Genomic DNA, 56,086 nt, shown 5'->3' with positions numbered 1-56,086 from the left:
GGGTTTTTACATCCTGTCCGATTTTGGCGCCGAAGAAACGCTGGGCCTCATGGTCGCGGCGTCGCTGGTCAGAGAATTGGGCCCGGTTGTGACAGCCTTGTTGTTCGCCGGCCGGGCCGGCTCCGCTTTAACGGCGGAAATCGGCCTGATGAAAGCGACTGAACAGCTTTCCGGCATGGAAATGATGGCCGTCGACCCGATCAAGCGCATTATTTCGCCGCGCTTTCTGGCCGGCTTGCTATCCATGCCCTTGCTGGCGGCTTTATTCAGCATGATCGGCATCCTGGGCGGACACATGGTCGGCGTCGGCCTGCTGGGCGTGGACGAAGGCTCTTACTGGTCACAGATGCAGGCCGGCATCGATTTCCAGGATGATATCGTCAACGGCGTCATCAAGAGCATCGTTTTCGGTTTTGTCGCCACCTGGATAGCGCTGTTTGAAGGTTATGACACCATCCCGACTTCCGAAGGGGTCAGCCGCGCCACTACACGTACCGTCGTCAATTCAGCTTTTAGTATTTTAGGTCTCGATTTCATCCTGACCGCACTCATGTTCGGAGATTAATTTACATGCAGCACACCAGTACCCAGGACACGCTTGTCGGGCTTTTTGTCGCCGCAGGCATCGTCGGCCTGCTCTTTCTTGCCCTGCAAGTCAGTAATTTGAGCACTTTTATTGAGGAAGACACCTACACTGTGGCTGCACGCTTTGAGAATTCCGGCGGACTGAAGGTTAAGTCGCCGGTTTCCGTAGCCGGCGTTAAAATAGGGCAGGTCAAAGCCATCAGCTTCGACCCGACCACTTATGAATCCGTCGTTGAAATGCATATCAACGCGAAGTACAACACCCTCCCGGATGATACCAGCGCCAGCATTTTTACCGCCGGCCTGCTGGGCGAACAATACGTCAACCTGGTGCCGGGCGGCTCGGAAGAGTATCTGAAAGAAGGCAGCACGATTGAAATCACGCAGTCCGCCATCATCCTGGAAAAAGTCATCGGCCAGTTCCTGTTTAAATCAGCCGAAGAAAAAGCGGAAACGAAAAAGTGAGCGGGCTGAACATTATTGATCAGGGAGCGGGAAACTTCATCATCGATGGCGATTTGACTTTTTCAACGATAGACAAGAAAACAGTCAAATCATTTGACTTCTTGAAGACGGCAAAACACATCACTATCGATCTCAGCCGGGTCACATCTACGGATAGTGCCGGGCTTGCGCTCATGATCGAATGGATAAAGTATACACGCGACCATAAAATCCATCTGCACTTTAAGAACATTCCTAAGCAGCTTCTCAACCTTGCCAGATTGAGCGGCTTCGACAAGACGAACCATTTTACAAGTCAGCCAGATTCGCCAGAGTTTACTGATCTTTAGCATTTATCGAGATAACCCAAGACATTCTGTATGGATAAACTAATCATTACCGGCGGCAAAAGACTTTCAGGAGAACTGCGCATCTCCGGCGCCAAAAATGCGGCTTTACCCATTCTGGCCGCAACGCTGCTTTCGGAGACGCCCGTCAGCGTCGGCAACATACCGCACCTGCACGATATCACGACCACGATGGAATTACTGGGCCGCATGGGCGTTCAGCTCATCGTTGACGAAAAAATGAACATTGAAGTCGACGCAAGCTCGATCGCCTGTTTTGAAGCGCCATACGAACTGGTCAGAACCATGCGCGCATCGATCCTGGTGCTGGGCCCTTTACTGGCCCGATACGGCGAGGCGCATGTATCGCTGCCCGGCGGCTGCGCCATCGGCACGCGTCCTGTGGATATTCACATCAATGGATTGATCAAGATGGGCGCCGACATCACCGTCGAAAACGGCTATATCCATGCCAAGGTCGACCGGCTGAAAGGCTGCCGCCTGGTGCTTGAACAGATCACCGTTACCGGCACTGAAAACCTGCTCATGGCCGCCGCATTGGCCGAAGGCACCACGATTATCGAAAATGCCGCCAAGGAACCGGAAGTCAGCGATCTGGCTTATTTCCTGAATGCCATGGGCGCCAAAATTTCCGGCATCGGCACCGATGTTCTCGTCATTGAAGGCGTCGAAAAACTGGGCGTGGAAAATCTGCACTACAACATCCTGCCCGACCGCATCGAAACCGGCACTTACCTGGTCGCCGCCGCCATCACCGGCGGCAAAGTCAGGCTGAAGAATACCCGGCCTGACCTGCTGGATGCCGTTCTGGAAAAATTGGTTGAGGCCGGCGCCGACATCACAACCGGCGAAAACTGGATTCAACTCGATATGCACGGCAACAAGCCCAAAGCCGTCTCGGTGCGCACGGCCCCCTACCCGGCTTTCCCGACCGACATGCAGGCCCAGTTCACGGCCATGAATACGGTCGCAGAAGGTGTCGGCATTATTACCGAAACGGTCTTTGAGAACCGGTTCATGCATGTCCAGGAAATGCAGCGCATGGGCGCCGACATCAAGCTGGAATCGAATACCGCCATCTGCACCGGCGTTAAAAAGCTGACCGCTGCCCCCGTTATGGCGACCGATTTAAGAGCGTCCGCGAGTCTGGTCATCGCCGCTCTTGCGGCCGAAGGCGATACACTGGTTGACCGCATTTACCATATAGACCGCGGCTACGATCACATCGAAGAAAAACTTTCGCAACTGGGCGCGACTATACGCCGCGTCCCAAGATAGAGATTTGCCATGCTGACTATCGCCGTATCCAAAGGCCGAATTTATGAAGAAGCCCTGCCCTTCCTGGAAGAGGCAGGCATCACGCCGATCGACGACCCGAAAACATGCCGCAAGCTGATCCTGCAAACCAGCCGCGACGACGTTCAACTGGTCATCATCCGCGCTACTGATGTACCTACATTTGTAGAATATGGCGCCGCCGACCTCGGCATTGCCGGCAAGGATGTATTGCTGGAGCACGGCGCCGAAAGCCTGTACGAGCCGCTGGACCTGAAGATTGCCTGCTGCCGGCTCATGACCGCCGCGCCTAAGGATGCGCCGGACATCTCGGGCAGAATCCGCGTGGCGACCAAATACGTCAAAACCGCCCAACGCTATTTTGCCGGCCGGGGCATTCAGGCCGAAATCATCAAGTTATACGGCTCCATGGAACTGGCGCCCCTGGTTGGCCTGGCCGATTGCATCGTCGATCTCGTCGATACCGGCAATACCCTGAAAGCCAACGGTCTCGAACCGCGCGATCTCATCATGAACATCAGTTCCCGCCTGGTCGTGAACAAGGCGGCCATGAAGATGAAGCATCAGGCCATTCAATCACTACTCGATCAATTTGAAAAAACCCTTGCGGAAAGATAACGCCATGCCCGATTTAAACATTACCAAACTGGATGCCTCATCAGCTGATTTTGACCAGCAATTGAAAAATCTGCTGGCCTGGGATGAAACCGACGATCTGGAAATTCATCAACGCGTGCTGTCCATCATTGCCGACGTGCGCAAAAACGGCGATAAAGCCGTGATCGAATACACCAACTGCTTCGATCACTGCCAGATCACCGATGCCAGCCAGCTCGAACTGTCCCGGGATACGCTGAAATCGGCCTGGGAAAAACTGCCGGCCGATCAGGCCAAGGCATTGCAGACAGCCGCCGACCGTATCCGAGCTTATGCGGAAAAACAGAAGATGGAGTCATGGCAGTACACCGAAGCCGACGGTACGCTGTTGGGCCAGAAAGTCACCCCGCTGGATCGGGTAGGGCTTTATGTGCCGGGCGGCAAAGCGGCTTATCCGTCTTCGGTGCTCATGAACGCGATCCCGGCCAAAGTCGCCGGGGTCGGCGAACTGATCATGGTCGTGCCCACGCCGCATGACGAAACCAATGAGCTGGTGCTGGCGGCGGCATATCTGGCCGGCGTCGACCGCGCCTTTGCCATCGGCGGCGCACAGGCTGTCGCGGCACTGGCTTACGGCACGGAAACGGTTCCGGCCGTGGCCAAAATCGTCGGCCCCGGCAATATCTATGTCGCCACGGCCAAGAAACTGGTTTTCGGGCAAGTCGGCATCGACATGATTGCCGGCCCTTCGGAAATTCTGGTGATCTGCGATGGCAAAACCAACCCGGACTGGATTGCCATGGACCTGTTCTCGCAGGCCGAGCACGATGAAGACGCGCAAGCCATCCTGATCAGTGATGACGCAGACTTCCTGGAATCCGTCGAGCAAAGCATCCGCAAATTATTGCCGCAGATGGAGCGGGCGAACATCATCAGAACTTCGCTGACCACGCGCGGCGCGCTGATCAAAGTCGGCAACCTAAAAGAAGCTGCCGAGGTGGCCAACATCATTGCCCCGGAACATTTGGAGCTGTCGGTTGAAAATCCGACCGCTTTATGCGAACACATCCGCCATGCCGGCGCCATTTTCATGGGCCGCTATACCGCCGAAGCCTTAGGCGACTACTGCGCCGGCCCCAACCATGTCTTGCCGACATCGAGCACCGCCCGCTTCTCATCGCCTTTGGGCGTTTACGATTTCCAGAAGCGTTCCAGTCTGATCAACTGCTCCGAAGCCGGTGCAGATCAGTTGGGCAAGACCGCATCGATACTGGCGAGAGGTGAAAGCCTGACCGCCCATGCGCGTTCTGCCGAATACCGAATAAAGTCAGAGTAAGGCCCAAGATGCAGGGCGGACAAGTCTTCGCCCTGCATCTTGCCAGTTACTTTTCACCTTTGCCCTGAATCTTAATGTATGCCACAAAATGATCTGATTGCCTCCGTGTTCCGCCAGGAAGTGCGGGCCCTGTCTGCCTACAAAGTGGCTGATGCCACAGGCCTGATCAAACTCGACGCCATGGAAAATCCCTATACCTGGCCCGAAGATATCAAGGCCAGCTGGCTGGAAGCGCTGAAAGACTGCGCGCTGAACCGGTATCCTGATCCTGAAGCCAAAGCGCTCGCAGCAACGTTGAAACGTTCGAATCAGCTGCCCGATCAGTTCGAACTACTGCTGGGCAATGGCTCCGATGAGATCATTCAATTACTGCTGATGGCGCTGCCATCGACTGCCTGCGTCATGGCGCCTGATCCTGGCTTTGTCATGTATAAACAGCTGAGTCACTGCCTGGGGCTGAGCTACCATGGCATTCCGTTACGGGCCGATAATTTTGATCTCGATGTGCCTGCCATGCTGGCTGCGATTGAAGCGCATCAGCCCTCGGTTATTTTTCTGGCCTATCCCAACAACCCGACCGGCAACCTGTTCAGCGAAGACGCGATGCTGGCTGTTATCAAGGCGGCCAAGGGCCTCGTGGTCATTGATGAGGCTTACGCGCCTTTTGCCGATGCCAGCTTTATCGACCGGCTGGATCAATTCGATAACCTTCTGGTCATGCGCACCGTATCCAAGCTGGGACTGGCCGGCCTGCGCCTGGGCTATATTGCCGGCAGCCGGGCCATTATCGAACAACTGGACAAAATCCGCCTGCCTTATAACATCAACATCCTCACGCAAATCAGCGCCGACTTTGCCTTGTCCAATAAATCATTGTTTGACAGCCAAACCCGGCAGATCTGCGCTGAGCGAGCCGTCGTATTTGAACAACTGAATGACATGGATGGCATTACCGCCTACCCAAGCGCGGCTAATTTCATTCTGTTCCGGACGCCGAAAAATAAGGCCGACAGTATTTTCGCTTCATTAAAAAAGCAAGGCATTTTAATAAAGAATCTGGCGCCGCAAGGCGGATTATTAAGCGATTGCCTGCGCGTCACGATTGGCACGCCGGAAGAAAATAAGGCTTTTCTTGCGGCATTAAGGAAAAGTCTGGCCGGTCATTGAGCTGGCTATCAAACCGTTGACTGTACAGATACAGAGATTGTGATGCCGTCTATGTATTCGCCCTGGATGCCGATTCCCGGACCATTGCGCATAAACGCTTCAAAACACATAAGTTGTAATGGTATATTGGCATCGATAAAAACTATAAAATCATGTGCTCTTTAAAGCACAGACCCAATCAGGAGACTTTATAAATGAATAATGAAGGCGTCGATAAGTCCAAGCGCCAGTTTTTAACCACGGCGTTGACCGTGGTAGGGGCGGTCGGCACAGGCTATCTAGCGGTTCCGTTTCTGGCTCAAATGCAGCCCAGCGTTAAAGCGATGGCGGCCGGGGCACCTGTTGAAGTTGACATCAGCAAAATGGAACCTGGCCAATTGCTCAGAGTCGAGTGGCGCGGCAAACCGGTCTGGATTCTGAACAGAACGCCGGAAGTCCTTGAGACGCTTAAAACACTTGATAATGAGCTTCGTGATCCGCTCTCGCAGGAATCGATACAGCCGTCCTCGAGCAAGAACCAAATGCGTGCGATCAAACCTGAGATTTTCGTTGCCATTGGTTTATGCACGCATCTGGGCTGCTCGCCTACTTACCGTCCGGAAATTGCCCCTAACGATCTGGGCGACAAATGGAAAGGCGGCTTTTTCTGTCCTTGCCATGGCTCCTGGTTCGATCTGGCCGGCCGTGTTTATCGCGGCGTGCCGGCGCCTACCAATCTGGAGATTCCGCCCTACCGTTATGTTACCGACACGCAGATCATCATTGGCGAAGAAGCTACCGCGGGGGCAAGCGCATGAAACCATCACGTCTAACAACATACGGCAACTGGGTCCTGGACCGTTTTCCGCTCACCAAACTCTGGAATGACCACATGGCGCAATACTATGCGCCGAAAAACTTCAATTTCTGGTATTTCTTTGGCTCACTGGCCCTGCTGGTGCTGGTCAATCAGTTTGTGACCGGCATTTTGCTGACCATGAACTATAAGCCGGATGCGCAGCTGGCCTTCGACTCTGTCGAATACATCATGCGCGACGTCAACTGGGGCTGGCTGGTGCGCTATATGCACTCCACCGGCGCTTCGGCCTTTTTCATTGTGGTTTATTTGCATATGTTCAGAGGCTTGCTGTACGGCTCATTCAAGCAGCCTCGCGAATTGATCTGGATCTTCGGCATGCTGATATTCGTTGCACTGATGGCCGAAGCCTTCATGGGCTACCTGCTGCCTTGGGGACAAATGTCTTACTGGGGCGCTCAGGTTATCATTTCACTGTTCAGCGCCATACCCGTAGTCGGCGATGAATTGTCGCTCTGGGTTCGCGGCGATTACGTCGTATCCGATGCCACGTTAAACAGATTCTTTGCCTTTCATGTTATCTCGGTGCCATTGGTTCTGGTATTACTGGTTTTCCTGCATATCGTAGCGCTGCATGAAGTAGGTTCCAACAACCCGGACGGTATCGAAATCAAGAAAAACAAGGACGCCAACGGCATTCCGCTGGATGGCATTCCTTTTCATCCTTACTATACCGTTAAAGATATCGTCGGCGTCGGCGTATTTTTAGTGTTTTTTGCGACCGTCATTTTTTACATGCCGGAAATGGGCGGTTATTTCCTGGAGCATGCCAACTTTATTCCGGCTGACCCGATGAAAACGCCCGAGCATATTGCGCCGGTCTGGTATTTCACCCCATTTTATGCCATTTTGAGAGCGATTCCCGACAAATTCGCCGGCGTTATCGGCATGGGCGGCGCCATTGTCGTGTTGTTCCTGCTGCCGTGGCTGGATCGCAGCGAAGTCAAATCCATCCGCTACCGCGGCGGCACCTATAAAAAAGCCCTGTTGCTTTTCGTCATCAGCTTTCTCGGCTTAGGCTATCTGGGCACGCAACCCGCAACGCCGGCAGCGACAACCGTGGCTCGTATTTTTACGGCGGTTTATTTCGGCTTCTTCCTGCTGATGCCGCTGTATACGCGTTGGGAAAAAGCAAAACCGTTACCGTCACGCTTGACGGATCAACCAAGCCTTGAAGACCGCATTCCTGCACTGATAGAAACCTATCATGAAATGACCGTGCAGAAACCGGTCACCCAAGAAGACGGCACAACAGTTATGAAGAGAAGACCCCATCCTGCAGGCATTCTCAACGTCATCACTCGACTAGCAATAAAACTAAAAAAGAGCCTCGATTGATATGAAAAAATTTATCACCCTATTTTTGTTGTTGATTCTGCCTTTGGGCGTTTATGCATCTGAAGGCATGCAATTGCAGGAGGCCGATATCGATCTGTCCGATAACGCATCCTTACAGCGCGGAGCCAAGCACTTCGTGACTTATTGCCTGGGCTGTCATTCGATAAAACATATCCGTTATCTGCGCATTGCCCTCGATCTTGGCGTCGACGAAAAGAAAGTTTTGAAAGACATTGCGCCGGAAGGGGCCGGTATTTATGACCAAATGCACACGGCGATGAATGCGCATGATGCAGAAAAATGGTTTGGCATTCAGCCGCCCGACCTGTCATTGGTCGCCCGCTCACGCGGCGCAGATTGGCTATACAGTTATTTAAAGGGGTTCTATACCGACAAAACCAAAGTCCTGGGCACAAACAATGCGGTTTTTCCGGATGTCGGCATGCCTAACGTATTCTGGCAACTGCAAGGCGAACAAACCCCCTTGTATAAAAAAGTGGATGGCAAGCAGGTCATCGATAAGCTAGTTATAGAAGAACCTGGCACTTTAACTGAGGCAGAGTTCGATCACGTAGTCAACGATCTGGTCAATTTCCTGGTTTATGTAGGGGAACCTGTACAACTGGAAAGGCAGCGCATGGGCAAATATGTCATATTCTTTATTTTCATGTTTGTCAGCATAGCCTATCTGCTGAAACGAGAGTATTGGAGAGATATTCATTAATTTACGACGATGAAAACAGGGACGTTTTCTTGTTATATATACATTTGATTCTAATATCGTCTACCGGTCAAAAACCTGATCTTCCGTGTTATAATGCCCGCTTTTACCGCCCCACACCGTCCTAAATGAGGTTGTTATTCGTGGCAAATATTAATACTCGTAAATCTGTAATGACGCTTTTTTCATCTCCAACATGTGCCATGAGCCACTGCGCCCGCTTTGTCTTACACGAAAAAGGGGTTGTCGCAGACATTGAATATTATGATCCGAATAACCCGCCTGAGGATTTGCTTGAACTGAATCCGACAGGCGTATCCCCGACGCTGATAGAGCGGGACCTGGTCCTCTATGATTCGCGCATTATTATGGAATATCTTGACGAGCGCTTTCCGCATCCTCCATTGCATCAAATGGACCCGGTTTCGCGCGCCAACGCCAGGATGCTGATTAAGCGCATAGATCAGGACTGGTATCAATTACTTGACGAGATCTTATACTCGGGCGAGAAAAAGTCAGCCCGGGCTAAAAAAATGCTCAAGGAAAGTCTGCTGTCGGCTGCGCCTATTTTTGCGGCCAGACCTTATTTCATGAGTGATGAGTTTTCGCTGATCGATTGCGCGCTCGCTCCTTTATTATGGCGCCTGCCGAGCATAGGCATTGATGTGTCGACACCGAGCGAAGCTATTACAAACTATGCCCAACGCATATTCAGAAGACCTGCATTCAAGCGCAGCCTCAGCGATGCAGAAAAAGAAATGGCTGAACCACCAAAATGACTTCTTTAAAACCCTATTTAATCCGTTCAATCTACGAATGGATCATTGATAACCACCTGACTCCGCATTTGCTGGTAGATGCTGAAAACAGCAACGCGGTTCTGCCGCAGGAATATATTGAAGACGGTAAAATCGTCTTAAATATACGGCCTGAAGCCATACAGGGACTTTCTCTGGGCAATGAGGAAATTCAATTCAACGCCCGGTTTGGCGGCAAACCTATGCATATCGTCACACCGATAGCCGCGGTGATGGCCATCTACGCCAAAGAAAACGGCAAAGGCATGATCTTCGATCATGAAGACACGGAAGGCGATGAACCGCCTCCTGAGAAGACCCCGCCTAACAAACCTAATTTACGTATCGTAAAATAATTTCCCTGCCCAATCTGCCCAAGGCGATTGGGCAGACGCTTTATTTCTTATCCGGCGTATAAAGCGCAGACAACCGGCCGCGATCCTCTGCCGCATCCTTGGGAATAGCCACAATCTTTGCCGTCCCTCGCTTTTTTACCTGATCGATACGGATAATCTTGTGCATAGGAATAAAAGAGCGATTGACGCCCTCAAACTCAGACCGGAGCCGCTCTTCCGTCGGGTCAACCACAATTGAGCTTTTCTCGCCGAAAATGAAATCCTCAACAATTACAAATCCATAGAGTTCCGCTTGATAGACGCTTTTAACGTAAACTTCATAAACCTGCTCCTGGTTGACAAAAGCGACTTTATAAATATGTTTTTCCGACATACGATTATGTATCCGAGTAAAGATAAACCTCCGATATTTTAACCGGATTCAGATGCTTATACACTAAGGGATGCTATGCAAAGCATTTACAGTAAAGGAATATAGTCCGTGCCCTTCGAATCAATATCGTACAATCCAGCCAAATGATCTTCTTTATAAATGCAGAAGGTGCGCCTGACAATCTCCGCCAAACCTTCAACTAACTCATAATCAGCAAGATTTTCCAAATCGACCCATTTGGCATCGGCAATATCGCTCTGAGCTATCGGCACAGCCTGTTCTTCGTCAATTAACAAAGCCAAATAGTCAATAATCACATAGTGAAAATTCTCAATCCGCCTTTCGACTACCGCCACAATATTTTTAATGTCCGTTTCCAGGCCGGTTTCCTCTTTAATCTCTCGCTTACAGGCTTCTGTTAAAGACTCGCCCGCCTCCAATTTTCCGCCGGGTATAGACCACAAACCCATTGCCGGCGGCTGATTGCGCTTTATCAATAAAACCTGGTTTTGCCGATTGAAAATGATTCCACCGACACCAATAGCGGGCATGGGAAATAGGCTTGCAGTGTTGTCCGGTATAATCATGCTCAACCTCTGAACTTTTTTATTATCACTTAATCTTTTTAGTTGTATAGTAAATGTTCCCAATAACAATAAGACAGACGCCTGTCATATTGCGTCGAGTTCAATAATCATCTAAAGCCCAATACTTTTGTGAGGTGAAACATGGTTGTATTCAAGCAAATCCTTACGCTATTTCTATGCCTGGCCTGGTCTGCAACTGCACCGGTTTCGGCTGCCGATGTCGCAGCCGGCGAAAAAAAAGCAGAAACTTGCGGCGGTTGCCACGGGCCCAAAGGCAATAGCAGCAATCCCCAATGGCCTAATCTTGCGGCGCAGCAATCGAACTATATCATTAACCAACTGAATGCCTTCAAAAAGGGAGAGCGCAACAATCCTGTCATGCAACCGATGGCGGCCAACCTGTCGGACGAAGATATAGCAAATCTAGCCGCTTACTTTTCAGCCCAGAAAGCCGAAAAAGCCGGCGGTGATCCTGAGCTGGCTCAAGCAGGAAAAGCTAAAGCGGGCATGTGCCTGGGATGTCACGGCGCATCGGGCGAAGGTAATGGCCAGTTTCCGAGACTTGCCGGACAACACCCTGAATACATGGTTCAGCAGTTGAAAAGCTTCAAAGACGGTTCGCGCAAAGGCGGGCCGATGCAGGCTATTACCGCGAATCTGTCCGAAGAAGACTTTAAAGCCTTGGCGGCCTACTTTGGCTCGCTGTAATGCCGGATGCTTTCATAACGTCCGCCATTGTCATGAGGTCAAGCAAGGTCGATAATCTCCTGTGACGATAAAACACCAATGGTCGGAAAATAGATGAATAAAAAAGGCGGTAAAACCGCCTTTTTTATTGCCTTTTCTTATCCCTGAGCAAAGCTAAATGCTTTATCATTAGCGCATTTTATAACAATAAGCCCAAAGGGCGATTTAAGAAATGCGTAACCATTCAGAAGCAAAAACAGACCGAAATCTATCTCTGATATTCTTGTTTGCAGCGACATTATTTACCAGCGCCTCGCTGATGTTCGTTCTGCAACCCATGTTCGGAAAAATTTTATTACCTTTACTGGGAGGCTCTCCGGCAGTCTGGAACACCTGCATGGTGTTTTATCAAAGCATTTTGTTTCTCGGGTATCTGTACGCCCACTATATTTCGACGCGCCAAAGCCCGCACCGGCAAATTCTGATACACGCAGGCGTGATGCTGATCAGCTTTCTGGCCCTGCCACTGGCATTGCCTGAAAACACGGCTCCGCCGACAGACAGCGACCCGACCTTCTGGCTGTTCTGGACCCTGCTTTTGGCTATCGGACTGCCCTTTTTTGTGGTTTCGACCACCGCGCCCTTGATTCAAAAATGGTTTTCCAATGTCGGCCATCACACCAGTCATGATCCTTATTATCTCTATGCAGCCAGTAATGCCGGCAGCCTGATAGCCTTACTGAGCTATCCCTTTATTTTGGAACCGAACATAGGGCTGGCTGACCAGAAAACCTACTGGAGCATCGGCTACCTGCTGCTTTGCTTGCTGATCGCCGGTTGCGCATTTATTTTATGGAAAACCCGGCTACAAGCCGAGACTTCGCAAGAAAACCTGCTGGAAAGCAATGAGCTGAGCCCTTACATCCAACTGCACTGGCTGGCGCTGGCCTTCGTCCCCTCCAGCCTGCTGCTGGGCTTGACCAATTTCATCAGCACCGATATCGCCTCGGTGCCGCTGCTGTGGATCATTCCGTTAACGTTGTATCTCTTGTCCTTTATCCTCGTTTTTTCCAAATGGAATCCTGTCATTCATCCGTTAATGGTCAGGCTGCAGCCTATCGTACTGCTGCCGTTTATTGCTTACTCGTTCATTAATCCGGCAGTCCTGCCCTATTGGATGGATCTGATGCTGCACCTGCTGGCTTTTTTTCTGGCCGTCATGGTCTGCCATGGCGAACTGGCTAAAAGCAGACCCCATACCCGTCATTTAACAACCTTTTACCTGATCATGTCATTTGCGGGCATGCTGGGCGGCATGTTCAATACTTTCGTGGCGCCTTTTGTCTTTAATGGCGTCTACGAATACCCGATCATGATAGTTGCGGCATTATTGCTGCGCCCTGGCCTGAAATCATCAATAGGCAAGCATAAAATGGCTTGGGCATCGCAATTGATATTGCCGGCCGCGCTTGTCATTATTGGCCTGCTTATTTACACCAGCACCGATAACCTGCCTCAATATCTCGATACGATCGGTGTCGGCCTGATTTTGATAGCCGGCCTGACTTATGCCTTCCGACAACGGCCCATTACGCTTGCCTTGCTTACCGGTACGCTTATTTTCTTTACGCAGGGCCTGCATGGACTACTGTCCAACACGCTTTATCAGGAGCGCAGCTTTTTTGGCGTCCTTTCGGTGAGAGAGAGCGTGTTAGCCGATGAGCAAAATCATCCGGAAAAATACCATGAACTCTTCCACGGCACGACCAAGCACGGAGCGCAACGCCTGACGGCAGCTCACATTCAAACGCCGCTGACTTATTACAGCCGCCCAGGGCCTATGGGCCAGCTGTTTAAAGAATACGATAATGTCGATCAGAACTGGCACATCGGTGTCGTAGGCCTTGGCGCTGGCGCTTTGACCTGTTATGCCAAGCAACAGCAGGAGTGGACCTTGTATGAAATTGATCCGCTGGTAGTCGAAGTCGCCAATAATCCGGCTTATTTCAGTTATCTCAAGCTATGCGGCCATAATGCAGCCATGCGCATAGGCGATGCCCGCCTGTCGCTGGAAAAAGACCCTGATAAGAAGTTCGATTTGCTGGTCATGGATGCGTTCAGCTCGGACTCGGTGCCAACGCATCTGCTGACTCAGGAAGCCCTGAAGCTTTATTTCAAGAAACTGAAACCAGACGGCATCCTGGCATTTCACATAACCAACCGTCATCTGGCGCTTAAGAAAGTATTATCCGACCATGCCAAGCAGTTGCATTTAGCCGCTATGATTCAGGAATTCAAACCGCAACAGGAAATTCCGCTGGTCGTGGCGACAGATTGGGTGGTCATGGCAAATCGTGCTGAAATGCTGGAACCACTGCGCCTAAGCAGCCTCGGCAATTGGCAAAAATTACCGTTGTATTTCGACGTGAAGCCGTGGACGGATGACTTTACCAATATCGTCAGTATCTGGAAGTAACCCCGTTAGCCGGCGCTTTAGCTAAAGCGCCGGCTATGCACCATGAAGTTTTTTACAAGCGGTGCGTTATTACAAATGACGTTATTAGGGTTTCAGCGCAGAGCCGAGACTGGGATTTTCAATAAGCGTCCTGCATGAAAGCAAGCCTATATTCTGGCTTTTATAAGGATAATGATAGCTGATGACTGACTCGGGCAATGCGTCCGCATCCTTATAAGTGACAATAATGTAACCGTCCTGATGACGCTTGGCCCAGTCATACAGACTATTGAAATCCATCATTACCGCAATCGGCTGTTTAAGCCGTCCGGCAAAATGATATTGACCGTGATATTTGTTGCCGTAAAAAGCGATAGCTCTGTTTTCGTCCATTAAGCCGGCAATTTTTTGGGCCGCCGCCTTGGTATCGTAATGGTCTGCTTTAATCTCAAAAAAAGCGCATGAAACCGCCAGCGACGCCACAAGCGATGCTATACAGAGATAAAAAGCTGAATCCGGGGCATCCTTGGCCTTGGCCAGTCCTATAGCGATGGAAATCGCCAATAGCAAAACGCCCCATACTGGCGAGATTAACGATAGCTCAGCGCGCCACTGATAATGATCGTTCAAAACTGGCACAGCCGTCATAATCATGCCCAATAAGACAAATATCGCCACAACAGCAAGATGAGCCCGCTTCCAGCAAATTTGATCGGTTATTTCATCGGCAGCCCGCGCCAGTATCAACGCCAAAGCAGGCAGCAAAGGCAATAAATAATGAATGCGCTTGCCGCTGACCAGTGAAAAAGCAATAAAAACCGGTACCGCCCAGGCCAGACAAAAACGTATGCCGGCATCATTAAAATTCAGCTTTCTGAGCCCTGTCCATACGGGTTTCCAAAGCAACCACGGCAACAACAATAACGGCAATATTTCCAAATACCACCACCAAGGCAGCCGATGGGCAAAAGACTCGACCAAACGACCGCTGGTCTGCCCTAAAAAAATTGCCTTTCTGTAAGCATCACCGCCAGCCATGCCGGCAGGTATCGCCCAGCATAAGGCCATACCTGCGCCTATTAAAACAGCGGCGCCAATACGATAATACCAATGCCGCCAGCAAAACCCGGCAATCTGGAGCCACCATGGCGCTAATAATGCAACAGGCAATAAATGCAGCAAAATCACCGGACCTTTGGTTAAGACGCCCGCCCCTATCGCCAGTCCAAGCAACAGCAAATACTTGAAAGACAAGTCCGAATAAGCGAGTTTCAACAGGCTATAGATGCCCAGCAATGCAAAGAAAGCCAGCATCATATCGAACATCGTCAACGTGCTGAAGACAATCCAGAAAAAGCATCCCAGTAATATCAAAGGCGCTAGCGCTTCGATTTGCTTTCTATCCGGCCATAATGTCCGGGCAATGCCACGGGACAAGAACAAGGATGCCAGCGAGAATAGCGGCCCGATAAGCCGCAATGACCAATCGTTGACGCCCAATACCAGCCAACTGAGCTGCATCAGCCAGAACAACAACGGTGGTTTATGGCTATAGCTGTCACCGTTTAGATAAGGAACGAGAAAATCTCCCTTGGCCCACATTTCCCAGGCAACAGCGGCATAGCGGGTTTCATCGACCGGAATTAATGGACGCGTAGAGAGATTAACCGCGATTAAGCCTCCCCAAAGAAGAAAAATCCAAAATCGGGCAGACAAGAGTTGATACATTGGCAGTAAAAAATGAGAAAAAGCTTATTCGACTTTCAGATTCTTATGTTCGTAAATAACAAAATACAGATTTCGCAGGTAAATAAACAAACCGGATAATTGGCCCACAATGAAAACAGGGTCCTGTCGATGCACCGCATAAGCAAAAAGCGTAATACCGCCTGCAATACTGAAATACCAGAACGCTATAGGAAACACACTTTTCTTCTCGCGCTCGCTTTTAAGCCATTGCACGATAAAGCGAGCCGAAAATAACCCCTGCCCCAAAAAACCGATAACTAGCCAAATATTCTCAGTGTCCATTTCAAATTTCCTTAATTATTGGCAGTTTTGCCCGTTGCTTCAACCATATAACACCCAACAAATCGGTAATTCCTACCCAAAGCCGGTCCAAAGTGCCATATTTAGAATACCCCGCCATTCTGGGGCGGTGATTGACAGGTTCAGAGATTACCTGCCCTCCGGCTCTTAAGATTAAAGCCGGCAAAAAACGATGCATATGATCGAAATAAGGCAATTCAAGAAACTTGTCCCTTAAAAACACTTTTAGCCCGCATCCTGTATCAGGCGTATTATCTCCCAGCAACCGGGAGCGAACTGTATTAGCCACTTTAGATGAAAATAGCCGCCAGACAGAATCATGGCGTTTATTACGCCATCCCGCCACCATCCATAAGTGGTTCAGGTTTTTGTTTTGTCGCATAAATACTTCATACAAGCGGGGAATATCGGCAGGGTCATTCTGACCATCGCCATCCAAAGTTGCTATATAGGGATAATTTGCAGCCTTGACTCCTGTATGAATAGCCGTGCTCTGCCCGCAGCTTTGCTCGTGACGAATGACTCTCAGCGCCGCAACCTGTTGAAGCGCATGCTGTAAAACAGCCGCAGTATCATCGTTGCTGCCGTCATCAACATAAATAATTTCATAAGCCTGCGCCTGACTCATCGCCTTAACGATTTCCTCAGTCAATGAGAGAATATTATCGGCTTCATTATGAACAGGAACAACAATAGATATTTTCATATGACCTCCTGAGCAGGAGATTCCTAAAACTCATAAAAAAAGGGCGGCACTCCGAGACGAATGCGACCCTTTTTTAGTTGTATGTATAACCTTAGTTATACATAAATAATTAACGTTTGGAGTATTGTGGACGTTTTCTAGCTTTGTGGAGACCCACTTTTTTACGTTCTACCACACGTGAATCACGTGTAACGAACCCGGCTTTTCTAAGCGGCGAACGTAATGCTTCATCATATTCCATCAATGCACGTGTCAGACCGTGACGAATGGCACCAGCCTGACCAGAAGGACCTCCGCCTTTAACAATCACGTTAACGTCGAATTTGGCTTCCATATCGACGCACTCCAGCGGTTGACGCGAAACCATCTGGTCGGTTTTACGGCCAAAATATTTTTCGATGCTGACGTTGTTAATTGTGATTTTTCCAGTGCCTGTTGTTGCGTAAACGCGCGCTACTGCACTTTTACGACGGCCTGTTCCATAATACTGAGCTGCTGCCATGGTCTACCCGTTTAAAATTCTAAAACTTTTGGCTGTTGAGCCTGATGATCGTGTTCGGGACCTGCATAAACTTTCAATTTCTTGAACATTGCACGACCCAGTGGATTGTTTGGTAACATTCCTTTAACCGCAGTAGTAAGAATACGATCAGGGAAGGTTTTTCTTAATTTGCCCAGACTAACGGTTTTCAGATTACCAATATAACCTGTATGGTGCTGATACAATTTATCTTTTTCTTTATTGCCAGTAACGCCGATTTTTTCTGCATTTACTACAATAATGTAATCACCGGTATCAACGTGCGGCGTATATTCTGGTTTGTGTTTACCGCGAAGACGACGCGCAATCTCAGAAGCAAGACGACCCAGCGTCTTCCCTTCCGCATCAATTACGTACCAATCGCGCTTAACTTCTGCTGGCTTTGCACTAAATGTTTTCATCGTTACTTAGTCTTTCTGTTAAAGGCCCAATAAAAGAGCGAGAATTCTACTAAACGCCATCAATTTTTTCAAGTTTATTTATTACTTCAGACGCATCAATAGCATATGATAACAAATCACCGGCGTTCCTCATAATTTAATATTCAATGAATGCAGTTTCCGATAAAGATGCGTACGCTCCATGCCCACAGCGGCGGCTAACTTTGCCACACTGCCGCCATTTTTTTCAAAATGGTATTCCAAATACGCTTTTTCAAAATGATCTCTGGCTTCTTTCAACGGCAGACTGAAAAAATCAGGGACTGACGAAGCATTGTAAACGTCACTGACCACTGACCCCAGCGCCAGCTTGACTTCGTCCAGTTCGATATCTTCCCCGACTCCGAGAATCATGAGCCGCTGCACCAGGTTTTTCAATTCGCGCACATTGCCGCGCCAGCTGTAATTGCGCAGAAAATTCTGCGCCGCTATGGAAAACCGGCGAAACGGCAGCTTATCCTGATTAACGAAATAATCGACATAAAAACTCAGCAATGCCGGCACATCCTCGCTGTGTTCCCGAAGCGGCGGAATCTCGAGCGTAACTTCATTAAGCAAATAATACAAATCCTGCCGGAAGCGGCCCGCCTTGACTTCTTCATCCAGTGCAATCCGGGTTGAAGCAACCACTCTGACATCGACGCGGACTGCCTGGCTGCCGCCTACCCGCAGAAAAGAACTGGACTCCAATGCACTGAGCAGCCTTAACTGGGTTTCTTTATCCATGCCGCCGATTTCGCCTAAAAACAGTGTTCCGTTATGGGCCCGCTCCAGCAGTCCCGGATAAACTTTGCCGCCATCCTCTTTTCCAAAGAATTCTACGGCTGAGTTTTCCGGCGAGATGCTGCCTACGGCCACATCGATAAAAGGGCCATGCCGATGAGCGCTGTTATTATGCAAATAGCGCGCATACATCTCTTTACCCACCCCCGCCTCGCCGACCAGCAGCACACGAGCCTCATGCTGCGCAAGACGCTTTAACTGATCCTTGGTTCTTGCCACTGTGGCGCTCTTGCCCACAGGCTCAACATCAGTAATCAGCTGCTGCTTGAGCCCTGCATTTTCTTTTTGCAGATTACTGGCTTCCAGAGCTCTTTCAACAATCAATAACAGCTTTGCCATCGACAAAGGCTTTTCAAGAAAATCGTAGGCGCCCAGGCGAGTTGCCTCGACAGCAGCTTCTACAGAGCCGTGCCCGGACATCATGATTACGGGGCAAAGCTCCTCATCTTCGACAACCCATTCTTTCAGCAGCGTAATCCCATCGCTGTCCGGCATCCAAATATCGAGAAGAATCAGACTGGGATCGTTAATTTTTTTTAACTCTCGGGCTTCGCTGGCGTTTTCGGCCATAGTGACCTGATACCCTTCATCCTCAAGAATTTCGCATACCAGGCGGCGAATATCCGGCTCGTCGTCTACGACTAATATTCGTGGTGTATTTGCATTCATATTGTTGAGAGGTTTTAAAATTTAAATAGCGGGCAACTGAATTATAAAACCGGCCCCCGCTTTACGGCTGGTGTCAACCCATATGGCTCCGCCATGTTCTTCGACTATTTTTTTGACAATGGCCAGCCCCAAACCTGTCCCTTTGGCCTTGGTCGTCACATAGGGTTCAAAAATCTTCTCAATCTGATCCTCTTTGATACCAGGACCATCGTCATAAAGCGCAATTTCGATAAAATCGCTATTGTTCTTCCGCAATCGATTCAGGTTTACTTCAATCTGGCCTTTTGCATCGATCGCTTCCAGCGCATTTTTGATCAAATTATGCAGAACCTGCCTGATACTGACAGGGTCGCCCTTAATCATCAGCAGGCCTGCCTCATAATCGACTTTAAACTTGACGCCCGACTGAACCGCATAAAGCGCCAGCACCTCCTGCACCAGGCCTGGCAAGTCAATATCCGCCGTCTGTTTCTTTGAAGGCTTGGCATATTCCGAGAAATCATCCACCATTTCCTTCATCGCTTCAACTTGCTGTACGATGGTTCGCGTTGAACGCTGCAGAATATCCGCGTCAGCAGCGGCCAGCTTGTCGGCCAGTTTATGCTGCAACCGCTCTGCCGACAATTGTATCGGCGTCAACGGATTCTTGATTTCATGCGCCAATCGCCTGGCCACTTCGCCCCAAGCCGCGTTCCTCTGTGCCTGGATCAGATCAGTTACATCGTCAAAAACCACAACCGAGCCCACCCGGCGACCTTCCTGGGAAAAAAGAGGCGTGCCTCGGCATAACAGTTCACGCCTGCCATTTTGCCCCAAAAAGGCAATCCGGTGCTGCCAGATATCATCGGCCTGCTCCAATAAGCGCTGAATGACTTTCAGGGGCTCGGCCAGCTCGGCATAGCCGTGCGCTATGTCCAGTAAGGTCTGCCCGATAAAGTAACTGACCGGAATATGAAAAATTCTATAAGCCGCCTGATTAACCGTGCGGATTTTATACAACGCATCAAAACTTATAACACCGGCCGTCAAGTTCGCCAGAATCGTCTCCAGATAAGCCCGCTGATTTTCGACTTCAAGACCGGCCAACCGGGTTTCATCCCGAGCCCGGGCAATACGAAGCGTCATCTCATTGAACGACTCCACCAAAAAACCCAGATCATCCTGCACGGCAACCGGCAACTGCTGGTCATAATGCCCGGAAGCCACTGCCTGTGTGCCTTTAACCAGTTCCTTGACCGGCGCGATAATATTACGGATGCTGATAAAGGCCACCCAGATAGCCGCCAGCAAACTCATTAACAAGACGAGCGACAACGCCAGAGAGAAGCTTAATTTTAGTGAATCCCTTAAAAAGTGCATCTCCTGGTAACGCACAAAGGCAAATTCCACGGAATCGGCCAAGTCGGCAATTCTGACCGGCACCGGGTACAAGGCCTGCAGATACTGCGGCTCTTCCGCTTTGACAGCCACAATAACCCGGATCATTAATTGGTCTTCACGCACGGGCGCTAAAGCGACATATTCCTCATGCTGCCTTAATTGCAACCAGATATGCTCATCCGGCAGGCTCGGCAAGATATCGCCGGGATTGATGCTGCTCGAAGCAATAATTCTGCCTTGACGGGAAAACAGCGTCATCTCGGACGCTTCCGAGAGCTCACGCAGATTCTCCATTTCCAGTGTAGCCAGACTTTCCGAGGCATCTTGCAATTTGTCGGTTAATTGTTGCGTTTGTCTTAAATGCCAGCGCATGCGTTGATCCAGCGATGCCTGGCTCAGCTCCAGCGAATCCTCCATGGCTTTATCGATTTCCACGTTGAACCAGCTGTCTATGCCCTGATGCAGGAACTGCATGGAAAAATAAAACACAATGGCCGCAGGCACCAAAGACAGCACCACAAACAGCGAGACCATGCGCGTGGTTAATCTGGAACCTGCCTCACGCTTTTTTAACTGCCGGGTCAATGAATAAATATTGGCCCCGACCAGTCCCAGCAGCACGACCGAACCCAAGGCATTGACCAAAAGCAGCCATGAATACATCGCGCTCAATTGCGAAGATTCCTGAGTCGCAGAACTCATCAACTGCAATGACAGCAGAATGAGACCGAACAGAACCAGAACAGAAAGACCGACAGGCGGCTTTATTTTTTCAGGGACCATAAATACCAGTCACTGGATAAATACCATTGAGGATTAATATAGGCGATCGGGCGTAGCGGCAAAGGCAGCGCGTCGCGTTCGAACCTGACCTTTAAGCCGACGCTATAATCTGTGCCCGAGGCGATATCGGCCTTATCCATAATGGGGATATTGCGTATTGTCGACATCGCATGCAAGGCTGCGGACAGTGTAGAAAAGTTATCGACTGCATCACTGCTTTCATCTCTGACCCGGTACATATTCAATAAAGCATGATACTGGATACGATAACGTATTTCTTTATCAAGCAGCTTTTTGTTCCAGAGATAATCGCGGTGCTGCTGAACCTTAACCAGCACTGTCCAGAATAAAGGAATTCCGTTTTGCAACGCGTCCTTGGCGCTATTGCTGAGCTGATAATCGATATCGGCCGATAAAACATAGCTATTTCCCCGCAGGATCAACTCGGCCTTCTTGATGCTGACTGAAAACTCATCGGCATGAACAGACGCCGGCCACAGCAGCAGATAAAACAGAAAGATCAACAACAACCGGAATTTATCGCTTAATGAGGCGGACATAATAAAAGCCATCCATCGCAGACTCTCCGGTAAAAATCTGCCGCCCAAATTCCCTGGCCGAACCCCAGCCAGCCTCTATAGGCAACTGCGCCGCATCGTTGTGTTCCGCTAAAAATGCCTCGATCTGTTGCTCATTTTCCTGCTTTAAAACGGAACAGGTGGCATAGAGCAGCATGCCGCCAGGCGCCAGGAGCGGCCAAATCGCGCCGAGAATGTTTTTCTGCAGCGACTGGAGCTGCGCAATATCCTCGGCCCTGCGCAACAGTTTAATGTCGGGATGGCGGCGAATGACGCCCAAGGCCGAACACGGCGCATCCAGCAAAATCCGCTCAAACGGCTGACCGTCCCACCAAGCCTCCGGATTTGCCGCATCGCCGACCAGCAAGCCGGCTTCCAATTTCAGCCGCCGCAGATTGTCGCTGACGCGCTGCATACGGGACGCATCGATATCGACCGCCACCAATTCCTTCAATTGCGGTTGGCTTTCAAGAATATGTGCGGCTTTGCCGCCCGGGGCTGCGCAAACATCAAGCACCCGATGCCCCGGCTGAACATCGAGCAATTGGGCCGCCAATTGCGCCGCCGTATCCTGTACCGAAACCAGCCCCTGATCGAAGCTGGGCAGAAAGTCAACGGGGACCGGGCTATCGAGCATCAATGCCGACGGACAGAAATCAACCGGCACCGCGCTGATACCACGCTCTGCCAATTGATTCAGATAACGCTCGCGGCTGATTCGCGCCAGATTGACGCGCAGAGCCATCGGCGGCTGACGGTTGTTTTCCAGAAACAGTTGCGGGGCCTGCTGCGGCCAATCCTGCTGAATCCTGTCGATGAGCCAGCGAGGATGACTGAGGGCGGCCGATGGTTCCTGATCAGCTTGCTGCTCAAGACGATCCTGCTCTCTCAAATAGTTTCTGAGCACTGCATTAACCAATGCCTTGGCCCAGGGCTTTTTACGGGCGGCCGCAACCGTTTCGGATACCGCGGCATGCGACTTGACCCTCATGAATTGAAGCTGATACAAGCCGATTAAAATCAGTGACTTGATATCGACATCCTTCAATGGCTTATCGAGCAATTGATTTAAGATGAAATCCAGTCGGTGGTAATACCGGCAGACGCCGTAACAGAGGGCCTGGATAAACGCCTTGTCCTTAGCAGACTCAACGGTGGACATAATGCTGTCCAGCGCAGCCGTTAAAGACTGGCCGTCCTGCAACACCCGGGATAACACCCGGGCGGCAATCAATCTTGAATTCACTGTCTGTTCAACCCAACTTCAGCGCATCGACGTCATGAGCATTAAGAAAAGCCTGAATACTCATGCGTTTTCCTCCCGGCAGTTGCACTTCATGCAACCGCAGCATGCCCTTGCCGGCAGCAACATCCATTGTTTTATTGGCACAGCGCACACTGCCAGGCTCCGCATTGGTATCGGCATTGATGGCCTCGGCCCGCCAGATTCGCAATACTTCGCCCCGGCAGAGCGTCTGAGCGACAGGCCAGGCATTCAAGCCCCGGACCTTTCTGGCCAATTGCTCGGCCGGCTGAGTCCAGTCCAGAACCGCTTCGCTTTTTTCCAGCTTCTCCGCATAAGTCACCAGCGCCTCATCCTGCTTTTCCGCATGCACGGCTCCGGCTTTTATTTGCTCCAGCACTTTAGCCAGGCCGATTGCTCCCAGCTGCGCCAGCTTATCATGCAGATCGCTGGCCGTATCGTTTGGCCCGATCACGCATTCTTCTTTATGCAGCATATCGCCGGCATCGAGTTTTCGCACCATCTGCATGATCGTCACGCCGGTTTTTTCATCGCCGGCCATGATGGCGCGCTGAATGGGCGCCGCCCCGCGCCAGCGCGGCAATAGCGAGCCATGCACATTGATGCACCCCAGGCGAGGCGCATCCAGCACAGCCTGCGTCAATATCACGCCATAGGCGATAACCACCATAAGGTCGGCTTTAAATGAGGCAATTTGATGCAAATCCTCGTCGGTCTTCAATGTTTCCGGCTGAAAAACAGGAATGCCTGCTTTCAAGGCCAGTTCCTTGACGGGACTCGGTTGTAATTTACGCCCTCTGCCGGCGGGACGGTCGGGCTGAGTGTAGACGGCGCAAACCTCATGCTCCGAGTCCAGCAGCATCTGCAGGGTAGGCACGGCAAATTCGGGCGTGCCGGCAAAAATAATCTTCATGATCAGCTGTGTTCCATCTTATGGATTTTTTCCAGTTTTTTCTTGATGCGTTGCCGCTTTAACGGTGAGATATAATCGACGAACAGCTTGCCATCCAGATGATCCAGTTCATGTTGTACGCAGACGGCCAGCAAATCCCGCGCTTCAAGCTCAAAAGGCTGGCCGTCCCTATTGAGAGCTCTTACTCTGATGTGTTCGGCCCGTTTTACTTTTTCGAAAAAACCGGGCACGGAAAGGCAGCCTTCTTCAGATTCCTCTACACCATCTTTTTCAATGATTTCGGGATTAATCAAAAATATCGGCTCATTCTTTTCTTCACTGACATCAATCACGACAATACGCTGATGAATGTTCACCTGAGTGGCGGCCAGCCCTACTCCGCGTGATTCATACATCGTTTCAAGCATATCATCGACTATTTTTCTGATTTGATCATCGACCGTCTTGACAATGGCGGCTTTCTTCCGCAGCCGCTCATCCGGAAACTCGAGGATAGTTAAAATACTCAACAAACTCTCCACAAAAATATAATTGTATACAGGAATTCTATATGATTTTGGACAGAATCTAAAACCCATTGTTACCAATTGGACTAACAGCATAATTTACCTTCGATATCCTAATTTTAAAGACCCTATGCCTTGTTGACACACTAAGGGGATAGAAATGGATAAAAGTTCCATAGAGGCATCTTAAGCGCTAGTGAACTGATGCAGCAAAAAATGGCATTTCACAAACCAGGCATTCAGGAAAATTCAGCCGGAAGCTCCGCTTCAAAAACATCAAAGCATGCAGAAAATATACACCGTCATGAATTGTGGAGCGTGTCCAATGAAATATTGGGCATGTAATTAAGAGGCAAGGATTAGGCAAGAAGCCGCACAGCACCCACTTGATTATTAACCAGGCGGTCGACTACGAAATTAGCCAAGACCCAGCCTAATAAGTCACTATAAGAAAAAATAATAAATTATTGATTTTTATAAATTATAACTTCTTGACAACCCCCAACTGCTTCTGAAAAAATCTTAGCTCTTTAAATAAAAAAACTGCAAGTCACATGGAACCCCACAAAATCTCCCTTCAAGAGTTAGCCGATATCATAAAAGCATCAATCGTAATCAGCACCGCCAGCCATACCGGAATTCTGATTCATATCATTGCGCATCCCATATTCGGCAAGGCGGCAACGATTCAAGTCGATGATGGCGCGTTGTTGGTTAGGGATTTGTGAACGCAATAAAATGGCCGGTTAGCGCCTCTACTTCACATTTTTCACTCAATAAAGCCAACTTGTGAGCCTTGCCGCCAAGTCCGGAGCGATGCCTGGCTTTCCACGCCGAGCTTGGCATCGCCATTCTTTAAAAATGACGCAAGATACCTGAGCCTTAATTCAAAACCGGCAAACTTCACATATAGCAAAATGCTGCTATCTTTAATCCTATAAAGCGACGGCGCAGAGGTGTCGCGCTTTCTTGCAAATCCACCAAAGGCGAATTAGCTTTCTTATTAAAATCAATATATTGCGCTTTTGTTAGATTTCCATATGAATTCATCTAAACTTTGGATTCAGACAGACTTAAAAAGACCTCCTTCAGGAATCAAATATGGCTTTTCGAACACTTATTGGATGTATAGCTGCTCTCTCTTTCAGCATAAGCGCATGGGCTGACGAGATACAAATAAACCCGTCTCATCCCGACCAATACACCGTCGTCAAGGGCGATACATTGTGGGATATATCCGGCAAATTTTTAAAGCATCCTTGGCAATGGCCCGAGTTGTGGAGCTACAATTCCCAAATTCAGAATCCACATCTGATTTATCCTGGCGATACGATTTATTTCTCCATGGTCAACGGCAGGCCCCAACTCAGCTTGTCCAGACCCGACTATTCTTCCGGAACCCAGCAGCAATCGCCATGCGTTCTGAAGGAACAGGACGTTAAAGACGGACGCACATACTTTGCCGCTTCCGGTGACGGAAAATTATCTCCCTGCATCCGGGAAACCAGTCAGGAAGCGGCAATCAAATTGATTCCGAGTGACGTCATAGCGCCGTTTTTGACTTCTCCACGGGTCGTCAGCGAAAAAGAACTGAATGAAGCGCCTTATGTCGTCGACTTTGCCGGCGAGCATTTATTGGCGGGCACCGGCGACAGGCTCTATGTCCGCTCAATCCTCAAACCGGAAACGCTGTCATATACCGTCTACAGAAAGGGAGAGCCTTATGTCAGCCCTGACACCGGAGAGCTTTTAGGCTATGAAGCCAAATACATTGCCGACGCCACTTTGCAGCAGGAAGGCGATCCTGCGACCTTATCCATCAGCAAAGTAGCCAGTGAGATCCGCATGGGCGACAGAATAATGTCCACGCCTGAAGAGGAACTGACGCTAACTTATTTCCCCCGCCCGCCTGAGGAAAGTATTAAAGGCAACATAATCAGCGTACTTGATGGCGTTTCTCAAATTGGACGCTATAATGTCGTAGTGATTGACAAAGGCACGGTTGACGGTCTTCTGCCCGGCCATGAACTGGATATCTATCAAAATGGCAGAATTACCCGAGACCCGTTCAGCGCCATTCAAAACGACGCTGTTAAATTGCCCGACGAATTGGCCGGCACGCTGATGGTTTTCCGTCCTTTTGAGCGCATCAGTTATGCCTTGGTTATGAGAGCCTCACGCAACATCCATGTATTAGACAAAGTCCAAACCCCCTGAATATTTCTATCCGCCAAACCGACAACGATATCAAATACTGGCTTGCGCTTTTGCGTACGCCAGGATTTGGTTGCCGGACATTTCTCAAAATACTCGAAAGCCATACGCCTGGGCAGCTGTTTGCGGAATCGGCATCAAGACTTGCGACGTTACGGTTAACGGACGCTGTAATCGAGTCCATAAGAAACCCGGACTGGACGGCTATCGATTATGATCTCGCCTGGCTGGAACAGGAAAACAACCATGCCCTTACCCTCTGTGATCCTAATTATCCTGCCCAGTTAAAAGAAATAGCCGACCCGCCGCCCGTCCTGTTTGTGCGCGGCAACCCTGATCTCTTGAAACTGCCGCAAATCGCCATGGTCGGCAGCCGCAATCCATCCGTTTCCGGCATGGAGACCGCCAGAGACTTCGCCAGAACGCTGAGCCGGCACGGCTTTGTCATTACCAGCGGCCTGGCTTTAGGCATCGACGCCGCCAGCCACCGCGGCGCACTCGATGCGTACGGATACACTATCGCAGTCGCAGGCACGGGCCTGGACCGTGTCTATCCCGCCAGACACAAAGACCTGGCCACCGAAATCGTCAATACCGGCGCCATCGTTTCAGAGTTTCCGCCCGGCACGACGGCTAAAGCCAACCATTTTCCCCGGCGTAACCGCATCATCAGCGGATTGTGCCTGGGCTTGCTGGTCGTTGAAGCGGCCAAACAAAGCGGCTCATTGATTACGGCCCGAATGGCGTTGGAACAGAACCGCGAGGTGTTTGCGATTCCGGGGTCCATCCATAATCCGCTGGCCCGGGGCTGCAATTCACTGATCCGGGAGGGGGCAAAACTTGTCGAAACCACGCAGGACATCATGGAAGAATTACATCAATATAATCAACGGGATGACATTTCAGCACCACTGCCCGTGCAAACAACACTTGACCTGGAGCAGCAAACATTATTGAATCTCGTCATGTTCAGCCCAACTTCTATCGATATGCTGGTTGAAAATACCGGGCAATCCGTGGAAGTGATTTCATCAATGCTACTGGTTTTGGAACTGCAAGGCTACATAGAAGCGACTGCTGGTGGTTGCTATACACGCATAAAATAAACAGCACAGACCATACCTATGAAAGAAAATATTTTTGATGTCCTGATGTATTTATTTGAAAATTATATGGAAGATGAAATCGAAATACTTCCAGACAGCGATATCATCAGAACCGAATTGATGGAAGCAGGCTTCGAACAAGTCGAGGTTAATAAAGCGTTCGACTGGCTTGAATCGCTCAGCCTTCAACGCCCCATACAATCGACGACATCGCCCGCCTTCCGCATTTTCTGTAGCGAGGAACAAGAAAAGCTGGATCTTGAATGCCGCAACCTGCTCATATTTCTGGAAAACAGCGGCATTCTGAACTCAACCAACCGCGAAATTGTCATCGACCGTGCCATGGCATTGGAAAATGAGGAAATATCGTTGGAAAAACTGAAATGGATCGTGTTGATGATATTGTTAAGTCAGCCGGATGAAGAACTTGCCTTCTCCAGAATGGAGGACATCGTTTATGACCTCGTTCCGACTTATTTACACTAATACCCACTCGCTCGCATTATTAAATGAGTAAAAATCTTGTCATTGTAGAATCGCCTGCAAAAGCCAAAACCATAGAAAAATATTTAGGCAAAGATTTCCAAGTTCTCGCTTCCTACGGACACGTGCGCGACCTCGTCCCCAAAGAAGGCGCCGTTGACCCCAGCCATGACTTTGCCATGAAATACGAGGTCATCGAGCGCAATCAACGCCATGTCCAGACCATCAGTAAAGCGCTCAAAACCGCTGAGACCTTATATCTTGCGACCGACCCGGACAGAGAAGGCGAAGCTATCTCCTGGCATCTCTATGAACTGCTGAAGGAGAAAAAATTGCTGAAAGACAAGCCGGTGCACCGTGTCGTCTTTCATGAAATCACCAAAAGGGCCGTTACCGACGCCATCGCCCATCCCGCGGAACTGTCCACTAATCTGATCAACGCCCAGCAGGCCCGCCGCGCGCTCGATTATCTGGTCGGGTTTAAATTATCGCCGCTGCTATGGAAAAAAATCCGCCGCGGCTTATCGGCAGGCCGCGTACAAAGCCCGGCCTTGCGCATGATCGTCGAACGCGAGCAGGAAATCGAAGCCTTCAAATCGCGCGAATACTGGACCATTGATGCCTTGCTGGCTGCGCACGGCCAGGCCTTCAAGGCCAAATTGACGCATTTTGCCGGCGAGAAGCTGAGCCAGTTCAGCATCGATAACGAAACACAGGCGCAGCAGACCCGGCAAGCCCTGCTCGAAGCCGCCGACGGCCAGCTAATCGTCGCCAAGCTGGAAAAGAAGCAGCGCAAGCGCAACCCTGCCCCGCCTTTCATCACCTCGACGCTGCAACAGGAAGCGGCCCGCAAGCTGGGTTTCACGACCAAGCGCACCATGATGGTCGCGCAGCAGCTCTATGAAGGCATCGATATCGGCGGCGAAACGGCCGGCCTGATCACTTACATGCGTACCGACTCGGTTAACCTGTCGGTGGAGGCCGTCGATGAAATCCGCGAACTGATCGCGGAAAATTACGGCGCCGACAATGTGCCCAAGGAACCGCGCCAGTTCAAGACCAAATCCAAGAACGCCCAGGAAGCGCACGAAGCCATACGCCCGACCTCCGCGCGCCATTTGCCTAACGACATCAAGAAGTATCTGACTGACGAGCAGTACAAGCTCTATGACCTGATCTGGAAGCGCACCATTGCCTGCCAGATGATTCACGCGACCATCAACATGGTCGCGGTCGATTTGAGCTGCGGCGACGGCCAGCATGTTTTCAGGGCAACAGGCTCGACGATAGCCACGCCCGGCTTCATGTCCGTTTATCTGGAAGGCATGGACGACACGACCGAAGGCGACGATCAGGAAAGCTACCTGCCGCCGTTGGAAGAAGGCCGCCCCGTGCCGCTGAACGATATCATCGCCGCACAGCATTTCACCGAGCCGCCGCCGCGCTACGGCGAGGCCAGCCTGGTCAAGGCGCTGGAAGAGCACGGCATCGGCCGGCCGTCGACCTATGCATCGATCATTTCGACGCTGCAGAACCGTGAATATGTCACGCTGGAGAACAAACGCTTCCATCCGACCGATGTCGGCCGTATCGTCAACAAGTTCCTGACCGAGCATTTCACGAAATACGTCGACTACGACTTTACGGCCAATCTGGAAGACGAACTCGACGCCGTCTCGCGCGGTGAAAAAGACTGGATTCCCTTGATGCACGCCTTCTGGAACCCTTTCAATACGCTGATTCATGAAAAAGAAGAAAGCGTCCAGCGCAAAGACGTGACGCAGGAAGCCATCGATGAAAAATGCCCCGAGTGCGGCAGCGCCCTGTCGATCCGGCTGGGCCGGAACGGCCGGTTCATCGGCTGCACGAATTACCCGACCTGCTCTTATACGCGCAACCTGAATGACGACAATGCGCCTGAAGAGCCTGAAGTCATAGAAGGCCGGACCTGTCCCAAGTGCAACCTGCCGCTCGTGATCAAATCGGGCCGATATGGAAAATTCATCGGTTGCAGCGGCTATCCCAAATGCCGACACATCGAACCGTTGGAAAAGCCTTTGGATACGGGCGTGGAATGTCCGAAATGCAAAAAAGGCAATATCCTCAAGCGCAAATCCAAAAGCAACAAAGTCTTCTACTCCTGCTCGGAATACCCGAAATGCGACTATGCCTTGTGGAATGCGCCGATCGCGGAAAGCTGCCCTGAGTGTAATTGGCCGGTTCTGACCGTCAAAGTCACGAAAAGGCACGGTGCGGAAAAAGTCTGCCCGCAAAAAGACTGTAAATATGCAACGCCTTACGAAGGCGACCCAGCCGATGCCGAGGGGCCTAAATAAGATTGCCAATTCAAATACCCGCTGCGCCCGCTACGGCGCAGTTTTTGATCGCCTATGGCTTATTATTCCGACTTTAAGATAAGAAATGCCGTCCGCCACATCAAAGCCGGGGAAGTTATCGCCTATCCGACTGAGGCGGTCTACGGTTTAGGCTGCGATCCGCTCAATGAGGACGCGGTCCTGTCTTTACTCGACATCAAGCAGCGCCCTATCGATAAAGGCTTGATTCTTATCGCTTCCTCATTACAGCAGTTGCAGCCCTACCTTATCTTGAATCAGGCGATGATCGGGCGCATCGCGCCAACCTGGCCCGGTCCTGTTACCTGGGTGATTCCGGCCCAGTCCTGGGTGCCTGTCTGGCTGACCGGAGCCCATGACTCGTTGGCGGTCAGGGTCACGGCTCATCCCGTCGCTCGCCGGTTATGCGCCTGCTACGGCGGCCCTATCGTATCGACCAGCGCCAATGCCAGCACCCGTCCCGCCATCCGACAGGCGCGCAAACTGGTGCAGGCCTTTTCAGGCAGCGGTATTTTTCTCCTGCACGGCCCCACAGGTGGACTTAAACAGGAAACGGCTATTTATGACGCAGTCAGCGGGAATCGCCTGCGTTAAACGCCACGTTTCCGGCCTGGATTTTTCCAAGTATCGAAGGCCATGCCTCGGCCCAGCAGCATTGATGCTCAAAATCTTTATAGATAATGGCTCGCGCGCGACGGTGGGTCTTGGCGAATGTTTCGATGATAAATGGCGGCACGTTATCATCCTTGCCGCCGGCCAAATGGAACTGCCTGATCATGGGCGGCAATTCGGGCCCGACTGCCGGGTTTAGCGAATCACTGAGCGGCAGATAGCCGTGAAATTCGCTCCATGCCTTGACATCGAGGTTGGCCGCCACTGTCACGATGGCTTTGATCTTATCGATATAAGGCGCGATCAGCATGGCCAATGTGCCGCCGCCGCTGTAACCAACCAGCATGACCTCGTTAAAATCGGTTGTTTCAAGCCATTGCTTCAAAGCCGCCGCCATGCTTTCAACGACCGGCTTCGAATAGCGGTGCGACGTCCAGAACTTATTGTGGCAAGGCTCGGTATCGCTAAAACCGTGATAACAGGGCCTGCCCAGCAAAATGGAAGGCTCGCTGTCCTGCGCCATCAGTTTCAGTATGATCGGATTGCGCGATGTCGGGTCGCCTGCAATCCAGCGCTGCTGCCAGGGCGTACCGTCGCCGTCCAGGTAAACGTGCAGCGTTTTACGGTCCGTGTTTTTTACGGCATTGATATGGCTATAGATACGATGCGCAAATCGGCCGGTTTTGACCGTCAGTTCCTCAAATCCCATAGCGATCGCCGCATCGGCAAAACGCTCGGAAGGCGTCGCGCAGGCGCTTAACAGCATCACAGACGCCAATACATAATGGCGCATTTTCATACGGTCAGATCGTTGACTCTGATGCGCGCCAGTTCCCTATTGTCTACTACCAGGGCGGCACAACGATCCTGCCCCAAATCAAGATCCCGCACGATCCACGCAGAAGCAGGACCGCATTCCTCGGGAACTCTTAAAAATTCCACCGGATGCATGGGATTGATGACACACCGGTTCACGCCCAGGCCCAATCCCCGCCCTGTCGCTTTGACAAATGCTTCCTTGCGGGTCCAGAAACGGTAAAACTCGCGCATCTTCATGGCGTCGGGCAATGCATGCCAGTAAGCGGCTTCTTCATCGGCCAGACATTTGTGGACCAGCTCGGCCAGAGTGGCCCTGTTTTTACAGCGCTCGACATCGATACCCAATTGGCAATCCCAAGCCAGCGCCATGATCAGGTATGGGCCCGAATGGGACAGATTGAATGCCAGTTGCGGATGTTCGATCAGATAGGGCTTGCCGTGCTCGCTTTTACCTATCCGGATGGCGGCCGGGTTTTCGTTAAGATAATCCGCCAGCAATAGTCTCAGGCGCCCATGCACTTCAACATAACGCCGATGCAATACAGGCTTTGTGATTCTCTCGGCATGCGCCTGCTCGGCCGCGTCCAATAGCGCATAGTAACGCTGGTAATGCAGTTCTTCCGTCGAAATAAGCCCTTGCCAGATGTCGGCCGTGTTTTTATCCGGCATGCTTCAATTCCAGCTGTAAACACTGGCCCGTCCCGCGCCGCGCGGATCGCTGGCCGCCGTCAGTGTGCCCGCGGTTTTGTCGCGCATCACCGCCTGCATATTGCCGTAACGGTAACGCGCTTCTTTCAATTGATGGCCGCGGGCTGAAAGACGGCTGATCTCATCCGTGGTCAAAGCTTCTTTTTCGTACTCAATCATATCGGGAATAAACTGGTGATGAAAGCGCGGCACGCGAACCCACGAATCCGGGCCGTTGCCATCGGCAAAATCCAGCGCGCCCAGCAAGACCATCGAAATAATGCGGCTGCCGCCCGGCGTGCCTAGCACGGCGACGCGCTTGTCATTTTCCAAAAAAGTAGGCGTCATGCTGGACAGCATGCGCTTGCCCGGCGCGATGGCATTGGCCAGGCCGCCAACCAGCCCGTAAACGTTCTTCGCGCCCGGCAGGCTGACGAAATCGTCCATTTCATCGTTCAGCACCACGCCGGTGCCGGCCGCAACCAGGCCGGCACCGAATGGAAAGTTGACGCTGAGCGTGGCTGCGACGCGGTTGCCCTCGGCATCGATGATGGAAAAATGCGTCGTGTGGGGTCCATCCGCTGCATCCTGTATGTCGCCGGACAGCATCGTGCTCGGCAATGCCTTATCCGGCCTCAGGCTGCTTCTTAATCCGGCCGCATAATCCTCATCCAGCAAGCGCCGGACCGGCACGTCGACAAAATCGGCATCGCCCAGATACAAGGACCGGTCATGGTAGGCGCGGCGCATGGCTTCGGCTATCAGATGCTTGCGCGTTACGTCATCCGCGTGTTTCAAATCGTAGCCGGACAGAATGTTCAATGCCTCGATCAATACGATGCCGCCCGCTGAAGGGGGCGCCGCGCTGGTGACTTTTATGCCGCGATACCAGCCTCTGACCGGTTCCCGCTCGACCACCTGATAATTCGCCAGATCCTGCAAAGTCCAGATACCGCCGGCCTTCCTGACGCTGTTTACGAGTTTTTCGGCCACATCGCCGTCATAGAAGCCGTCCCGGCCCTCTTCAGCCAATTGCGTCAAAGTATTCGCCAGATCCGGCTGGCGCAGTATCGATTTGTATTCCGGCACATTGCCGTTATCGAGAAACTGCCGCGCCGTCTCCGGATCTTTTTTCATCACGTTGATCCTAAACTTGAGCAGTTTGCGGTGTATCTCGCCAATGGCAAAACCGTCCCGTGCATAGCGGATTGCTGGCGCCAGGCTCTGCGCCAGAGGCAGGCGGCCGTATTTTTCCGACAGATGCGCCAGCGCCGCCGGCATGCCCGGTATCGCGGCCGCCAGCGCACCGTCGACCGATAAGCGCGGCACGACTTCGCCGTTCTTGTCGAGGAACATATCGCGATGGGCCGCCAGCGGCGCTTTTTCGCGCCCGTCTATCATCGTTTCAAAGCCGTCGTTAGCCCTGTGCAGCAGCCAGAAACCGCCGCCGCCCAGCCCCGACCCGGACGGTTCGACCACGGCCAGCGCGGCGCTGACCGCGACCGCCGCATCGAACACATTGCCGCCTTTATTTAGAATTTCAAAGCCGGCTTCAGTCGCTAAAGGATGTGCGCTGGCAATGGCGGCCTTGCCGTCGGCATGAACCTGCGTTCCCCAAAAAACAGCCGTTACTATCAGCGCTGCACAACATTTCTTTAACATCTTTTCCCCTGATCGAGTTGTATTTGAAGAATGGAATTTCCTGCGTACGTGGCAGTAAACATGGATTTATTTTGCAAGCCGTCCGACGTCAATAGTCGGGCCGCGCACCGGCAATTGCATCGACCCAACATATTGGCTCGTATTGTGCCGTATATATGATATGTGATATATAACAAAAGCCTTGGTAGTTCCAATAAAACGAGGCGCTAATAATAACTCTAAACATAAATAAACAAGGATATGCTGTTATGAAAACATATATTACCGCTTTAGTAGGTGCTTTCGCTCTTTGCCTGAGCGCCCAGTCCAATGCAACAGAGCATCATACAGCGCAAGCGCTAGAACATTCAGCCATGGCAACGGCCCATGGACAGGATGGCCACGCTGACCAACTGCTCAAGCATGCGGAAGAAGGCTTGAAACATGCTGAAGCTGCGGAAAAAGAACATGCTGAAGCTCATAAACATATGACAGAAGCAGTTGATCATTTAAAACAATCCATAGAACATGCCAAAAAAGGCCATGCCGATGTAGGCACTAAACATGCCGAAGAAGCGATGATGCATATGCGCCAATCCATCGGTCAATAAGAAAACCCGGTAATGCTGAAAAGAGGGTGCAATGCCTCATTGCACCCTCCCCACTAACAGATTTTATTGAAAACTCCGATCGCTTCGCGCATCAAAAACTTGATCCTCATGTCAGATAAAGAATACACGCTCGGCTTCATCGGCATCGGCCTGATGGGCAAGCCGATGACTTTGCGCCTGCTCGATGCAGGCTTTAAGGTCAACGTCTGGAACCGCACCCCCGAAAAACTGCTTCCGGTCACCGAGGCCGGCGCACAAGCCTGCTGCTCAATAGTAGAGCTGGTTCAGGCATCCGATGTCATCATTTTGTGCCTGGCCGATACGGCCACCGTCGAATCCATCGTTAAGACCGACATTCTGGCCAGCGGTTCGGCCGGCAAACTGCTGATCGACTTGTCCAGCATTCATCCCGAGACGACGCGGCAACTGGCCGCTGCATTGCACGAAACCTGCGGCATGGGTTGGGTCGATGCGCCGGTCTCGGGCGGTGTCGCCGGCGCCCAACAAGGCAATCTGGCGATCATGGCCGGCGGCAGCGCCGACAACATCGCTGTCGCGCGCCATGTACTGGCGCCGCTGTATCAGCAGTTGACGCACATGGGCGATGTCGGCAGCGGCCAGATGACGAAAATCTGCAACCAGATGATCGTCAGCTGCAATGTCATGGTCATCGCCGAAATGATGGCGCTGGCCAGGCAGGCCGGCGTCGATGCCGAAAAGATACCGGCCGCGCTGGCCGGCGGTTTCGCCGACTCCAGGCCGCTGCAGATCGTCGGCCCCGAAATGGCGACCGGGACATTTGAACCGGTCAAATGGCGCGTCAAGACCTTGCTGAAAGACCTCAACATGGCCGTCGACGTCTCGACCCGGCAAGGCAATGCCGTGCCGATGTCCGCCCTGGCTGCGCAACTGATGCAGTTGCATGGCCAGCAGGGTTTTCTGGAGCAGGACCCGTCCACATTAATCAAGCTGTTCAGCAAAGCCGATGCTTAAATTTACCGCCAATCTGAGCCTGCTGTTTACCGAAACGGATCTGATCGAGCGCTTCGAGGCTGCCAGCCGTCAGGGCTTTGCCGCTGTTGAGATTCAGTTCCCGTATGCGCTGGACGCCCAAACATTAAAAAATGCCCTGACGGCAGCCGGGCAAAAGCTGGTGCTGTTCAATGTCGATGCCGATGATCTGTTGCAGGGCGGTGAAGGACTGGCCTGCGTGCCGGAAAAACAGGCCCGGTTCCGGCAAGCGGTCGCGCAAACGCTCGCTTATGCAGAGGTACTAAAACCGGTCGCGATCAATGTGCTGCCGGGGCGCTGTCTGAATGAAAGCCGCCTGCCGGAGTATATGCAAACCTTTAAGGAAAATCTGTGCTTTGCCGCCGATGCCTTTGCGCCGCTCGGCATCAAAACGGTCTTTGAAGCGATCAATACGTACGATATGCCCGGTTTTAGCATTCATAGCGGCGCTCAGATGCTGGCCTTGCTGGATGAATTGAATCGGTCCGACCTGTTCATGCAATACGATGTCTATCACATGCAGATGATGGGTGAAGATCCTGTCAGGTTTATTACTGAACATGCCGATAAGATCGGCCACATTCAGTTCGCCGACTGCCCCGGACGCGCGCAGCCCGGCACCGGTCGAATCGATTTTGAACAGCTTTTTTCGGCGATTGAAAAATCAGGCTACTCCGGCTGGGTGGGCGCCGAATATAAGCCGGTGGGAACAACCCTGGACAGTCTGGACTGGTTTAGACAACTTGAGAATGGAAGATCACGCCGATAAGACGTGATCTTCTTTCGTGATGAAAAAATATTACTGCGTCAGTTTCAGATACTTCTGATACAGGCTGTCTTTATCCTCGACATTACTGGGATCTTTAGAGATACAGTCGACCGGACACACTTCTATGCATTGCGGCACATCATGATGGCCTACGCATTCGGTGCACATGGCGGGATTGATGACGTAAATGTCTTCGCCCTGGGAAATGGCGCCGTTCGGGCATTCGGGCTCACAGACATCGCAATTGATACATTCATCACTAATAAAAAGGGACATACTTACTCCTAACTAAATTTCCCAATCAAATGCTGTAGCACAAGATCAGGGACAAAACTTGACACATCGCCATTCAGCTGCGCGATCTCTCTGATCATGCTCGAAGAAATAAATTCATATTGTTCGGCCGGTGTCAAAAAAACCGTTTCAAGGCCCGGCGCCAGACGCCTGTTCATACCGGCCAGCTGAAATTCATATTCGAAATCGGAGACAGCGCGCAAGCCTCTCAAAATCACATGCGCGCCATGCTGTTTGGCGCATTCGACCAACAAATTGTCAAAACCGACCACCTCGACGTTTGCATACCCAGTCGTCACGCCTTGCACCAGTGCCACACGCTCTTCAATCGAAAACAGCGGCGATTTGCCGCGATTAACGGCGACAGCGACGATGATTTTGTCATAAAGCCTTGACGCTCTGGCAATCAGGTCCAGATGCCCGTTGGTGATGGGATCGAATGTACCAGGATAGATCGCGGTAATGTTCATATGACGGCTATAAAACTGACTATTTTATATCAAGTATATCGGCTTGAAAAAATAAATCAGCTTGATCGCTCGAATAAATGATAGCCGACTTCGCCTGCAGTCTTGCTTTTCAGGCACTGCCAATTGGCCGGCATGCCGCTCAGGTCGAGCTTGCACTCTGTTTCGACATAGATTTTGGCGTGATTGGCCAGCCAGCCTTTTTCCTCCAGCCACTGGCAGGTTTGAACGGCCAGATTCCTGGCGAACGGCGGGTCCATGAAGACGACATCAAACGCTTCGGCATCGCCGGCCAGGTAGCGCAAGACGTCCATCTGCACGATCCTGATCTGGTCAGCGGCCAGTGCGACCGAATTTTCCTTTAAGCTTCGGCAGGCTTGGGGGTTGCTTTCCACCTGCACGACTGAAGCAGCGCCCCTCGACGCTGCTTCAAATCCCAGCGCGCCGCTGCCCGCATATAAATCCAGGCAACGTTTGCCGATGATTTCGCCCTGCAGCCAGTTGAACAGCGTTTCCCGCACTCTTGCCGGCGTCGGCCTTAAGCCCGGCAAGTCGACAAAACTCACCTGCCGGCTGCGCCATTCTCCGCCGATGATTCTGAGCTTGTTTTTCACTTTTTCGCTGGGGCTCCGCCTAATGCGATGGTCTGGAGCAACTGCGGATCGATGTGGCGCTTGAAGGCGTCCTTGATTGAAGCGACTGTCACCTGCTCGACTTTTTGCTGGAATGTGTCCAGATAATCCAAAGGCAGCTCATAGAAGCCGATCATGGAGACATAATTAGCCAGTTCTTTGTTGGTATCGAAACGCATTGCAAAACCGCCCGTGATATTTTTCTTGGCTGCCGTCAATTCCGCTTCGGTCGGGCCTTCGCTGATGAAGTCCGCCAGTGTTTTATTGAGCACTTCCAGCGCTTTCTGCGTCTGATCATTGCGTGTCTGCAGGCTCGCTACAAACGGGCCTTTTCTGAACATCGGCACGAAAGAACTGGAGGCGCTGTAAGCCAGCCCGCGTTTTTCCCTGACTTCATTAAAGAGCCTCGAGACCAACACAGCTCCGCCCAGGATATGATTGCCGACATACAGGCTGAAATAGTCAGGATCTTTGCGATAAGTGCCCGGCATGCCGACCAGCACATGTGTTTGCGATGAAGGAAAATCAATATGCCGTTGGCTTGCTTTTGTCGGCATTGCGACCTCCGGCAATGGCTCGGGCTTTTGGCCCGTCGGCAGTTCCGCGACCAGACTTTGCGCCGTCTTTTCGGCCTGTTCTTTGCTCAAATCGCCGACGATAACAACCATGGCATTGGCCGCCACATAGTATTTTTTGTAAAACTCCCGTAAATCATTAGCGCTGAAGCCGGCTACTGTTTCGATAACGCCATCGCTGGGATGCGCATAAGGATGGTCCCCATAAACAGCTTTAGAGAAGGCGATATGCGCCAGTTCGGCAGGCGATTCTTCGCGCTGTTTCAGAGCGGCCAGCGTCCTGTTTTTCTCACGCTGAAAATCGGCCTCGTTAAAGGTTGGTTTAGCCAGCATGACCTGCAGCGTTTCCAGCGCTTTATCGAATAATTTCTTATCAGTCAGTGTCCGCAGCGATACCCAAGCCATGTCATCGGAAATGCCCGCGCCAACATCCGCGCCGACGCTTTCAAAACGCTTCGCGATTTCATCGGCATTCCATTCTCCGGCCCCGGTATCCAGCAAGGCCGACGTCAAAGCTGCAATACCGAATTGAGAGCCGTCGCGCGCGCTGCCGGCATCGAAGGACACCTGGATATCGACCATCGGCAGACCTTCTGTACGAACGTAATAAACCCGGCTGCCTTGAGCCGTCTGCCAGTGATCAATCTTGGCCGCCGACCAGACCGTCTGGCTGAACAATAAAAAAACGATACCTATCAAACTAGCGCGCATCATGCTCTCCTTGGGTTGTTGGGCTTGCTTTGTTTTCTTTTATTTCCTGGGGCTCCAGATAAGCGATATTCAAGTGATCCTTGATCAGATATTTACGCGCGACATCGCGCACCTGCTCCGCCGTTACCTGATTGACCTTTTTGACGTATTCGTCCACTGTCGGCCAACCCAGCCCGACCGTTTCAGTCATGCCCAACTGCATGGCCTGATAAAACATCGAATCGCGCTGGTAAATGTCGCTGGCCAACACTTGCGCCTTGATGCGCTGCAATTCTTCATCGCTGACCAACTCATTTTGCAGCTTGACCACTTCATCCTTCAGGGCCGACTGCAAATCCCAAACCGTCTTGCCATCGGCCGGGGTTGCCTCCAGTGTGAGCAGGTCCGATAATCGCGAAGTCAGATCGTACCCGGCGCCCGCCGAGACCGCGATTTGCTTGCCGCGCACCAGCCTTGACGCCAATCTGGCGCTATTGCCGCCGTCCAGCACGCCAGCCAGCACTTCCAGCGCATAGGCTTCCCACTCCTTCTCTGCCGTTTTCAGGCTGGGCACTTTATAACCCATGACGATGTAAGGCAGTTTTGCCGGCAGTTTGATCGTCATCTCTCTGACGCCGATCTGTTCGACTTCGGTTTGCGGTTTTAACGGTTTGATTTCACTGGTCTTCAACGCGCCGAAATATTTTTCGGCCAGATCGAAAACGGCCTTCGGCTCGACATCGCCGACCACGACCAGCGTGGCATTATTCGGCGCATACCAGCGCTGATACCAGGCTTGGAGATCTTCCACGGTATAATTGGCAATGTCGGCGGGCCAGCCGATCACGGGGTTCCGGTAAGGGCTGTTGGTGTGCGCCATGGCCATGAAGTATTCCTGCATCTTGGCCCGCGGCTTGTCGTCGGTGCGCATTCTGCGTTCTTCGGTTACTACTTGCAGTTCTTTCTTCAATTCATCAGCGAGCAGATGCAGATTGCGCATCCGGTCCGCTTCCAGTTCAAAGCTGACTTCCAGCCGGGATTTGTCCATGGTCTGGAAATAAGCCGTGTAATCCTGACCGGTAAAGGCATTTTCATCGCCGCCGTTCTCAGCAATGATGCGGGAGAATTCGCCGGCCGGATGCTTGTCCGTGCCTTTGAACATCATATGTTCCAACATGTGAGAAATGCCGGTAATGCCGCCCGGCTCGTAGCTGGAACCGACTTTGTACCAAACCTGGGAAACCACGACTGGCGACCGATGATCTTCCTGGACCAGAACTTTTAATCCGTTTCCTAAAATCCGTTCCGACACTTTTGTCTCGGCACTGCTCGAAAAGGCCGGCAAACATAACAATATTGCAAATAGTAATCGATTATTCATAACTCCCTCTTTAATCTAAATGGTAGTGCTTCCGACTATTTCAATAATTAATCGTTCACGGTATTCTATACAATAATGAAAAAGTTGGAATTTATTAAATAATGACGAGCGACTCTACTTTGCTTTCCTGGCGAAACTATCTTGAGCTGTGCAAACCGAAAGTGGTTACACTGATTGTATTCACTGCAGTTGTCGGTATGTTGTTGGCAGTGCCGGGAGTACCGCCTCTGGATACGCTTATTTACAGCACCGTAGGCATTGCGCTGGCGGCTTCTTCAGCGGCGGCGGTCAATCATTTCATCGACCAGAAAGCTGATGCGGAGATGAAACGAACCCAGAACCGTCCCTTGCCGAAAGGCGAACTGAGTTCCAAAAATGTCATTATCTTTGCCTTGGTTCTGGGAGTTATCGGGATGGCCTTGCTGATTTTCATGGTCAACACACTGACGGCTGTACTGACTTTTCTGTCATTAATCGGTTACGCCATAATCTATACCGTCTACCTGAAAAAAATGACGCCGCAGAACATCGTCATCGGCGGCGCGGCCGGCGCGGCGCCGCCTTTGCTTGGCTGGTGCGCCATGACCGGCGAAATACACCCTTATGCGCTGCTGCTGTTTTTGATCATTTTCGTCTGGACGCCGCCGCATTTTTGGGCGTTGGCCATCGCGCGCCGCGAAGAATACGCCAAAGTTGAAATCCCCATGCTGCCGGTCACGCACGGCCCGGAATTCACGCGTCTGCATATTCTGCTCTATACCGTGCTATTGCTGATCGTGACGCTGCTGCCTTATCTGACCGGCATGAGCGGACTGATCTATTTGGCGGCGGCCGTACCGTTAGGCCTGGGTTTCATCTATTTCGCCATTCTGATGATGCGCAGGAAAGATGACAGAACCGCCATGCAAACTTTCGGCTACTCGATCATTTACTTAATGATCATGTTCGCCGCCTTATTGGTCGACCATTATGTGGCATTAACCTTATGAAACTGACCCACCACGAACAGACACCGCATCCGGAGCATCCATTCGCCGAATATATCCGTATTCTCGGCAAAGGCAAAAAAGGCTCAAGGCCGCTAACGCAGGATGAAGCCTATCAGGCTATGAAGATGATCCTGGCGGAAGAAGTGCTGCCTATCCAGCTGGGCGCATTTTTGATGTTGATGCGGGTCAAGGAAGAAACCCCGGAAGAATTGGCCGGTTTTGCCCAGGCCGCGCAGGAGTCATTCAATCTTGCCGGACATTCTGTGACAGTCGACCTGGACTGGTCATCCTATGCCGGCAAACGCCGCCATCTGCCCTGGTTTCTTTTATCAGCCCTGTTGCTGGCAGAAAACGGCATCAAGGTTTTTATGCATGGCTCGGAAGGCCATACGGCCGGCAGAATTTACACGCAGGACGTGCTGAAATTTTTAAACCTTCAGCCAGCCGATTCCATTGCCGAAGCCGTACAGCAGATTGAGCAGCATAACTTCAGCTATCTATCGCTGGAGCATTTTTGCCCGAAACTGCATGAGATTATAGAACTGCGGCCTCTGCTGGGATTGCGCTCGCCGGTTCATACCCTGGTGCGCCTTTTAAATCCGTTTAATGCCGACTACAGCATTCAAGGCATTTTTCATCCCGGCTACCGCCCGGTTCATCAGCAGGCTGCGGCCTTATTGAACCAGCCACATATGGCCGTATTGAAAGGCGAAGGCGGCGAGACCGAACGCAATCCGGATATGGATTGCCTGGTGCAAAGCGTACACAACGGGCAGTTATCGGATGAAAACTGGCCGACTTTGTTCACGCACCGCCATGTCAAGCCGGAGCTGCTCGATCCGCAAGAGTTGGCATTGGTCTGGCAAGGCAGCATTGAGGATCAATTTGCGGAAGGCTCCATCATCGGCACAGCCGCGATTGCGCTGAAACTGTTAGGCAAAGCCGATACGCAGCAGCAGGCGCACGAGTTGGCTACGGCTTATTGGCGAGGCAGGGATAAGCAAAAATTCACAGGCTCCTAAGCATGCTTGATCCATGATCGCCAAGCGCATGCTGTCGCTCATACTGCTTTATTTGCTCCTGCTGCTGATCGTTTTCCTGTTTCAGCGAAAACTGATCTACCTCCCCGCTCAACTTGAGCCAGAGCACCAGCAGGAGTTGGCCCAACAGTTGAATTTCAAACTCTGGCCGACGAACGACGATTACCTCGGGCTGATTTCACAAACGCCGTCTGCGGCTGATAAAGGAACGATTGTCGTGTTCCATGGCAACGCAGGCTCAGCAATGAACCGCATCTATTATTCGCAAGCCCTGGAAAAGCTCGGCTACCGCGTCATACTGGCCGAGTATCCGGGCTATGGCGCCAGAGCAGGCGATCCTTCGGAAACGGTATTGGTTTCGAATGGCATTGCAACAGTAAAACAGGCCCTGCATGACTTTGGCGGGCCGATTTTTCTGTGGGGCGAATCGCTGGGCGGCGGAGTGGTTTCAGGTATCATAGCCAGCGGACAGGTTCCGGTAAAAGGCATCGTCCTGGTCACGCCATTTGACAGCCTAGCCAATGTTGCTCACCATCATTACCGATTCCTGCTGGCAAGATGGCTACTCCGTGACCGATTCGACAACGTCGAGAATCTGCGGCACTACACTGGCAGCACGGCCGTTGTGCTGGCCGAAGCCGATGAGATCATTCCTGTAAAATACGGGAAGAACCTGTTCGATTCACTGCAACACCGCAAAAAACTATGGAGATTCGAGAACGCCAGCCACAACAATCTGCCGCTGGCTCCCGGCCTGCCCTGGTGGCAGGAGGTAATGCAGTTTGTTTCAGGTTAAAACGGAATAGCATCGATAGCCACATTGACCTTATACATGTATTGTAAGCCGATCGTTGTCTCGCTATCGGCAGTATGATTAACCCATATTACTTTTATCTGTCCTTCCAGTTCCATCTGCTCAAAGTCAAACACAGTCGTCAGCCCCTCTTCAACGGCCGTTGTTCCCTCCAGAACAATCATTAAACCGCCTGCCGAAACATTGACGGTAGTAAATTCCCAATATTCACCGTTTAAAAAGATCCGTCCTGGAACAGCCAGATTTTCTCTGTGAAATTTTCTCGTATACGGCCGATTACCCTCGCTATGACTGATATGTTTAAATTCCATAGCGATGAAAGCACGCTCATCATCCATATCGATTCTGACAACTTCAGCATTGCCAACTAAACGCAGTTCCGGAAGATGCACATCAATCATTGTCGACACCGACAGTGTCTTATAAAGATCTCGGACATTCTCATAACCCGGCTTGCTGTCCAATTCAGCAAGTGCTCCGGTTATTGACATATTCTTGATAGTCACGGCCTTCTTTTCCCCTCCCATAACAATCGAACCGTTCGATGTTAAATTTTTACGATAAGGTCGCTTTACGTAGAACACCTGGGACATCTCCTTGCTTGATTATCTGTTAATGTCGGCTCGTTTGCTGTACAAGACTATGACATATCATTATATTGCTGAGCTTATATTATCGTTTGTTTTTTTAACTCTAACCATATTCTTCAGTATTTTAATTCCTCTGCTCTACCATGAAGAAACCATTCATACTGCCTCTATTACTTTCTCTAACCGCCTGCGCAACCATACCGCCCAAAAACAGCGACAATATCTGCGCGACTTTCAGAGAAAAAGATGACTGGTATGACGATGCCAGAAAGTCGTTTCAAAAATGGGGGATACCTGTCCATGTTCAAATGGCGATCATGCATCAGGAATCGCATTTTGTCGCCGATGCGAGGCCTCCCCGCCCCTGGCTGTTAGGTATTATTCCCTGGTTTAGGTCCAGCAGCGCCTATGGCTATGCGCAGGCCAAGGATGAAACCTGGGACAGTTATGTCGATAATGCCGGCAGTTGGTGGGCCGATCGTGATGAATTTGACGATGCCGCCGATTTTATCGGCTGGTATTGCAGCATCAGTTACAAAAAGCTGGGCATCCCAAAATGGGACACAAAAAATTTATATCTTGCTTATCATGAAGGGCATGGCGGTTATATGCGCAAGAGTTATCTGAAAAAACCCTGGCTGATGCAAGTAGCCAGCAAAGTAGCCAGGCGCGCGCAAATATTCCAAAGCCAATTAAATACTTGCAAGAAGAATTAAACAGCAAAAGCCGGTTTTTTGATAAACTACATGCCTCACATTTACCGTATGAGAGGAGGGGAAACCGTGAGAAAACTTCAAACTCGAATTCTTTCAGTTATTACAATTATTCTTGTAGGAATCACTATGTTTTCAATGGCTAATGCCACAACACCCGAAGAAAATAAAGCTGCCGGCGAAGCGTTCCTCGCAGAAAATGCCAAAAAGCCCAATATCATCACGACAGCAAGCGGTCTGCAATACGAAATCCTGAAAAAAGGCGAAGGCGCGACACCTTCCGCCACTGATAATGTAACTGTACATTACAAGGGCACAACAATTGACGGCAATGAGTTTGACAGCTCCTACAGCCGAGGCGAACCTGCCACATTTCCGCTTAACCGCGTCATTCCCGGCTGGACCGAAGGCGTTCAATTGATGCAGGAAGGCGCCCAATATCGTTTTTATATTCCGTCAGAATTAGCCTATGGCGCTCACGGCGCAGGCCGCCTGATTGGCCCGAACTCAACATTGATCTTTGATGTGGAATTGATCAAAATTCAATAAAAAATACCCATTTAGCGCGTAATACATCAATCTGCGCCATACCTGCAAATGCTATCGGCTGAAAAGCCATGCTGAAGCCGATAGCCAACCGATAGCCCCCTGCCTTGTTTGACCATGCCTATTTACCAATTATTTGCCACAACACCCAAAGCGATGGAAACCATTCTTGCTGAAGAGCTTCAGGCTCTTGGCATTAAGCCTATCAAGCAAACTCTGGCGGGCGTGGCGTTTGAAGGCGACCTAGAAACAGCTTATCGGGCATGCCTGTGGTCCAGAACGGCAAACCGAATTTTACTGGTGCTGAGTTCTTTTGAAGTCAAAACCCAGGATGATCTTTATTACGGTGTCAAGCGGATCAATTGGTTTGAGCATTTGCAGCCGGAAGGCAGCTTTGCTGTTTCGTTCAGCGCCAAGAACTCGCCTGTTATCAACAATACTCATTTTGGAGCTTTAAAAGTCAAAGATGCGATCGTTGACCAAATGCGTGCCAAATTCCAGAAACGTCCGAACATCAATACCGAGCAGCCTGATATCCGCGTCAATGTTTATCTACAAGGAACCACAGCGCAGCTCAGCCTGGACCTTTCCGGTGAAAGCCTGCACCGGCGCGGTTATCGCGATATCAATATCAAGGCTCCGATAAAGGAAAACCTCGCCGCAGCCATATTGCTGCGCAGCGGCTGGCCTGAAATCGCAAAACAACAGGGCTCGCTGATCGACCCGATGTGCGGCTCAGGCACTTTATTGCTGGAAGGCGCAATGATTGCCGCTGACTATGCGCCGGGCCTGTTGCGCGATTATTTCGGCTTTATCGGCTGGAAAAAACACGATGCCGTATGCTGGCAGAAACTGCGCACCGAGGCCGAGCAACGGCAAGCGGCCGGGCTCGAAAAGCTGCCCGTTATCGTCGGTTTCGACCAGAACCGCCATACCATCAATGCGGCCTTAACGCATATTGCCAATGCCGGCCTGCAACATAAAATCCATGTCGAGCGCCGCGATATCGGCGATGCGCAACCGGCGGAAAGCTGGAAGCCGGGCCTGGTCGTCTGTAATCCGCCTTACGGTGAGCGACTCGGCGACGAGCAGGAAACAGCCGAGCTATACAAGCGCTTCGGCGATACGCTGAAAACGCGTTTTACCGGCTGGAAAGCCGCCATGATCATCAGCAATCCGGAACTGGGCTTCCGCTTGGGGATACGCTCGCAAAAACCTATTACGCTGTTCAACGGCGCGCTCGAATGCAAACTCCTGCGCTTTAACATTGAAGAAAGCGCTTTTTTCACACCCAAAGCCAAAACGCAGGATGAAAGGCTGGATCAAATTACTGAAGCCAGCAAGAAGCAGTCTATCGACGCCGGCGCCGACATGTTTGCCAATCGGTTGAAAAAGAACCTCAAAAAGCTTTCCAAATGGGCTCAGCAGAATAAAATCAGCTGCTATCGGATTTACGATGCCGATCTTCCGGAGTACGCGGTCGCCGTTGATATTTATCAGAGCGAGCAGACCTGGGTTAATGTCCAGGAATACGAACCACCCAAAAGTATCGATCAGCACAAAGCCGACCAGCGCTTGGCCGGCGTGTTGGCAGAAATACCGCGCGTGCTTCAGATCAGTCCGGATCAGGTCTTCCTGAAAATACGCCGCAGGCAAAAAAGCACCGACCAGTATGAAAAACACGGTGATTCCGGCGTGTTTCATGTTGTCGAGGAAGGCGGCTGCAAGTTGCTGGTCAATTTTGAAGACTATCTGGACACGGGCCTGTTTCTGGATCACCGGCCTATCCGCCTCATGATCCAGCAACAGGCCAAAGGCAAGCGCTTCCTGAATCTGTTCGCCTATACCGGCAGCGCGACCGTGCATGCGGCCTGCGGCGGCGCCCGATCAACCACAACGGTCGATATGTCTAATACGTATCTTAACTGGGCTCAAAAGAACATGCAGCTGAACAACATGCAGGGAGAACACGAGTTCATCCAAGCAGACTGCCTGGATTGGCTGGCAACCGAAGCCAAGCAGCCTTACAGCCGTCAATATGATTTGATTTTTCTCGACCCGCCGACTTTTTCCAATTCAAAACGCATGGATGACGTGTTTGACGTGCAAACCGACCATGTGTCGTTGATCAAGAATGCTATTTCACTGTTGGCGCCAGACGGCGCCTTATACTTCTCGACCAATTTCAGGCGCTTTAAACTCGACAATTCAGCCCTGCCCGGGTTAGTCATTGACGATATTACGGCGGACACTATCCCGGAAGATTTTGCCCGCAATCCCAAAATCCATTATTGCTGGAGAATCAGGCATGGTGCGTAAAGTCAAAATTCTGGTTTCTGGCCGGGTTCAAGGCGTCTATTTTCGCGCCTTTACCCAGAACAAGGCCAAACAGTTAGGTGTGAAAGGCAGCGCTCGAAACCTGGCGGACGGACGCGTTGAAATTATTGCCGAAGGCAAGAGCCCAACAATCGAAGAGTTCGTAAAATGGTGCAGCAAAGGACCTGTAACGGCCCGCGTTGATCACATCGAAACGGCCGAATTACAGCCCGATGAACAATTAACGTCGTTCGATATAATAAGATAAATCCGTTTACGCTTGGTTTATTCGCTGGCCCAGACAGATTGTGTCTCACTTAATTTTTATTAGCTCCGAGCTGGCTCTGGATGGCCGCTTTAAATAGCAATCCAGTACTTTTTACCGAGCGCCATCAGAAATATTTTTTTAGATCCATGCCGGCATAAAGCAATGCCACCTGTTCTCCGTAACCGTTGAACTTTTCAGTATCGCGTTTGGCCGTAAAAATGCTGCTGCCTAGTATTCGCTCACGTTTTTGACTCCAGCGAGGATGGGAGACTTCCGGATTGACGTTGGCATAAAAACCATATTCCGTCGGCGAGCTTTTATTCCAGGCCGTATCGGGCATGTTTTCCAGCAGACGGATTTTAACGATTGCCTTAATGCTCTTGAAGCCGTATTTCCACGGCACAACCAAGCGTAATGGCGCGCCGTTCTGGTTAGGCAGATCGTCATCATACATGCCGGTAGCCAGGATCGTTAACGGATGCATGGCCTCATCAATTCTCAGTCCCTCCACATAAGGCCATTCCAGAACGCCGGTTCGCTGGCCGACCATGACGTCCGGATTGTATAACGTTGTAAACTCGACGAATTTTGCATTTGAGGTTGGCTCAAACTGTTTCAGCATCTTGCCCAGCGGAAAACCTATCCACGGCACGACCATAGACCAGGCTTCCACACAGCGGAAACGGTAGATGCGTTCCTCTAAAGGATTATCCTTTAGAATATCTTCCAAATTATAGACGCCCGGCCTGTTTACCTCGCCTTCTACCGTTATGCTCCACGGTCTGGTTTTTAGCGCTCGCGCCAACTTCGATGCATCCTGTTTATTGGTGGAGAATTCATAATAATTCGTATAGCTGGTGACATCTTCGTAATCAGTCGGCACCAAAGGTTCCGAATAAGGCCCTGTGAGCACATCAGCATACTTGCCGCTTTCTGCATCAGCCAATCCTGGCAGCATCAGCGCTGCAGAGCCGGCGACCGTTGCTTTAATGAATTGCCGGCGTGACTCAAAGACCGTCCGATCAGTAATTTCGCTGCTTAAAATGTCAGCTTTTGCTTTGATCAACATATTTACGCCCCTTGTGCCATATATTTACGGCTCAACCAATAATCGGCACTGACATAGCGGCCGCCGCCCATAAAAAACAATGCCAGCAGCATGATGAAGTAAGTCGCGGCAAATTCAATGCCATTGTTGAGCACAACAAAATTGCCTTTTTCGGTCAGCCAGGCATAATCGCCATATTGCTGCAGTATAGATTTGGCCTGTTCCAGACGTTCCATTGCCGCTATTGTTCTATCCGTCGCGAATAAGCCACTGTCTCCGGCAATTGCCAACCAACCGTATCGCCAATGCACCGTGATGGCTGCAACAACCATCACCCCCATGAGCGGAATGGTAATCAGGCGCACGCCAAACCCAAACAGCAAAAATAAAGCACCCAGAATCTCAACCGTTATCGTTAATAGAACCATCAACCAGGGCAACGGCATACCCAATCCCCACTCTGGATTACCGAACCAGTCGACAGTACTGCTAAAGCTGGCGATTTTTTTGGTACCGGCCATCCATAAAACGGGCACGAGGTAAAGTCTCAGCAGTAACGGTGCAAGAAAATCCAGCACTTTAGCTTTATCTAGCCATTTCGATAGTTGCCGGCACCAAACAGCTCCGTCATCTACTAAGGCGGCAAAGTCAATATCTCTAATATTCATGGTAAGCCATTCTCCTTATTAGTCATTCAGTTAACAGCCATAGCCTTAAATCGTAAGATAACTCAAATATGAAATCTGTGTCTTGATTATTTCGGTTGGAAAGGCTCAGGAATTTTCTGTCTTAATTGCAATTAGGACTGTGTATCCGTTTGGGGTTGTAATCTAGCGGATGGCAATCCTCGCAACGGCGGACGCATCATCGACGATTTCTCAAGACGGATGCAGATGACTTAGCCAGTCACGCACACCCAAGCCCGCGCACAGACCGGTGGCAAAGCAGGCCGTGAGCAGATATCCGCCAGTAGGAGCTTCCCAGTCAATCATCTCGCCGGCGACGAACACGCCGGGAATAGCAGTGAGCATAAGGTTTTGATCGAGGCTGCTAAAGCAAACGCCACCGGCAGTGCTGATCGCTTCGGCGATGGGGCGAGTTGCCTGCACTGTGATCGGCAAGGACTTGATGGTCGCCGCCAGCGTAGCCATATGAGCAAATTGTTCCTTACTGAGAACCTCGCGCAGCAGAGCCATCTTGACGCCGGCAATACCGAGCCGACTTTGCAAATGGCTAGATACCGACCGCGATCCGCGCGGTTTGCTGATTTCGGCAAGCACCTTCTCAGCGTCGCGTCCGGGCGCCAGATCAAGCGTGAAGGTGGCACTTCCGTGGATATTCAAGTACTCACGCAGACGCTGAGAAAACGCATAGATTAGGCTGCCTTCGACACCGTGCGCGCTAATCATCATTTCGCCTTGTCGCCGCTCGGTATGCCCCTGAGCGTCAGTAAAAGTCAGCGCCACCGATTTGAGGGGCGCTCCAGCAAATTTGTCGCGCAAATACGAACTCCACGCCACTTCAAAGCCACAATTAGCGCTTTGCAATGGCGCGATCTCTACGTTGCGCGCCTGCAGCCATGACACCCAAGCACCATCTGATCCCAACTGCGGCCAGCTGGCTCCGCCCAACGCCAACACCGTCGCCTGCGGCGTGATTGAAATTTCACCGCTCGGATTGGCCAGTCTCAACGAGCCATCAGCGTTCCAGCCCAGCCAGCGGTGGCGCACATGCAGATGTACACCAGCGCTGCGAAGGCGATGCAGCCAAGCCCGTAGCATCGGCGCAGCTTTCATCCGTGTGGGAAATACTCGGCCTGAGCTGCCGATAAAAGTATCGATGCCCAGCCCGTGTACCCATGAGCGCAAGGCGCTCGGCGGCAATCGGTCGAGCAATGCCTGCAACTGCAATTGACGATCGCCATAGCGGGTGCAAAAGACGTCATAGGATTCGCTATGCGTGATATTCAAACCGCCGATACCGGCCAATAAAAACTTGCGGCCGAGAGATGGCATGGCATCATAAACATCGACTTGTATCCCCGCAAGGCAAAGCGCTTCAGCAGCCATCAGCCCAGCCGGCCCTCCTCCAATAATGGCGACTTGCTGGGTGATGTAATCGGGCTGGGCAGTGTAATTATTCATAGAGTTAGAATGTAGGTATTTGAGGCGATTCTCATTTTAACTTAAATACCGCAGTCAATAGCTCGAACACACAAAAAATCGAAGATCGATATGAATTGGCCATAAAAATTAGTCTATTAGCACAAAAAATATAATAAAAAACGAAAGGATTACTTAAGTTAAGTCAGATATAAATGCTCAGCTACAGCTAAATAGTCTGAGGAGTAATATTTTATGATTCTGACAAAATTTAAACTTAACGATGGTACTGAGTATTTTGCAGAAGCTTATGTTGACGGACACCTGATTAATCCGAGATTTCCACCTGAATCTGTCCCTGAAACCCCTTTTATCATTCATGCTAAAAATATATTTTCAGTGCATGCTCTAGTTGATGGATGCACCTTATGCGTAGGCGTCTTTGATAATCTCAATGATGCCTTGTATTGCGCTAAATACCGCCTTATTTGACATTAAGAGATCCAAAACATAAATATGTGTTGCCGAGTTAGCCATTTGGCAATGGCCTGGTGAGCCAAAGTGTGATTCAAGGCATATGATAAGCATTCGACACAATATCTCTCTCCGAGGTAGATCAGTAACATGTGGAGTTTTATGACATGAGATTCCTATTATCGCTTATGAAAAAATTTAAACTTGGTGACAATACTGAATGTTTGGCAGAAGACTTCATTGATGGCCACTTAGTCAATCCGGTTTTTAAAAATGGACTATTCCCAGAATCACCTTTCATTCTTCGTATGGAGCATCAATTTTCAGTTCATAACTTGGTTAACGGATGCCTCAAATGTTTGGGCGTGTTCAATAGCCTCAATGAGGCCTTGAATTATGCTAAAAATGGCTATTCTTGGCGTAATGAAACTTATGCTTAATGTTCTGTTACCCATGTTATTGATGGAGAAAGACGCAGTCGTTGTGTCGGCTCTCGAGCGCTCGAAAGCCGATACTTTTCGATGCACCGGACAATCCAAATGTTTTTGGCAAAATAGACCGTAAATGATATCAACCGTGGCGGGCCGAAGCCCTTGCTGAATTGTCCGAAATCAGACACAACGCCTCTCAACTGTCCATTATTTATCTTTGTCAATATCATAAAACTCGATGAACCCGATACTGCCGATTTAATAGTGACACAGCCTCTGCAAGAGGAGAGCTTAGCGGCAACTCAGCAATCAAAAATTCTTAGCACAGTTATTTCTCTATCTTACTACAGGATGACATCAAGGGCTGGCTTCTATTTCTATACTGACTATGACGTGCAAACCTGCTATTACGCAATTTAACTAATTGATTTATTTGACTTGTATATTTAGCATCATTTAACACATCAACGGACTTTCCCGGGTGCAATATTGCCCATCCACTGGTGGAGGTGATTTTTGATGACTCGTTACTTGTTTGTATTTTGTTTTAGCTTGAGTCTTGGTTTAGCGGCTTACGCGGCCGATCCTGACCAGCCCAAAGCCAATGCGGCGGCCGAAAAGCCCGCTAAAAGCAATGCAACTGCGATCGGAGACGAGACGGGAATGTGTTTTAAAGGAACGAGTTGCGATGGTGAGAAAATTGGTTATAAGACCATTCCTGACTGCAAAAAAGCAAGAGGTAATAGCTGGTATGGACACACTATAATAGGAGGACATGACAAATGTGTTAGTAAAGATAGAGATCATTTGGATTGGAAATAATCTGTTATATTTTGGATACCATATATTTTGCGTAGAGGCTTTGGACGAAGCGATGGTGAATTACGGAACGCCTGAGATTTTCAATACCGATCGGGGGAGGATAATTCACCCGTGAAGCCTTCGCCAGTAAACTCAAAAACCCATCAGATCCAGATTAGCATGGACGGTAAAGTCTCCCGGCTCGATAATGTCTTTGGGGAACGGCTCTTGCGCTGCTTAAAGTCTGAAGAAATCTACCTGAAAATGCATGAAATACCTCAGTAAGCCGAATGCTAATTCAGCTTCTACAATGAAGAAAGACGCCATCAGGAATTAGAGCAAAGGACATCGGATGAAGTGGTATTATGCTGACCTTGTTAATAATGAATAGAAAGCAGCATAACTCGGCAGGGTTATCACTTAAGAATGATAAATGACTGTCCAATCAGCAGAGCCCCATCTTTTACTACACAAATAATTGATGTATAACCAATTTATTCTTTTTCCATATTGAATGTGTAACATCAAATGATAAATAACCATTGCCATATATTGACCCGCTATATCGTTTGCATGATTATTGCTTTCAGTTAATAAGCTATGGAACCGAATCACTTCAATATTTTCAGCGATATTCCCCTTCAACTACCCGAAGAGCTATTTGACTGTATACTCAAGCAGGATAATATTCGTATTGAACGAATCGTTTCCAGAGGCCATGTTACACCTGAAGGCTATTGGTATGATCAAGTCTTTGATGAATGGGTCATCCTGCTTCAGGGCAAGGCAGTTGTCGCTTATGAACAAGACCAAATGCGCTTCACATTAAAAACCGGTGATTATCTATTCATCCCTGCGCATGTCAAACATCGCGTCGAATGGACTATGGCGGAAATTGACACGGTCTGGCTGGCAGTTCACTTGCTTAAAGGAGATAGTTAATCATGAAGATAGGTCTACAGACATGGGGATCCAATGGCGACATCCGGCCTTTATTGGCTTTATCCGAAGCGTTACAAAAGGCGGGACACCAGGTAACGCTGGCAGCCAGCAGCATCGATAACAGCGACTATACGGATATCTGCCAACGGCTGGCTATTGGCTACCGGCAAGTGCCTGCACACATCGATTTTGATATGCCTGCCTTTGCGCAAAAAACGTTCAGAATGAGCACATTGCAATGGCTTAATGCTTTGCTTGAAGAGGTCTTCTTTCCGTACGAGCGGGCTATTTATGAAGCATCTAAGCAATTGGTTGAAGAAAATGACTGCGTTATCGGCCATCACTTTTTGTATCCGTTGAAGCTGGCTGCTAGCAAACAGAAAAAGCCGCATTTTAGTGTGACGTTTTGTCATGGTGCAATTGCCACGACTAACCGCCCCCCTTTCAGATTTCCTGATTTGGGTGCTCTAATTAACCGATTTCAATGGCGTCTTTTTGATTACATTTTTGACTTTGCATTAAAAGACAATTTGAGCAAGCTCTGGCTTAGCGAGGGTATGCCCGCTTTTAAGCATGTTTTTCCTGAATTGTTAAATTCGAATTCTCTTAATCTAGTAGCTGTCGATCCGCTTTTTTGTCCTTATCAAAACCAATGGCATCCAATTCATCAGGCCTGTGGCTTTTTGAATTTACCAGACACGGCTGAAACCTGGTCAATTCCTGAGGATCTGCAGCAATTTATTAGGCACGGAGAAAAGCCTGTTTATATGACATTCGGCAGCTTACAACAAGCAGTGCCTGATTGGAGCATGGATCTATTTATCGAGGCCGCTCAAAAGATAAAGTGCCGCGCAATCATTCAAACCAGCTCCGATAGATATCCGCCCGAAGCGCAGTATGGGGATATTTATTTTATTGGCAAACATCCTCATCAAGCTGTCTTCAAACACTGCGCAGCTGTTGTACATCATGGCGGTGCCGGAACTACTCACTCCGCTACGCTCAGCGGTTGTCCTTCAATTGTAGTGCCTTTTATGGATGAGCAACTATTCTGGGCATGTCAGCTTCAACATTTAGGCCTAGCTCCGGCACCTCTGCTTGCAAAAAATGCCTCCGCAGCAGCATTGGCAGAAAGAATAAAAGCCGTATTACAATCGGAAAAAATGCAGTCAAATGCTCTCAGAGGCAAGGATCAGATTGATCCAGGGCGAGGTACAAAAACAGCGACCTCCTTGATTGAAGCGGCATTTGTCCGGTCTCATCAAACAGGCTGAAGCTTACTAACACGAGCCAAAACCCTGCTGGGCGGGGAGACGCGGGCGGGTTGAGCGGCGGGCAAAAAAAAACCCGGGCCTCAGGGAGGTCCGGGTTTTTCGGATAGGCGCTTGGCGATGCCCTACTTTCGCATGGCAAACGGCCACACTATCATCGGCGCTAAGCGGTTTCACTTCCGAGTTCGGGATGGGATCGGGTGGTTCACGCTCGCTATGGTCACCAAGCAAACTGGTGTAGCAGGCCGGCTGTCGCCGCCTGCTGTCGTGGAAATCTGTAGCTCTCGCTTCAAAGCGCTGTCAGTCTTACCCAAACTGATTGGGTGTTATATGGTCAAGCCTCACGGGCAATTAGTACACGTTAGCTGCACGCCTTACAGCGCTTCCACACCGTGCCTATCAACCTGATCGTCTCTCAGGGCCCTTCAGGGGACTCATGGTCCCAGTGAGATCTCATCTTGGGAGGGGCTTCCCGCTTAGATGCTTTCAGCGGTTATCCTGTCCGAACATAGCTACCCGGCAATGCCATTGGCATGACAACCGGAACACCAGCGGTTCGTCCACTCCGGTCCTCTCGTACTAGGAGCAGCTTCCCTCAAATCTCAAACGCCCACGGCAGATAGGGACCGAACTGTCTCACGACGTTCTGAACCCAGCTCGCGTACCACTTTAAATGGCGAACAGCCATACCCTTGGGACCTGCTTCAGCCCCAGGATGTGATGAGCCGACATCGAGGTGCCAAACACCGCCGTCGATATGAACTCTTGGGCGGTATCAGCCTGTTATCCCCGGAGTACCTTTTATCCGTTGAGCGATGGC

60 protein-coding genes, 2 rRNA genes and 1 pseudogene (1 of these 63 cut by a window edge) are annotated in these 56,086 nt (G+C 50.6%); 36 read left to right on the top strand and 27 right to left on the bottom strand.

Going from position 1 to position 56,086, the window contains the following annotated elements:
- The 12 genes from mlaE to V2P20_RS06255 form a co-directional block, all read left to right on the top strand.
- Window positions 1–565, top strand: the 3' portion of a protein-coding gene (gene mlaE, locus V2P20_RS06310) for a lipid asymmetry maintenance ABC transporter permease subunit MlaE (RefSeq protein ID WP_331817216.1). 215 nt of this gene lie to the left of the window's left edge; 565 of the gene's 780 nt are visible here — the last part of the coding sequence; its start codon lies off the left edge, out of view; the stop codon is at window positions 563–565.
- 5 nt (window positions 566–570) lie between these two features.
- A complete protein-coding gene (mlaD, locus tag V2P20_RS06305; RefSeq protein WP_194969691.1) occupies window positions 571–1,050 on the top strand; it encodes an outer membrane lipid asymmetry maintenance protein MlaD in 480 nt (159 codons plus the stop codon).
- Window positions 1,047–1,379, top strand: coding sequence for an STAS domain-containing protein (locus V2P20_RS06300; protein WP_331817213.1), 333 nt, complete (start codon window positions 1,047–1,049; stop codon window positions 1,377–1,379). Before mlaD ends, V2P20_RS06300 begins: the two co-directional genes overlap by 4 nt.
- A gap of 30 nt (window positions 1,380–1,409) precedes the next feature.
- Entirely contained in the window at window positions 1,410–2,675 is a 1,266-nt protein-coding gene (gene murA, locus V2P20_RS06295) for a UDP-N-acetylglucosamine 1-carboxyvinyltransferase (protein WP_331817211.1), read from the top strand.
- A 9-nt stretch (window positions 2,676–2,684) separates the two neighbouring features.
- Window positions 2,685–3,311 carry an ATP phosphoribosyltransferase gene (gene hisG / locus V2P20_RS06290; RefSeq protein ID WP_194969694.1) on the top strand — a complete coding sequence of 209 codons (627 nt, stop codon included), beginning with the start codon at window positions 2,685–2,687 and terminating at the stop codon, window positions 3,309–3,311.
- Between the two features lie 4 nt (window positions 3,312–3,315).
- The gene (hisD, locus tag V2P20_RS06285) at window positions 3,316–4,626 is read left to right on the top strand and encodes a histidinol dehydrogenase (RefSeq protein ID WP_331817207.1); all 1,311 of its coding nucleotides are present in this window, start codon (window positions 3,316–3,318) and stop codon (window positions 4,624–4,626) included.
- A 78-nt stretch (window positions 4,627–4,704) separates the two neighbouring features.
- Complete coding sequence (gene hisC / locus V2P20_RS06280) at window positions 4,705–5,793, top strand: histidinol-phosphate transaminase (RefSeq protein WP_331817205.1); 1,089 nt, start codon at window positions 4,705–4,707, stop codon at window positions 5,791–5,793.
- A gap of 194 nt (window positions 5,794–5,987) precedes the next feature.
- Window positions 5,988–6,590, top strand: coding sequence for a ubiquinol-cytochrome c reductase iron-sulfur subunit (gene petA / locus V2P20_RS06275; protein ID WP_194969697.1), 603 nt, complete (start codon window positions 5,988–5,990; stop codon window positions 6,588–6,590).
- The gene (locus V2P20_RS06270; protein WP_331817203.1) at window positions 6,587–7,987 is read left to right on the top strand and encodes a cytochrome bc complex cytochrome b subunit; all 1,401 of its coding nucleotides are present in this window, start codon (window positions 6,587–6,589) and stop codon (window positions 7,985–7,987) included. The genes petA and V2P20_RS06270 overlap by 4 nt, the downstream gene beginning before the upstream one ends.
- Before the next feature lies 1 nt (window position 7,988).
- On the top strand, window positions 7,989–8,711 hold the full coding sequence (locus V2P20_RS06265) for a cytochrome c1 (protein WP_331817201.1): 723 nt from the start codon (window positions 7,989–7,991) through the stop codon (window positions 8,709–8,711).
- 170 nt (window positions 8,712–8,881) lie between these two features.
- Window positions 8,882–9,487, top strand: coding sequence for a glutathione S-transferase N-terminal domain-containing protein (locus tag V2P20_RS06260; RefSeq protein WP_255528668.1), 606 nt, complete (start codon window positions 8,882–8,884; stop codon window positions 9,485–9,487).
- A complete protein-coding gene (locus V2P20_RS06255; RefSeq protein WP_331817196.1) occupies window positions 9,484–9,861 on the top strand; it encodes a ClpXP protease specificity-enhancing factor in 378 nt (125 codons plus the stop codon). Before V2P20_RS06260 ends, V2P20_RS06255 begins: the two co-directional genes overlap by 4 nt.
- Window positions 9,862–9,901: 40 nt before the next feature.
- Here the strand turns inward: V2P20_RS06255 and V2P20_RS06250 are convergent, their stop codons facing one another.
- Window positions 9,902–10,234 carry a DUF1820 family protein gene (locus V2P20_RS06250; protein ID WP_331817194.1) on the bottom strand — a complete coding sequence of 111 codons (333 nt, stop codon included), beginning with the start codon at window positions 10,232–10,234 and terminating at the stop codon, window positions 9,902–9,904.
- A gap of 86 nt (window positions 10,235–10,320) precedes the next feature.
- Entirely contained in the window at window positions 10,321–10,884 is a 564-nt protein-coding gene (locus V2P20_RS06245; protein WP_331817193.1) for an NUDIX hydrolase, read from the bottom strand.
- 78 nt (window positions 10,885–10,962) lie between these two features.
- On the opposite strand from V2P20_RS06245, the gene V2P20_RS06240 reads away from it, so the two are divergent.
- Complete coding sequence (locus V2P20_RS06240) at window positions 10,963–11,529, top strand: cytochrome c (protein WP_331817191.1); 567 nt, start codon at window positions 10,963–10,965, stop codon at window positions 11,527–11,529.
- Between the two features lie 211 nt (window positions 11,530–11,740).
- Window positions 11,741–13,984, top strand: coding sequence for a fused MFS/spermidine synthase (locus V2P20_RS06235; RefSeq protein WP_331817190.1), 2,244 nt, complete (start codon window positions 11,741–11,743; stop codon window positions 13,982–13,984).
- A gap of 84 nt (window positions 13,985–14,068) precedes the next feature.
- On the opposite strand, the gene V2P20_RS06230 is transcribed toward V2P20_RS06235, so the two are convergent.
- The 11 genes from V2P20_RS06230 to def form a co-directional block, all read right to left on the bottom strand.
- Complete coding sequence (locus V2P20_RS06230) at window positions 14,069–15,679, bottom strand: glycosyltransferase family 39 protein (RefSeq protein WP_331817188.1); 1,611 nt, start codon at window positions 15,677–15,679, stop codon at window positions 14,069–14,071.
- A gap of 36 nt (window positions 15,680–15,715) precedes the next feature.
- A complete protein-coding gene (locus V2P20_RS06225; RefSeq protein ID WP_331817186.1) occupies window positions 15,716–15,994 on the bottom strand; it encodes a lipid-A-disaccharide synthase N-terminal domain-containing protein in 279 nt (92 codons plus the stop codon).
- Between the two features lies 1 nt (window position 15,995).
- Window positions 15,996–16,718: a glycosyltransferase family 2 protein gene (locus tag V2P20_RS06220; RefSeq protein WP_331817184.1), complete on the bottom strand. Its 723-nt coding sequence runs from the start codon at window positions 16,716–16,718 to the stop codon at window positions 15,996–15,998.
- Window positions 16,719–16,827: 109 nt separating this feature from the next.
- Window positions 16,828–17,220 carry a 30S ribosomal protein S9 gene (rpsI, locus tag V2P20_RS06215; RefSeq protein WP_194969708.1) on the bottom strand — a complete coding sequence of 131 codons (393 nt, stop codon included), beginning with the start codon at window positions 17,218–17,220 and terminating at the stop codon, window positions 16,828–16,830.
- Window positions 17,221–17,231: 11 nt separating this feature from the next.
- Complete coding sequence (rplM, locus tag V2P20_RS06210; RefSeq protein WP_194969709.1) at window positions 17,232–17,660, bottom strand: 50S ribosomal protein L13; 429 nt, start codon at window positions 17,658–17,660, stop codon at window positions 17,232–17,234.
- 129 nt (window positions 17,661–17,789) lie between these two features.
- On the bottom strand, window positions 17,790–19,151 hold the full coding sequence (locus V2P20_RS06205; RefSeq protein ID WP_331817180.1) for a sigma-54 dependent transcriptional regulator: 1,362 nt from the start codon (window positions 19,149–19,151) through the stop codon (window positions 17,790–17,792).
- Between the two features lie 21 nt (window positions 19,152–19,172).
- Window positions 19,173–21,314 (bottom strand): ATP-binding protein, encoded by a 2,142-nt coding sequence (locus tag V2P20_RS06200; RefSeq protein ID WP_331817178.1) that lies wholly within the window; start codon window positions 21,312–21,314, stop codon window positions 19,173–19,175.
- Window positions 21,296–21,874 (bottom strand): DUF4390 domain-containing protein, encoded by a 579-nt coding sequence (locus V2P20_RS06195; protein ID WP_331817176.1) that lies wholly within the window; start codon window positions 21,872–21,874, stop codon window positions 21,296–21,298. The genes V2P20_RS06200 and V2P20_RS06195 overlap by 19 nt, the downstream gene beginning before the upstream one ends.
- A complete protein-coding gene (gene rsmB / locus V2P20_RS06190; RefSeq protein ID WP_331817174.1) occupies window positions 21,852–23,138 on the bottom strand; it encodes a 16S rRNA (cytosine(967)-C(5))-methyltransferase RsmB in 1,287 nt (428 codons plus the stop codon). Before rsmB ends, V2P20_RS06195 begins: the two co-directional genes overlap by 23 nt.
- A gap of 7 nt (window positions 23,139–23,145) precedes the next feature.
- Window positions 23,146–24,069: a methionyl-tRNA formyltransferase gene (gene fmt, locus V2P20_RS06185; RefSeq protein WP_331817173.1), complete on the bottom strand. Its 924-nt coding sequence runs from the start codon at window positions 24,067–24,069 to the stop codon at window positions 23,146–23,148.
- Window positions 24,070–24,071: 2 nt separating this feature from the next.
- Entirely contained in the window at window positions 24,072–24,578 is a 507-nt protein-coding gene (gene def, locus V2P20_RS06180; RefSeq protein WP_331817172.1) for a peptide deformylase, read from the bottom strand.
- Window positions 24,579–25,129: 551 nt separating this feature from the next.
- Here def and V2P20_RS06175 point away from each other — a divergent pair.
- The 6 genes from V2P20_RS06175 (at window position 25,130) to V2P20_RS06150 (ending at window position 31,326) form a co-directional block, all read left to right on the top strand.
- Entirely contained in the window at window positions 25,130–25,303 is a 174-nt protein-coding gene (locus V2P20_RS06175; RefSeq protein WP_331817170.1) for a hypothetical protein, read from the top strand.
- Between the two features lie 373 nt (window positions 25,304–25,676).
- Window positions 25,677–26,792, top strand: coding sequence for a LysM peptidoglycan-binding domain-containing protein (locus tag V2P20_RS06170; RefSeq protein WP_331817168.1), 1,116 nt, complete (start codon window positions 25,677–25,679; stop codon window positions 26,790–26,792).
- 50 nt (window positions 26,793–26,842) lie between these two features.
- Window positions 26,843–27,895, top strand: coding sequence for a DNA-processing protein DprA (gene dprA / locus V2P20_RS06165; protein WP_331817166.1), 1,053 nt, complete (start codon window positions 26,843–26,845; stop codon window positions 27,893–27,895).
- Between the two features lie 18 nt (window positions 27,896–27,913).
- On the top strand, window positions 27,914–28,381 hold the full coding sequence (locus V2P20_RS06160; protein ID WP_194969719.1) for a DUF494 domain-containing protein: 468 nt from the start codon (window positions 27,914–27,916) through the stop codon (window positions 28,379–28,381).
- A gap of 23 nt (window positions 28,382–28,404) precedes the next feature.
- Window positions 28,405–30,714, top strand: a complete 2,310-nt coding sequence (gene topA, locus V2P20_RS06155) for a type I DNA topoisomerase (RefSeq protein ID WP_331817164.1) — start codon at window positions 28,405–28,407, stop codon at window positions 30,712–30,714.
- 54 nt (window positions 30,715–30,768) lie between these two features.
- Entirely contained in the window at window positions 30,769–31,326 is a 558-nt protein-coding gene (locus V2P20_RS06150) for a Sua5/YciO/YrdC/YwlC family protein (RefSeq protein WP_331817163.1), read from the top strand.
- Here V2P20_RS06150 and V2P20_RS06145 read toward each other — a convergent pair.
- From V2P20_RS06145 to ggt, 3 genes are read right to left on the bottom strand one after another with little or no spacing between them, the layout of a single operon-like run.
- Window positions 31,304–32,143, bottom strand: a complete 840-nt coding sequence (locus V2P20_RS06145) for an alpha/beta fold hydrolase (protein WP_331817161.1) — start codon at window positions 32,141–32,143, stop codon at window positions 31,304–31,306. The genes V2P20_RS06150 and V2P20_RS06145 overlap by 23 nt on opposite strands.
- Window positions 32,140–32,832: a 4'-phosphopantetheinyl transferase superfamily protein gene (locus V2P20_RS06140; RefSeq protein WP_331817159.1), complete on the bottom strand. Its 693-nt coding sequence runs from the start codon at window positions 32,830–32,832 to the stop codon at window positions 32,140–32,142. The genes V2P20_RS06145 and V2P20_RS06140 overlap by 4 nt, the downstream gene beginning before the upstream one ends.
- Window positions 32,833–32,835: 3 nt before the next feature.
- The gene (gene ggt / locus V2P20_RS06135) at window positions 32,836–34,512 is read right to left on the bottom strand and encodes a gamma-glutamyltransferase (protein ID WP_331817157.1); all 1,677 of its coding nucleotides are present in this window, start codon (window positions 34,510–34,512) and stop codon (window positions 32,836–32,838) included.
- A 248-nt stretch (window positions 34,513–34,760) separates the two neighbouring features.
- Here ggt and smbP point away from each other — a divergent pair, with 248 nt between their 5' ends.
- The 3 genes from smbP to V2P20_RS06120 all read left to right on the top strand — a co-directional run bounded on the left by smbP (window position 34,761) and on the right by V2P20_RS06120 (window position 36,882).
- Window positions 34,761–35,102, top strand: a complete 342-nt coding sequence (gene smbP, locus V2P20_RS06130) for a small metal-binding protein SmbP (RefSeq protein WP_331817155.1) — start codon at window positions 34,761–34,763, stop codon at window positions 35,100–35,102.
- Window positions 35,103–35,210: 108 nt separating this feature from the next.
- On the top strand, window positions 35,211–36,095 hold the full coding sequence (locus tag V2P20_RS06125) for an NAD(P)-dependent oxidoreductase (protein ID WP_331817153.1): 885 nt from the start codon (window positions 35,211–35,213) through the stop codon (window positions 36,093–36,095).
- Window positions 36,088–36,882, top strand: a complete 795-nt coding sequence (locus tag V2P20_RS06120) for a TIM barrel protein (RefSeq protein WP_331817151.1) — start codon at window positions 36,088–36,090, stop codon at window positions 36,880–36,882. The genes V2P20_RS06125 and V2P20_RS06120 overlap by 8 nt, the downstream gene beginning before the upstream one ends.
- 30 nt (window positions 36,883–36,912) lie before the next feature.
- Here the strand turns inward: V2P20_RS06120 and V2P20_RS06115 are convergent, their stop codons facing one another.
- Genes V2P20_RS06115 through V2P20_RS06095 form a run of 5 tightly spaced genes read right to left on the bottom strand, consistent with a single transcriptional unit; the run spans window position 36,913 to window position 40,921 of the window.
- Complete coding sequence (locus tag V2P20_RS06115; protein WP_331817149.1) at window positions 36,913–37,158, bottom strand: YfhL family 4Fe-4S dicluster ferredoxin; 246 nt, start codon at window positions 37,156–37,158, stop codon at window positions 36,913–36,915.
- An 8-nt stretch (window positions 37,159–37,166) separates the two neighbouring features.
- Window positions 37,167–37,646, bottom strand: coding sequence for a pantetheine-phosphate adenylyltransferase (gene coaD / locus V2P20_RS06110; RefSeq protein ID WP_331817147.1), 480 nt, complete (start codon window positions 37,644–37,646; stop codon window positions 37,167–37,169).
- A 56-nt stretch (window positions 37,647–37,702) separates the two neighbouring features.
- On the bottom strand, window positions 37,703–38,257 hold the full coding sequence (gene rsmD, locus V2P20_RS06105; RefSeq protein WP_331817145.1) for a 16S rRNA (guanine(966)-N(2))-methyltransferase RsmD: 555 nt from the start codon (window positions 38,255–38,257) through the stop codon (window positions 37,703–37,705).
- On the bottom strand, window positions 38,254–39,561 hold the full coding sequence (locus V2P20_RS06100; protein WP_331817341.1) for a pitrilysin family protein: 1,308 nt from the start codon (window positions 39,559–39,561) through the stop codon (window positions 38,254–38,256). The genes rsmD and V2P20_RS06100 overlap by 4 nt, the downstream gene beginning before the upstream one ends.
- A complete protein-coding gene (locus V2P20_RS06095; RefSeq protein WP_331817143.1) occupies window positions 39,551–40,921 on the bottom strand; it encodes a pitrilysin family protein in 1,371 nt (456 codons plus the stop codon). The genes V2P20_RS06100 and V2P20_RS06095 overlap by 11 nt, the downstream gene beginning before the upstream one ends.
- 101 nt (window positions 40,922–41,022) lie before the next feature.
- On the opposite strand from V2P20_RS06095, the gene cyoE reads away from it, so the two are divergent.
- Genes cyoE through V2P20_RS06080 form a run of 3 tightly spaced genes read left to right on the top strand, consistent with a single transcriptional unit; the run spans window position 41,023 to window position 43,746 of the window.
- Window positions 41,023–41,910, top strand: a complete 888-nt coding sequence (cyoE, locus tag V2P20_RS06090) for a heme o synthase (RefSeq protein ID WP_194969731.1) — start codon at window positions 41,023–41,025, stop codon at window positions 41,908–41,910.
- Entirely contained in the window at window positions 41,907–42,932 is a 1,026-nt protein-coding gene (locus V2P20_RS06085) for a glycosyl transferase family protein (protein WP_331817139.1), read from the top strand. The genes cyoE and V2P20_RS06085 overlap by 4 nt, the downstream gene beginning before the upstream one ends.
- A 13-nt stretch (window positions 42,933–42,945) precedes the next feature.
- Complete coding sequence (locus tag V2P20_RS06080) at window positions 42,946–43,746, top strand: alpha/beta hydrolase (RefSeq protein ID WP_331817137.1); 801 nt, start codon at window positions 42,946–42,948, stop codon at window positions 43,744–43,746.
- Here V2P20_RS06080 and V2P20_RS06075 read toward each other — a convergent pair.
- Window positions 43,743–44,348: a PilZ domain-containing protein gene (locus tag V2P20_RS06075; RefSeq protein WP_331817135.1), complete on the bottom strand. Its 606-nt coding sequence runs from the start codon at window positions 44,346–44,348 to the stop codon at window positions 43,743–43,745. The genes V2P20_RS06080 and V2P20_RS06075 overlap by 4 nt on opposite strands.
- Window positions 44,349–44,497: 149 nt before the next feature.
- On the opposite strand from V2P20_RS06075, the gene V2P20_RS06070 reads away from it, so the two are divergent.
- The 4 genes from V2P20_RS06070 (at window position 44,498) to V2P20_RS06055 (ending at window position 48,197) form a co-directional block, all read left to right on the top strand.
- Window positions 44,498–45,070, top strand: coding sequence for a hypothetical protein (locus V2P20_RS06070; RefSeq protein WP_331817133.1), 573 nt, complete (start codon window positions 44,498–44,500; stop codon window positions 45,068–45,070).
- A gap of 126 nt (window positions 45,071–45,196) precedes the next feature.
- Complete coding sequence (locus V2P20_RS06065) at window positions 45,197–45,616, top strand: FKBP-type peptidyl-prolyl cis-trans isomerase (RefSeq protein WP_305076255.1); 420 nt, start codon at window positions 45,197–45,199, stop codon at window positions 45,614–45,616.
- Between the two features lie 114 nt (window positions 45,617–45,730).
- Complete coding sequence (gene rlmKL / locus V2P20_RS06060; protein WP_331817131.1) at window positions 45,731–47,932, top strand: bifunctional 23S rRNA (guanine(2069)-N(7))-methyltransferase RlmK/23S rRNA (guanine(2445)-N(2))-methyltransferase RlmL; 2,202 nt, start codon at window positions 45,731–45,733, stop codon at window positions 47,930–47,932.
- Entirely contained in the window at window positions 47,922–48,197 is a 276-nt protein-coding gene (locus tag V2P20_RS06055) for an acylphosphatase (protein WP_331817129.1), read from the top strand. The genes rlmKL and V2P20_RS06055 overlap by 11 nt, the downstream gene beginning before the upstream one ends.
- A 124-nt stretch (window positions 48,198–48,321) precedes the next feature.
- Here the strand turns inward: V2P20_RS06055 and msrP are convergent, their stop codons facing one another.
- From msrP to V2P20_RS06040, 3 genes are all read right to left on the bottom strand, one after another.
- The gene (msrP, locus tag V2P20_RS06050) at window positions 48,322–49,266 is read right to left on the bottom strand and encodes a protein-methionine-sulfoxide reductase catalytic subunit MsrP (protein ID WP_331817127.1); all 945 of its coding nucleotides are present in this window, start codon (window positions 49,264–49,266) and stop codon (window positions 48,322–48,324) included.
- 2 nt (window positions 49,267–49,268) lie between these two features.
- Window positions 49,269–49,913: a DoxX family protein gene (locus tag V2P20_RS06045; RefSeq protein WP_331817125.1), complete on the bottom strand. Its 645-nt coding sequence runs from the start codon at window positions 49,911–49,913 to the stop codon at window positions 49,269–49,271.
- Window positions 49,914–50,123: 210 nt separating this feature from the next.
- Window positions 50,124–51,389 carry a TIGR03862 family flavoprotein gene (locus V2P20_RS06040; protein ID WP_331817123.1) on the bottom strand — a complete coding sequence of 422 codons (1,266 nt, stop codon included), beginning with the start codon at window positions 51,387–51,389 and terminating at the stop codon, window positions 50,124–50,126.
- A 213-nt stretch (window positions 51,390–51,602) separates the two neighbouring features.
- Between V2P20_RS06040 and V2P20_RS06035 the strand changes: the two genes are divergently transcribed.
- From V2P20_RS06035 to V2P20_RS06010, 6 genes and pseudogenes are all read left to right on the top strand, one after another.
- Window positions 51,603–51,839, top strand: a complete 237-nt coding sequence (locus V2P20_RS06035) for a hypothetical protein (protein WP_331817121.1) — start codon at window positions 51,603–51,605, stop codon at window positions 51,837–51,839.
- A gap of 149 nt (window positions 51,840–51,988) precedes the next feature.
- The gene (locus V2P20_RS06030) at window positions 51,989–52,261 is read left to right on the top strand and encodes a hypothetical protein (RefSeq protein WP_331817119.1); all 273 of its coding nucleotides are present in this window, start codon (window positions 51,989–51,991) and stop codon (window positions 52,259–52,261) included.
- A gap of 510 nt (window positions 52,262–52,771) precedes the next feature.
- On the top strand, window positions 52,772–53,074 hold the full coding sequence (locus V2P20_RS06025; protein ID WP_331817117.1) for a hypothetical protein: 303 nt from the start codon (window positions 52,772–52,774) through the stop codon (window positions 53,072–53,074).
- A gap of 25 nt (window positions 53,075–53,099) precedes the next feature.
- Window positions 53,100–53,326, top strand: a pseudogene (locus tag V2P20_RS06020) (IS3 family transposase); the annotation flags it as partial.
- Window positions 53,327–53,653: 327 nt separating this feature from the next.
- A complete protein-coding gene (locus tag V2P20_RS06015) occupies window positions 53,654–53,995 on the top strand; it encodes a cupin domain-containing protein (protein ID WP_331817115.1) in 342 nt (113 codons plus the stop codon).
- A gap of 2 nt (window positions 53,996–53,997) precedes the next feature.
- Window positions 53,998–55,269, top strand: a complete 1,272-nt coding sequence (locus V2P20_RS06010; protein WP_331817113.1) for a glycosyltransferase — start codon at window positions 53,998–54,000, stop codon at window positions 55,267–55,269.
- A 109-nt stretch (window positions 55,270–55,378) separates the two neighbouring features.
- On the opposite strand, the gene rrf is transcribed toward V2P20_RS06010, so the two are convergent.
- Together rrf and V2P20_RS06000 are read right to left on the bottom strand one after the other, a co-directional pair.
- Window positions 55,379–55,494: ribosomal RNA gene (gene rrf / locus V2P20_RS06005) — 5S ribosomal RNA — on the bottom strand.
- A gap of 102 nt (window positions 55,495–55,596) precedes the next feature.
- Window positions 55,597–56,086: ribosomal RNA gene (locus V2P20_RS06000) — 23S ribosomal RNA — on the bottom strand; the annotation flags it as partial.

It is taken from the genome of Methylobacter sp. Wu1 (assembly GCF_036553575.1).
GTDB lineage: Bacteria > Pseudomonadota > Gammaproteobacteria > Methylococcales > Methylomonadaceae > Methylobacter.
This window is presented reverse-complemented; position numbering and strand designations above follow the sequence as displayed.

What these genes read in the sequence shown, in the direction of transcription:
- mlaD (WP_194969691.1), top strand. Translation starts at nt 571, where the DNA reads ATGCAGCACACCAGTACCCAGGACACGCTTGTCGGGCTTTTTGTCGCC.
- murA (WP_331817211.1), top strand. Translation starts at nt 1,410, where the DNA reads ATGGATAAACTAATCATTACCGGCGGCAAAAGACTTTCAGGAGAACTG.
- hisG (WP_194969694.1), top strand. Translation starts at nt 2,685, where the DNA reads ATGCTGACTATCGCCGTATCCAAAGGCCGAATTTATGAAGAAGCCCTG.
- hisD (WP_331817207.1), top strand. Translation starts at nt 3,316, where the DNA reads ATGCCCGATTTAAACATTACCAAACTGGATGCCTCATCAGCTGATTTT.
- hisC (WP_331817205.1), top strand. Translation starts at nt 4,705, where the DNA reads ATGCCACAAAATGATCTGATTGCCTCCGTGTTCCGCCAGGAAGTGCGG.
- petA (WP_194969697.1), top strand. Translation starts at nt 5,988, where the DNA reads ATGAATAATGAAGGCGTCGATAAGTCCAAGCGCCAGTTTTTAACCACG.
- V2P20_RS06270 (WP_331817203.1), top strand. Translation starts at nt 6,587, where the DNA reads ATGAAACCATCACGTCTAACAACATACGGCAACTGGGTCCTGGACCGT.
- V2P20_RS06265 (WP_331817201.1), top strand. Translation starts at nt 7,989, where the DNA reads ATGAAAAAATTTATCACCCTATTTTTGTTGTTGATTCTGCCTTTGGGC.
- V2P20_RS06260 (WP_255528668.1), top strand. Translation starts at nt 8,882, where the DNA reads ATGACGCTTTTTTCATCTCCAACATGTGCCATGAGCCACTGCGCCCGC.
- V2P20_RS06255 (WP_331817196.1), top strand. Translation starts at nt 9,484, where the DNA reads ATGACTTCTTTAAAACCCTATTTAATCCGTTCAATCTACGAATGGATC.
- V2P20_RS06250 (WP_331817194.1), bottom strand. Translation starts at nt 10,234, where the DNA reads ATGTCGGAAAAACATATTTATAAAGTCGCTTTTGTCAACCAGGAGCAG.
- V2P20_RS06240 (WP_331817191.1), top strand. Translation starts at nt 10,963, where the DNA reads ATGGTTGTATTCAAGCAAATCCTTACGCTATTTCTATGCCTGGCCTGG.
- V2P20_RS06235 (WP_331817190.1), top strand. Translation starts at nt 11,741, where the DNA reads ATGCGTAACCATTCAGAAGCAAAAACAGACCGAAATCTATCTCTGATA.
- V2P20_RS06225 (WP_331817186.1), bottom strand. Translation starts at nt 15,994, where the DNA reads ATGGACACTGAGAATATTTGGCTAGTTATCGGTTTTTTGGGGCAGGGG.
- V2P20_RS06220 (WP_331817184.1), bottom strand. Translation starts at nt 16,718, where the DNA reads ATGAAAATATCTATTGTTGTTCCTGTTCATAATGAAGCCGATAATATT.
- rpsI (WP_194969708.1), bottom strand. Translation starts at nt 17,220, where the DNA reads ATGGCAGCAGCTCAGTATTATGGAACAGGCCGTCGTAAAAGTGCAGTA.
- rplM (WP_194969709.1), bottom strand. Translation starts at nt 17,660, where the DNA reads ATGAAAACATTTAGTGCAAAGCCAGCAGAAGTTAAGCGCGATTGGTAC.
- V2P20_RS06205 (WP_331817180.1), bottom strand. Translation starts at nt 19,151, where the DNA reads ATGAATGCAAATACACCACGAATATTAGTCGTAGACGACGAGCCGGAT.
- V2P20_RS06200 (WP_331817178.1), bottom strand. Translation starts at nt 21,314, where the DNA reads ATGGTCCCTGAAAAAATAAAGCCGCCTGTCGGTCTTTCTGTTCTGGTT.
- V2P20_RS06195 (WP_331817176.1), bottom strand. Translation starts at nt 21,874, where the DNA reads ATGTCCGCCTCATTAAGCGATAAATTCCGGTTGTTGTTGATCTTTCTG.
- fmt (WP_331817173.1), bottom strand. Translation starts at nt 24,069, where the DNA reads ATGAAGATTATTTTTGCCGGCACGCCCGAATTTGCCGTGCCTACCCTG.
- V2P20_RS06175 (WP_331817170.1), top strand. Translation starts at nt 25,130, where the DNA reads ATGGAACCCCACAAAATCTCCCTTCAAGAGTTAGCCGATATCATAAAA.
- V2P20_RS06170 (WP_331817168.1), top strand. Translation starts at nt 25,677, where the DNA reads ATGGCTTTTCGAACACTTATTGGATGTATAGCTGCTCTCTCTTTCAGC.
- V2P20_RS06160 (WP_194969719.1), top strand. Translation starts at nt 27,914, where the DNA reads ATGAAAGAAAATATTTTTGATGTCCTGATGTATTTATTTGAAAATTAT.
- topA (WP_331817164.1), top strand. Translation starts at nt 28,405, where the DNA reads ATGAGTAAAAATCTTGTCATTGTAGAATCGCCTGCAAAAGCCAAAACC.
- V2P20_RS06150 (WP_331817163.1), top strand. Translation starts at nt 30,769, where the DNA reads ATGGCTTATTATTCCGACTTTAAGATAAGAAATGCCGTCCGCCACATC.
- V2P20_RS06145 (WP_331817161.1), bottom strand. Translation starts at nt 32,143, where the DNA reads ATGAAAATGCGCCATTATGTATTGGCGTCTGTGATGCTGTTAAGCGCC.
- V2P20_RS06140 (WP_331817159.1), bottom strand. Translation starts at nt 32,832, where the DNA reads ATGCCGGATAAAAACACGGCCGACATCTGGCAAGGGCTTATTTCGACG.
- ggt (WP_331817157.1), bottom strand. Translation starts at nt 34,512, where the DNA reads ATGTTAAAGAAATGTTGTGCAGCGCTGATAGTAACGGCTGTTTTTTGG.
- smbP (WP_331817155.1), top strand. Translation starts at nt 34,761, where the DNA reads ATGAAAACATATATTACCGCTTTAGTAGGTGCTTTCGCTCTTTGCCTG.
- V2P20_RS06125 (WP_331817153.1), top strand. Translation starts at nt 35,211, where the DNA reads ATGTCAGATAAAGAATACACGCTCGGCTTCATCGGCATCGGCCTGATG.
- V2P20_RS06120 (WP_331817151.1), top strand. Translation starts at nt 36,088, where the DNA reads ATGCTTAAATTTACCGCCAATCTGAGCCTGCTGTTTACCGAAACGGAT.
- V2P20_RS06115 (WP_331817149.1), bottom strand. Translation starts at nt 37,158, where the DNA reads ATGTCCCTTTTTATTAGTGATGAATGTATCAATTGCGATGTCTGTGAG.
- coaD (WP_331817147.1), bottom strand. Translation starts at nt 37,646, where the DNA reads ATGAACATTACCGCGATCTATCCTGGTACATTCGATCCCATCACCAAC.
- V2P20_RS06100 (WP_331817341.1), bottom strand. Translation starts at nt 39,561, where the DNA reads ATGCGCGCTAGTTTGATAGGTATCGTTTTTTTATTGTTCAGCCAGACG.
- V2P20_RS06095 (WP_331817143.1), bottom strand. Translation starts at nt 40,921, where the DNA reads ATGAATAATCGATTACTATTTGCAATATTGTTATGTTTGCCGGCCTTT.
- cyoE (WP_194969731.1), top strand. Translation starts at nt 41,023, where the DNA reads ATGACGAGCGACTCTACTTTGCTTTCCTGGCGAAACTATCTTGAGCTG.
- V2P20_RS06085 (WP_331817139.1), top strand. Translation starts at nt 41,907, where the DNA reads ATGAAACTGACCCACCACGAACAGACACCGCATCCGGAGCATCCATTC.
- V2P20_RS06080 (WP_331817137.1), top strand. Translation starts at nt 42,946, where the DNA reads ATGATCGCCAAGCGCATGCTGTCGCTCATACTGCTTTATTTGCTCCTG.
- V2P20_RS06070 (WP_331817133.1), top strand. Translation starts at nt 44,498, where the DNA reads ATGAAGAAACCATTCATACTGCCTCTATTACTTTCTCTAACCGCCTGC.
- V2P20_RS06065 (WP_305076255.1), top strand. Translation starts at nt 45,197, where the DNA reads ATGTTTTCAATGGCTAATGCCACAACACCCGAAGAAAATAAAGCTGCC.
- rlmKL (WP_331817131.1), top strand. Translation starts at nt 45,731, where the DNA reads ATGCCTATTTACCAATTATTTGCCACAACACCCAAAGCGATGGAAACC.
- V2P20_RS06055 (WP_331817129.1), top strand. Translation starts at nt 47,922, where the DNA reads ATGGTGCGTAAAGTCAAAATTCTGGTTTCTGGCCGGGTTCAAGGCGTC.
- msrP (WP_331817127.1), bottom strand. Translation starts at nt 49,266, where the DNA reads ATGTTGATCAAAGCAAAAGCTGACATTTTAAGCAGCGAAATTACTGAT.
- V2P20_RS06045 (WP_331817125.1), bottom strand. Translation starts at nt 49,913, where the DNA reads ATGAATATTAGAGATATTGACTTTGCCGCCTTAGTAGATGACGGAGCT.
- V2P20_RS06040 (WP_331817123.1), bottom strand. Translation starts at nt 51,389, where the DNA reads ATGAATAATTACACTGCCCAGCCCGATTACATCACCCAGCAAGTCGCC.
- V2P20_RS06035 (WP_331817121.1), top strand. Translation starts at nt 51,603, where the DNA reads ATGATTCTGACAAAATTTAAACTTAACGATGGTACTGAGTATTTTGCA.
- V2P20_RS06030 (WP_331817119.1), top strand. Translation starts at nt 51,989, where the DNA reads ATGAGATTCCTATTATCGCTTATGAAAAAATTTAAACTTGGTGACAAT.
- V2P20_RS06025 (WP_331817117.1), top strand. Translation starts at nt 52,772, where the DNA reads ATGACTCGTTACTTGTTTGTATTTTGTTTTAGCTTGAGTCTTGGTTTA.
- V2P20_RS06015 (WP_331817115.1), top strand. Translation starts at nt 53,654, where the DNA reads ATGGAACCGAATCACTTCAATATTTTCAGCGATATTCCCCTTCAACTA.
- V2P20_RS06010 (WP_331817113.1), top strand. Translation starts at nt 53,998, where the DNA reads ATGAAGATAGGTCTACAGACATGGGGATCCAATGGCGACATCCGGCCT.